The following is a 57671-nucleotide window of genomic DNA, read 5'->3' as shown; positions in this document are numbered from 1 at the left end:
CTGCTTGATTTCAGAAGCACGGGCCAACAGCGTGTCGAGATCGCCGAATTCTTCCAGCAATTGCGCTGCCGTCTTCGGCCCGATGCCCGGAATGCCCGGAACATTATCGGTGCTGTCGCCGGTCAGCGATTGCAAGTCAATCATCTTTTCCGGCGGAACGCCCCATTTCTCGATCACTTCCGGGATCGAAATCTGTTTGTCCTTCATGCTGTCATACATCGACACGCTTGGCGTCACGAGCTGCATGAGGTCCTTGTCGGACGAAACGATGGTGACATCACCGCCTGCCTGCTCGGCGATACGGGCATAGGTCGCGATCAGATCGTCGGCTTCGAACCCTTCCTTCTCTATACAGGGCAGATTGAACGCGCGCGTTGCCTGACGGATGAGACCGAACTGCGGAATGAGATCTTCCGGCGGCGCGGTGCGATTGGCCTTGTATTCAGGATAGATTTCATTGCGGAACGTTTTCGACGAATAGTCGAAAATAACCGCGAAATGGGTCGGCACCACGCCGACATCCGTATTGCGCGCATCCTTCAAGAGCTTCCACAGCATGTTGCAGAAGCCCGAGACGGCACCAACCGGCAGACCATCCGTTTTGCGGGTCAGCGGTGGCAGGGCATGATAGGCACGGAAAATATAGCCCGAGCCGTCAACGAGAAAGAGATGATCGCCTTTTTTCATGCCTGTTCCTTGTCCATGCGCAATTTCGGACGCAAAACCGCTTCGCACTTTTGCTGAAATTACTTCAGAATTAAAGGAAAGCGGCCATAAAGGAAACCGCCCCCGTGTCAGGAGAAACATCCGTCCACGTGAAAGAAAATCCATCACCTCGCGATCACACGTTTGTTACAGATTTGTAATCTTCCGTGCCCTTGAATAGCCACAGTTGAAAGGCCAAATTCAGGTCATCGACAGTTCGTCGGTCGCCGGTTTTCTGACCCGTCCCCCGTTGGATGCCGGATGTTGGCGGCAGCCTCATTCCCCTCTCCGGGCTGCCGCTTTGAGTGTAGTGATATGGCCGTTACGGTAACCCCCTCACCGTAGCGGCCAATTCATTTTCTGAAGGGCGGCCTTCTCTCAAATTAGGTTTCTTCTTGATGATGCTGGTTGTACTGTGCCGCCAGTTTTCTTCGACTCGTCCAAATTTTTTCGACAGGTCCAGTTTTTGATACATCAGGGAGCATCCATGTCCGCGCAATCGCTCGACAAAGTCCTTACCCATCTCGACACCAATCTCGACAAGAGCCTCGATCGCCTGTTCGATCTTCTGCGGATCAAATCGATTTCCACCGATCCGGCCTACAAGGCCGATTGCCGCAAGGCTGCGGAATGGCTGGTCGAGGATCTGAAGACGATCGGCTTCGATGCCAGTGTGCGCGATACGCCCGGCCACCCGATGGTTGTTGCCCATCACGAAGGTGCAACACCCGACGCGCCGCATGTGCTGTTCTACGGTCATTATGACGTGCAGCCGGTCGACCCGCTGAACCTGTGGGAAAACGACCCGTTTGCCCCCGCGATCAAGGACGTGGGTAATGGCCGCAAGATTCTGACCGGTCGCGGCACGTCCGACGACAAGGGCCAGCTCATGACCTTTGTGGAAGCCTGCCGCGCCTATAAGGCGATCAACGGCAATTTGCCGGTCAAGGTCACGCTCCTGTTTGAAGGCGAGGAAGAATCCGGCTCGCCGTCGCTGAAGCCTTTCCTGGATGCCAATAAGGAAGAGCTGAAGGCCGATGTGGCGCTTGTCTGCGACACGGCCATGTGGGACGCGGAAACGCCAGCCATCAGCGTCGGACTGCGCGGGCTGGTTGGCGAGGAAATCGTCATCAAGGCTGCTGACCGCGATCTGCATTCCGGCTTCTTCGGCGGCGCTGCAGCAAACCCGATCCACATCCTGACTAAAATTCTGGCTGACCTGCATGACGAAACCGGACGCGTGACGGTTCCCAACTTCTACGACGGCGTGGAAGAAACGCCGACACAGATTCTGAAGTCATGGGAAAGCCTTGGTCGCACGGCTGAAAACTTCCTCGGCCCGATCGGGCTGTCCATTCCATCCGGCGAAAAAGACCGCAGTGTGCTGGAACTGACATGGGCGCGTCCGACGGCGGAAGTCAACGGCATTATCGGCGGCTATACCGGCGAAGGCTTCAAGACCGTCATCGCGGCGGAAGCTTCCGCCAAGGTTTCCTTCCGCCTCGTGCACAGCCAAGACCCCGCCAAGATTCGCGAAGCCTTCCGTACATTCGTCAAGGAACGTATCCCAGCCGATTGCTCGGTGGAATTCCATCCGCATGGCGGCTCACCTGCCATCCAGCTACCCTATGATTCTCCGCTGGTTTCCAAGGCCAAGGATGCGCTTTCCGACGAATGGCCGAAGCCAGCCGTGCTGATCGCCATGGGTGGATCGATCCCGATTGTCGGCGACTTCGACAAGTTCCTTGGTATGGAATCGCTGCTGGTCGGCTTCGGCCTTGAGGATGACCGCATCCACTCGCCCAATGAAAAGTACGAGCTGAACTCCTTCCACAAGGGCCAGCGCTCATGGGCCAGAATTATGGCGGCCATTGCCGCCAAGTAAGGCCAGAATTATGGCCGCTATCGCTGCCAAATAAGGGACACGAGATGACTATCCGTTTTCATAAAAACGATCTGCCGAACCTCGACAATTATCAGGTCGACGCAGTCGCTATCGACACCGAAACGCTGGGCCTGAACCCACATCGCGACCGGCTCTGTGTCGTGCAGATTTCGCCCGGCGATGGCACCGCAGACGTGATCCAGATTGAAGCCGGCCAGAAGAAGGCGCCCAATCTGGTCAAGCTTTTGAAGGATCGCTCGATCACCAAGATCTTTCATTTCGGCCGCTTTGATCTGGCCGTGCTGGCGCACGCTTTCGGTACCATGCCGCAGCCTGTGTTCTGCACCAAGATCGCATCGAAGCTGACCCGCACCTATACAGACCGCCACGGCCTGAAAGAGCTTTGCAACGAGCTTCTCGACGTCTCGATTTCCAAGCAGCAACAGTCTTCGGACTGGGCAGCGGATATTCTCTCGCAGGCGCAGCTCGAATACGCGGCTTCCGACGTGCTCTATCTACATCGCCTGAAAGCCGTGCTCGAACAGCGGCTTGAACGCGACGGTCGCGCCAAGCAGGCCGAAGCCTGTTTCAAGTTCCTGCCGACGCGCTCGGAGCTTGATCTGATGGGCTGGCCGGAAGACGATATCTTCGCCCATAGCTGAGCGAAGATATCCGAACTCGAAATTAAACGGCGGCGGTAGCCGCCGTTTTCTTTTGCGGCACCTGATCGATATAGGCCCATGTCGGGCGGCGGAACAGAAACTGTCCATAGCCGCTCCACTGGATAAGGCCATAAAGCATGACCGGGCCAATGACGCCGCTCGCTGTCGTCAGAAGTGAGATTGTGCCGATATCGCCGATGCCAAGTTTCAACAGCACCGTGCGGGCAATGGCCATCGGCAGGAAGAATGCCAGATAGACGACGATTGAATGTGCGCCGAGCCAGCTCAACCCTCGGTGCAACCAGTTGCGTGCGGGCAGAAGGCTGAGAAGCGAAGAGATCGAAATAATCGCCAGCGCGCCCACCAACCCCAAGAGAAGTGAAACAACCGGCAGATCGCTGACAGCCCCACGCCCATCCAGAAGATCGCCTGCAGGCGTTATCAACGCGGCCAGGCTTTCCGGCACCGGCATGAAGACGAGCTTGTATTCGATAAAACCCCAGACGAGCAATCCGACAATACCGATCAGCGGGCGCTGACGCAGCCAGTCTGCGGCCCGGAAAATGGCGGGAGCAAAGGCATATCCCGCATAGAAATAGACGAAGCGCGAGCAGAACTCATCCACCATGACCCAGCCTGTATGGATCGGCAAGATTTCCAGAAATGCCAGCGTCGTAAAGGTCACCCCCACCGGCACATGCTTCAAAAGCCGTGTCGCGATGAAGAAAACCGGCAGGATATAGATGAACCAGAGTGTCCCGAACGGCTCGATGAATGCCATCAGATAGGCATTCACGATACCAAGGATTCCGGCTTCACTGGCGATACCCGGTGCCTTGAAAGCGAACTGGATCGTCAGCCACAGAATATAGAAGTAGAGAAAATGCACGACTTTACGGTCAAGATAGTGCCGCCACGGCCTGTCAATGACAAGCCTGAGGAAGAGGCCTGATATCATGAAAAAATCCGGCATTCGGAACGGCTTGGCGAAGGCGACCACATAGTGCATCCAGCCCTGCGCACCGGCTGCTTTTTCCACGCCGAGCGTGGAATGCATCATGACCACGAAGATGATGCAGATGCCCTTGGCAATATCGACCCAGTCGATCCGCCTTTTTATGCCGGTCGCATCATGCATTTCCGTTTCCCCTGCAAGTTCTGTCGCCTTCTATAACGTGAACGGCAGTGGAATTACATCCCGAACAGCGAGTGCAAGCCTGCGCCATATTGCGCCGGACTCATATCACGACTCCTCTCAGAGCACTCACGGGAACGTGTAATGCTTGGACGACATTCCCCTTGATGTGTCCCGTTTGCTACAGACATTTGACAGCAATCGCTTATATTAGAGATAAATATTGGTTCTGAGACTTTCCTTCAGGAGGTTTATCATGAAGCTCAAGGCCCTTCTTCTTGCATCGACTGTCGCCCTTGTGGCCGCCACGGGCGCAAAGGCTGCCGACGCTGTGATCGAACAGGAACCAGCTCCGGTTGTGATCGCACCGACCTTTACCTGGAACGGCGCTTACATCGGTGGCCAGATCGGCTATGGCTGGGGCAAGTCGAACTTTGATGGCGACATTTACAGCTATGGCAATGTCAAGCCGGACGGTTTCCTCGGTGGCGTTTATGCCGGTTATAACTTCGACCTCGGCAACAGCATCGTTCTCGGTATCGACGGTGACGTGACCTATAACGACGTCTCCAAGGGTATCAATGTTTACGACGGGAATGACGAAAACGTTGGCGACTTCGAAACCAAGCTTCGCTGGTCCGGTGCCGTTCGCGCCCGTGTCGGTTATGCGGTTGATCGCTTCATGCCTTACCTTGCCGGTGGTGTGGCCTTTGGCAACATCAAGAACAGCGGCAGCATTGACGGCGTTGGCAGCTTCTCCGAAAGCAAGACGCTTACCGGCTGGACCGCAGGCGCTGGCGTGGACTATGCGGCAACCGATAACCTGATCGTTCGCCTTGAATATCGCTACACCGACTATGGTGACAAGGATATCGACTTCGGCGGCCTGAACATCAATCAGGACTTCAAGACCAATGAAGTTCGCCTCGGTGTCGCATACAAGTTCTAGTTCCGGTTGAACATATCTTGAAAAGGGCCCCGCATTGCGGGGCCTTTTTTCGTTAATCAGGTTTTGAAATTCTTGCGGGTAACCTTAAATATAACTAAAATATAAATCTTATATTCTATTTATATAGAGATATATAAATAATACAAATTATAGTAGTAAATATTAATATATAAAGAAATTATAATACAATACTTGTGTTGCTATTATGTTACATACGTTTCCATGCATAAATACTATATACGATGCTATATCGATTATATTTATAGGAGTTTTCGATGAAGTTCAGAATTTTATTCGGTGCATCCCTGCTCGCAGTTGTTGCCAGCACCGGCGCCTATGCAGCGGACGCAATCGTTTCGCAGGAACCAGCTCCAATCGCAGCTCCTGCCTTCTCATGGGGCGGCGCATATATCGGTGGTGAAGTTGGCTGGGGCTGGGGCCGCGCCAAGCTTGACAACAAGTCCGCGGAACAGTCCAGCGAATTCAAGCCGAACGGCTTTATCGGCGGCGTCTATGCCGGTTACAATTTCGACATGGGCAACAACGTCATTCTCGGCGTCGACGGCAACTTCGATTATAATGACATGAAGAAGTCGCACGACTATATCTCGAACGGCAGGGCTGTTCAGACTTCGGCTGAGACGAAACTACAGTGGTCCGGCGCCGTTCGCGCACGTGCCGGCTATGCCGTTGACCGCTTCATGCCTTACATCGCCGGCGGTGTCGCCTTTGGTGGCGTGAAGAACTCGCTCAATATCGGCGGCAGCAACTATAATAGCGACAAGACCTTGACCGGCTGGACTGTTGGCACCGGCGTTGATTACGCTGCAACCGACAATATTCTGCTCCGTCTCGAATATCGCTACACTGATTTCGGCAACAAGGATTTCGGCCTGGGGGACATCAACACCCGTGGCTCGTTCAAGACCAACGACATCCGCCTCGGTGTCGCCTACAAGTTCTGATCAAGCTTCCGCTGCATTTGAAAGCCCCGCTTTGCGGGGCTTTTTTTATGTCATGCCTATAGCTCTGGTGACGCCAACTCTCAAGCTCGTGTATTTCCAGTTCAATTACAGTAAAATTGTGAGCAATTTAATATATCTTGAAACAAGCCCAATGTTAATCGCAAGCACTCCTTATGTAGTTAAATTTTATATATCTAAACTATATTAGTGTTGCATTTATAATACATACATTTCTGATCTAGCACTGTATAAGGCCGATGTTTCTTAAATAAAATAATTTTTCAGGAGTAAATTATGACTATAAAGGCATTTGCTATTGCGTCCGTATTCGCTGTCGTAGCGGCATCCGGTGCAAATGCGGCCGATCTTGTGCAACAGGATTATGCGCCAGCCGCCGCCCCGATCCTGGCTCCGTCCTTCTCGTGGAGCGGAGCTTACATCGGCGGCCAGGTCGGTTATGGCTTCGGCAAGTCGAAATTCAAGGAGAATCCAGATCCGACGGACCCAGACACGCTAGGTTCGGGTTCCCTTAAGCCAAATGGCTTTCTCGGCGGGGTTTACGCCGGTTATAATTTCGATATCGGAAACAATGTCATTCTTGGCGCTGACGGCGACTTCAATTATGGCAACTTGAAAAAGTCCCACAGTGAATTCGATCCCGATTTGGAGGGGAAAGTTTCTCTTGAATCGAAGCTGCAATGGTCTGGTGCCGTTCGCGGTCGTGTCGGTTACGCAATTGACCGTTTCATGCCCTACATCGCTGGCGGCGTGGCTTTCGGCAATGTGAAAACCTCGTTGCGCAGTGGAGACGACAGCTATAGCAGCAGCAAAACGATGACTGGATGGACGATCGGAACCGGTCTCGACTACGCCGCTACGGACAACGTCATTCTTCGCCTTGAATATCGCTACACTGACTTTGGCAAGAAGAACTTTTATGCTGGAAGCGACGATACCATCGGTACCAGTAACAAGTTCACCACGAACGACATCCGCCTCGGTGTCGCTTACAAGTTCTAAGCACAGTCAGGCTTACAATGATGAGAAAGGCCCCGCTCCTGCGGGGCCTTTTTTGTGTATGGATGATTTACGTCCCTTTAAACTGCCGCATTTACCCTGCACCGGATTAGGCCCTTATTTGCTTTTGCGGCACAAAATCCCGTAAAGCACGCAAGCATTATTCAAAATGACCGGTCAGCATCACGATTGGACCGGCGAACGGGTGGGCGGATCCAGGCTGATATGGCATCGCGTGACGACAAGAACCGGCGTATCGAACCTTCCTTCGGTGGCGAAGAGAAAAAAGATGATGAGGTTTTTCGCGTCGACGAGGAGGACCGCATGGCTCGCAAGCAGCAGCGCCGACGCAGGCAATCCGATGAACCGGAACCGCGCTCCTCGCGGCGCGGCAAGAAGACACCGCGCGGCTTCTTCGGCTTTCTGCGTCGGTCGATCTACTGGTGCCTCGTGCTGGGATTATGGGGCGGCATCGCCTTTGCGGGTATGCTGGTCTATTTCGCCGCCAAGATGCCGCCGACGACTGACTGGGCCATTCCTGATCGCCCGCCAAATGTGCGCATCGTCGACGTCAACGGCAATCTGATTGCCAATCGCGGTACCACCGGCGGCGAGGCCGTAGGCCTGCACGAGATGTCACCCTTCATCCCGAAAGCCGTCATCGCCATTGAGGACCGCCGCTTTTATTCGCATTTCGGCATAGACCCCATCGGCCTTGCCCGCGCAGTTGTCACCAATGTCGTTTCGGGCCGGGCCGTTCAGGGCGGCTCCACACTTACCCAACAGCTTGCCAAGAACCTGTTTCTTTCTCCCGACCGCACGCTTGAGCGCAAGGTGCAGGAAGTCATGCTCGCATTGTGGCTTGAGCACAAATACACCAAGGATCAGATTCTGGAGATGTATCTGAACCGGGTCTATCTCGGCTCCGGCGCTTTCGGCGTCGACGCGGCCTCGCGACGCTATTTCAACAAACCGGCCAAGGACGTGAATCTGATGGAAGCGGCCACGCTTGCTGGTCTTCTGAAGGCACCTTCGCGCCTTTCACCGGCCCGCGATCCGGAAGCCGCCGCCGCGCGCGCCAAGCTGGTACTGGGCGCCATGCGAGAGGAAGGCATGATCGACGACAGCCAAATGGCCATCGCCGAAAGCGAACCGATGACGCGTGCGCCATCCTACTGGCAGGGTTCGGAAAATTATGTTGCCGACAAGGTCGTCGCGGAACTGCCCGAACTGATCGGCGAAACGAAGGTCGACATCACCGTCCAGACCACCATCGATCTCAACCTGCAACGCGCTGGCGAAGAGGCAATCAAGGACCAGATTTCCCAAAGCGGGAAGAAGATGAATGCCAGCCAGGGCGCCCTTGTTTCCATCGACAGCACTGGCGCGGTTCGTGCGATGGTCGGCGGTGTCGATTACGCCACAAGCCAGTTCGACCGTGTTACCGACGCCCACCGCCAGCCCGCTTCCTCCTTCAAACCGTTTGTCTATCTGACGGCACTCGAACAGGGCCGCACGCCGGACTCGGTGCGCAATGACGCCCCGGTTCGCATCGGCAAATGGACGCCGAGCAACGATAACGGCAAGTATATGGGACAGGTAACGCTTGCGACCGCACTTTCCCACTCGTTGAACTCCGTTGCCGCTCAGCTCGTGATGGAAGTTGGCCCACAGACCGTGATCGACACCGCACACCGGCTCGGCGTGCAGTCGAAACTCGAACCGAATGCCTCGCTGGCACTTGGCACATCGGAGGTGACGCTGCTGGAACTGACCGATGCCTATGTGCCGTTTGCCAATGGCGGTTATCGCGCGCCGGTCTATTTCATCACCAATGTGACGGATTCGGATGGCAAGGTTCTTTATCAGAAGGAAGATGGCGTCGGCCCGCGTGTCATCGACGAGCGCAATGTCGGCATGATGAACGCGATGCTGCGGCGCACGGTTGAGGATGGGACGGCAAAGCGTGCCGCCTTCGGCTGGCCCGCAGCAGGCAAGACCGGCACCAGCCAGAATTTCCGTGACGCATGGTTTGTCGGCTATACGGCCAACCTTACGACCGGCGTATGGTTCGGCAATGATGACGGCAAGGGCATGAAGCGCGTGTTCGGCTCGACCCTTCCCGTTGCAGCCTGGAAAAACTTCATGAAGGAAGCGCACAAGGGCGTGCCCATCGCCGAGCTTCCCGGCCACTACGACATTCAGAACGTTGTCCCCGGCGGCAGCGACGGCATCGATCCGAATGCGCCTTACGATCCCAGCCTGATGCCGCAGGATTCCTATGGCAATCAGCCTATCGCCGGCAATGGTGATGACGGCTACTGGCCGCCAGCACCGGACTCTCCGGTTCGCAGCGGTATCCAGCAGTCGGGCCAGACAGGACGCCCGCTTGCCGAACAGCCCGGCGCTGCGACATATCCTGCCAATGCCAACGAAAACTACCGCCCGATGCCGCCTGGCGATGTGGGTGGCGGGCAGCCGCAGCAGTCAGGAAAATCCACGACATTACTCGACATCATCATGGGCAATTCGCAGTAGCACCGGCAAGGGCCGTCACCACAGGCGGCCTTTACGCGATCAGGTGAAGCAGCTTCGATGCAAGCTTGTTCCGGCGCTTTCCGATCTGATTGAATCAGATCGGCGCTCTCGTCATTTGCTTTGACGCCCATCATTTCCGAAAACCGTTTCACACTTTTCGTGATGCGCTTTAATTCCCCTCGAAATCTTGAGCGGCTTGGTCTATTCAAGATTGGAGAGCGAGGTTTCCATGTCCCAAGTCACCAAAACAGACGTTTCAGGTTCCGATACTTCCAAGGCGGATACCGAGCGCAAGACCCTGGTCCTGACCGGTGCCAGCCGCGGCATCGGCCACGCGACAGTGAAACGTTTTTCGCGTGCCGGATGGCGTGTCATCACCTGCTCGCGACAGGATTTTTCCGACAATTGCCCGTGGCCCGCAGGCCCGGAAGACCACATCAAGGTCGATCTCGCCGATCAGGAAGATGTGGGCAAGGCGATCTCGGAAATCCGCCGCCGCCTCGAAGCCGATGGCAGCAAGCTTCATGCACTGGTCAACAATGCCGGTATTTCACCGAAGGCCGAAGGTGGTCGCCGCATGAATTCGATGGAAACGCCAATGGCGGTATGGCGCGATGTATTTCAGGTGAACTTCATGGCACCGATCATGCTGGCACGTGGTCTTTTCAAGGAACTGGAAGCAGCACAAGGCTCGGTCGTTAACGTGACCTCGATCGCCGGTAGCCGCGTGCACCCCTTCGCCGGAACCGCCTATGCAACCTCGAAGGCTGCATTGGCTTCATTGACCCGCGAAATGGCTTCCGACTTCGGGCCTTACGGCATCCGCGTCAATGCCATTGCGCCGGGCGAAATCGATACGGCGATCCTTTCGCCAGGAACGGACAAGCTGGTGGAGCAGCTTCCGATGCGCCGCCTCGGAAAGACATCTGAAGTGGCGGAAACCATTTACTTCCTCTGCTCCGAAGCTTCATCCTACGTGACGGGGTCGGAAATTCACATCAATGGCGGCCAGCACGTCTGATATCCAGACAAGGCACGGAGATTGAAATTCTCCGTGCTTTTGTGCTTATGTCTGTTTCAATCGATTTAACAACCGAGTTGTGCCTTTATGATCCTTTGTTGCGGTGAATCCCTAATTGACATGCTGCCCCGCGAGACCGCAAACGGAGAGACTGCGTTCCAGCCTTTCGCGGGCGGCTCTGTCTTCAACACGGCCATCGCGCTTGGACGCCTGGACGTTCCCACCGGTTTCTTTTCCGGTATTTCGTCTGATTTTTTCGGCGAAGTGCTGCGCGATAATCTGGCACGATCCAATGTCGATTATTCCTTCGCCGCAATCTCGGACCGTCCGACAACACTGGCTTTCGTGCGCCTGGTCGACGGACAGGCACGTTATGCTTTCTACGATGAAAACACCGCAGGCCGCATGCTGGCCGAGAGCGACATGCCCTATGTCGATGACGCCATTGACGCCATGCTGTTCGGCTGCATCAGTCTGATTTCCGAACCGTGCGGCAGTGTCTATGAAGCGCTGATGGCCCGCGAAGCACCACGGCGGGTCATGTTCCTCGACCCGAATATCCGCGCCAGCTTCATCACCGACCGCGAAAAACATCTCGCCCGCATGAAGCGCATGATCGCGCTTGCCGATATCGTGAAGCTCTCGGACGAAGACCTCGCCTGGTTTGGCGAAAAGGGCAGCCACGACGAAATCGCCGCTGAATGGCTGAAGCTTGGGCCGAAACTGGTAGTCATCACCAAGGGTGCACATGGCGCCGACGCCTATACGGCCAAGGCAACCGTGCGCGTACCCGGTGTGAAGGTGGATGTGATCGACACCGTTGGCGCGGGCGACACAGTCAATGCCGGCATTCTTGCCAGCCTTCACAATCAGGGCCTTCTCGATAAGGATGCGCTTGCCGAACTGACCGACGATCAGATCCATTCCGCCGTCGCGCTCGGGGTCCGGGCTGCTGCTGTGACCGTCTCGCGCGCAGGTGCAAACCCACCATGGGCGCATGAGATGAAGGATTGACGCACGGCATAGCCGTGACATGATGCGTCTGGCCAGCTCGGCCTTTCCGGCAAGCCCGCAAAGGAATCCAGAACATCATGAGTATCGAATTTCTGCTGACATCCTTCATCATTGTTGCGTCCCCCGGCACTGGCGTGCTGGTGACACTTGCGGCAGGACTGTCTCGTGGTGCACGGGCCTCGATCATCGCAGCACTCGGCTGCACGCTCGGCATCGTGCCGCATATGCTAGCTGCCGTGACAGGGCTGGCGGCTCTGCTCCATGCCAGCGCACTGGCTTTCGAAATCATCAAATATGCGGGTGTCGCCTATCTGCTCTATATGGCGTGGATGACACTCAAGGAGCACGGCACACTGAAGATCGAGACCGACAACGCGCCGCGTTCGGACCGCGAGGTCATCTGGTCCGCGATCCTCGTCAACCTGCTGAATCCCAAACTGTCGATATTCTTCTTTGCCTTCCTGCCGCAATTCGTGAACACGCAGCAGGGCGGGACGGTAGTCCGCATGGTGGAACTATCGCTGGTCTTCATGGCCATGACATTCGTGGTGTTTGCGTTCTACGGTGTGTTCGCGGCTGCCGTTCGTAACCAGATCATCTCGCGCCCCGCCGTGCTTGCATGGATGCGCCGCAGCTTTGCTGCCGCCTTCGTCGCGCTCGGGGCAAAACTTGCGCTGACCGAACGATAGACCATGGCCCAGAATATTTATGATCGTGATGATTTCTTCACCGCTTACAGCCAGTTGCCGCGCTCGGTACACGGGTTGGAAGGCGCACCTGAATGGCCCTTTGTCCGCTCCCTTCTACCCGATCTGACCGACCGTGATGTTGCCGATCTCGGTTGCGGCTTTGGCTGGTTTTGCCGCTTCGCCCGCGAACAGGGTGCTGCCTCCGTCATCGGCTACGATCTTTCGGAGAACATGCTCGAACGTGCGCGCCGCGACACACAGGACGATTCCGTTCGCTATATCCAGGCGGATATGGAGGCGCTGGAGCTTCCGGAAGCACGCTTCGATCTCGTCTACAGTTCCCTGGCTTTTCACTATATTCGCGATTTCCCGCGCCTTTTGAGAACGATCCATTCAGCATTGCGGGCGCAAAGCCGGTTCGTATTCACGATCGAGCATCCGATCTTCATGGCGCCGTTCGCGCCTGGCTGGATCGAAGAAAGCAACGGCCAGAAACGATGGCCCATCGACCATTATGCCGTGGAAGGCGAGCGGCGAACTGACTGGCTGGCAGAGGGCGTCATCAAGTATCACCGCCGCCTCAGCACGATCATCAACGCGCTGATCGAAGCCGGCTTTGCCATCAATCGGCTGGAAGAATGGCGCCCGTCGCCAGATCAGATCGCAGAATGGCCGGCACTGTCGGAGGAAATGGAGCGACCTATGCTGTTGATAGTCTCCGCTAGTGTGGTGGATTTGAAGTTCCTGTCAGTTGCGAGGCATCCGCGTTGAGGAACTTCAAATCCGTAAACCACACTAGATTCAATATGTTACTAGTGTGGCTTTGAATCCGAAATTCGTTCACGGCGCTGCTCCTAAGTGATGCGAATTTCGAATTCGCCACACTAGCCGACAGACTGCTTGACCGGCCACATTTCACGCTTTTTATTGGGGTGGGCGGGACACGAATCAGACTGGCGAGGAGAAACCATTGGACGTGTTGCGTATTGCAGCCTTTTCGCAAGGCAATCAGGGTGGCAATCCCGCTGGAGTGTTGATCGCCGACCGCCTGCCCTCCCCGCAAGATATGCAGAAAATCGCAAAGGAAGTCGGCTTTTCCGAAACAGCCTTTGCCGCGCCTGACGGCGATAGCTGGCGCGTTCGTTATTTTGCGCCGGAAATGGAAGTCCCGTTCTGCGGCCATGCCACCATTGCGCTTGGCGCAGCGTTGGCCATGCGCATGGGCGACGGCCGTTTCGCGCTCAAGCTCAACAATAACGATATCAGTGTCGAAAGACGCAAGGAAGGCGAGCTGTTTGCGGCCAGCCTGCAATCGCCACCGACGCGACAGCGTGCCGCCAACGATGCGGAAGTGGAACAGGCGCTGGCGCTGTTCAGTTTCGAAAAAGACGATCTGGCGCCCGGCCTCGCACCGGCACTGATCCATGCAGGGGCCGACCATATCGTGCTTCCGCTTCGTTCACGCGAAAAGCTGGCTTCGATGCATTACGACATGGCACGCGGACGCACCTTGATGAACCGGCAGGGCTGGACGACGATCCTGCTCATCTATTCCGAGACACCAAAGCGCTTCCACAGCCGCAACCCGTTTGCATCCGGCGGAGTTTATGAGGACCCGGCGACTGGTGCAGCCACAGCGGCCTTTGCCGCCTATCTGCGTGATAGCGGCTGGCCGCATGGCGGCGAGATCGAGGTCTTTCAGGGTGAAGATATGGGCAGCCCGTCACATCTGCGCGCCCAGATCGGCAATGAGCGCGGCGGCTCCATTCGCGTTTCGGGCACCGCACGGTTGATGGAATAGAGCATGTCTCCCGAAAATGGAAACCGGTTTCGGGATAAAGATATGCGTAAAAACAAATAGAGCATTTCCAGCAAAAGTGCGAAGCGGTTTTGCGTCGGATAATGCGTGAAAACAAATAGATAGAGCGGTTCCGACGATTCCGTTTAAACCGGAACCGCTCTAGACAGCGCTGCAGCTCGTCACACGCGGACGAGCTGCTCCACCCGTTCCTCATTCCCGAAGAACTTGAGATAACGCGCCACTTCCTTGGGATCGCCTGTTGCTTTCTGCGGATTGTCGGAAAGCTTGACCGCCGGATGGCCGTTGGCATCCGTCACCTTACAGACCAGCGAAATCGCATTCAGCCCTTCGATTTCCTTCGGGGCACAGCCCGCAAAATCATTGGTGAGATTTGTACCCCAGCCGAAGCTCATGCGCACACGCCCTTCGAAATGACGGTAAGTCTCCTCGATCGTGTCCACATCGAGCGCGTCGGAAAAGATCAGCAGCTTTTCGCGCGGATCCTTGCCGCGTGACTTCCACCATTCGATGATGCGCTCGCCGCCTTCGATGGGTGGAGCGCTGTCCGGGCGGAAGCCGGTCCAGTCTGCAACCCAGTCGGGTGCACTGCGCAGGAATGCAGCCGTACCGAAAGCATCGGGCAGAACGATCAGAAGATTGCCGCCATAGTAACGGTTCCAGTCCTGCAGCACGCGATAAGGCGCTGAGCGCAATTCGTCGTCGGTCTTGGCGAGCGCAGCCAATACCATCGGCAATTCATGCGCATTGGTGCCGAGCGCCTCGAGGTCCGTATCCATGGCCAGAAGCACATTGCTGGTGCCGGTAAAGGCATCGCCGATGCCTTCCTTCAGTGCTTCGACGCACCAGCGCTGCCACAGGAAGGAATGGCGGCGACGCGTGCCGAAGTCGGAAATCTTCAGGCCGGGAAGCTGGCGCAGGCGCTCGACCTTGCTCCACATCTTCGCTTTGGCGCGGGCATAAAGCACGTCGAGCGAAAACGGGCCGAGGTTTTTCATTGCCGCGCGCGAACGCAGTTCGTTGATGATGGCGAGTGCTGGAATTTCCCACATGGTCGTGTGCGACCACGGTCCATGGAAATGCAACTCGTACTGGCCATCCTTGCGGCGCAGCTCATATTCCGGGAGCTGGAAATCGTGCAGCCAGTTCAGGAACTCGGGCTGGAATATCTGCTTGCGGCCATAAAAACTGTTACCTGCCAGCCAGATCATTTCCTTCTTGGAGAAGCGCAGCGTGCGGGCATGGTCGAGCTGCGCACGCAATTCGCCCTCGTCGATCTCATCGGCAAGACGCACGGAGGTCGTGCGGTTGATGAGCGAGAAGGTTGCATCCACCTTGGGGTAAAGACCCCAGATCATCTGCAGCATCAGAAGCTTGTAGAAATCCGTATCCAGAAGGCTGCGGACGATGGGATCGAGCTTCCATGCGTGATTGTAGACGCGGCGCGCAATATCAGTCTTGGCCATGACGGCCTCCATTGCATGAACATGTACTGCAACCGCCCCCAAAAGGAATTGCAGCAAAAAGAAAGGCGGGTTTTCACCCGCCTTTTTAATCGGTTCACTTCTGTTTGGGAAGCTCTACGACGATTTCATGTTCGCCGTCCGGCTTGATCGGCACGCCTTCATCCGGCTTGCTGACCTTGCGGCCATTGAGCTTCACCACCTTGTCTTTAGCACCGGGGGCACCGGCCACGACCTTGACGCGATAGAGCGCTTCGCCAAAGCGGAGCTCTGCCTCGTAGCCATCCCATTCCGGCGGCAATGCCGGATCGAGATGCAGGCGGTCGCCGTGTTTTGTGACGCCGAGGATACCCTCCGTCGCAACACGGTAGAACCAGCCAGCGGAGCCGGTGTACCAGGTCCAGCCGCCCTGTCCGCGACGCGGCTCGACAGAATAGATGTCGGCTGCGATCACATAAGGCTCGACACGGTAGATATCCGGGTTGCGACCATGGTTGATCGGACTGATCAGCGAGAACAGGCGCCATGCTTCCGCCGTCTTGCCCATGCGGGCGAGCGCCATGATGGCCCAGGTCGCACCATGGGTGTACTGCCCGCCATTCTCGCGAACACCCGGCGGATAGCCCTTGATGTAGCCCGGCTCCTGGATGGTCCTGTCGAAAGGCGGCGTGAAGAGACGCAGCAATTCGCCTTCGTCATCCAGCAGATATTTTTCGAGCGAAACCATGGCCTGTTCGGCGCGCTTCGGATCGGCAACGCCGGACAGCACGCTCCACGACTGCGCGATGGCGTCGATCTGGCATTCATCGCTGTCCTTCGAGCCAAGCGGCGCGCCGTTGTCGTAGAAACCACGGCGATACCACTGGCCATCCCAGCCATCGCGGTCGAGGGCCTTCGTCAGGCTTTCCAGATGCGCTTTCCAGATATCCGCACGCTTCTTGTCCTTGCGCGCTTCGGCAATCGGAATGAATTTGCCGAGCGTATAGGCGAGGAACCAGCCGAGCCACACGCTCTCGCCCTCTCCCTTCACGCCGACGAGATTCATGCCGTCGTTCCAGTCACCGCCAAGAATCAGCGGCAAGCCATGCTTACCGGTTCGCTCGACCGCAAGATCGAGCGCCAAGGCGCAATGCTCATAGAGACTTACCGTCTTCTCGGAGATTTCCGGCTGATAGAAGGCATCATGTTCGCCGTCCTCCAGCTTGCGCCCTTCGAGGAACGGCAGCTTTTCATCGAGGATCGCACGGTCGCCCGTCGTCTCGACATAAAGCGAAGCGCCATAGCCGAGCCAGACGACATCGTCCGAGATAAGTGTGCGGACGCCCGCACCCGTGGCAGGCAACCACCAATGCTGAACATCGCCTTCCGGGAACTGGCGCGATGCGGCATTGAGGATCTGCGCACGGGCAAGCGTCGGATCGATCAGAAGCAGCGACAGCGTGTCCTGCAACTGATCGCGGAAGCCGAACGCACCACTTGCCTGATAGAAGGCAGCGCGCGCCCAGATACGGCAGGCGATCGCCTGATAGGGCAGCCAGCCATTGACCAGAAGATCGAAAGCCGGGTCAGGCGTTTTCACCTGAACGCGGTCGAACAGACCCTCCCACTGGCGCTTGGCGGCAGTGAGCTTGTCGCCGAATGAAGCCTGACGGGTTTCGGCGATCAGCGCCTTTGCCTGTTTCTGATCGGCAGCATTGCCGAGCAGGAAGACAAGCTCGCGTGCTTCACCCGGCCCCACTTCGATATCGAGAGCGAGCGCGGCACAGGGATCGCGGCCTGCTTCAACCGTACCCGAAAGCGCCTTGCCAGCCAGCACGATCTCCGGCTTGTCCACCGAACCGGTGGTGCCGATGAACTCGCTGCGGTCGGCTGTGACGGATTGCGGCTTCTCGGTTGCAGCAAAGAAGGCGATCTGCCCGGACTTGTCCGGATGATACGGATTGCCTGCAAAGAGGGCGCCCAGTTCCTCGTCCTGCGATGGCACGATGAACGGCACATTCTTGGAGCGAGCATTGCCCAGCACCCATTCGACATAACCATAGACGCGCAGCTTGCGCTTGGAACGTCCATTATTGGTGATGGTCAGACGTGACAGACGCACCGGCTTGTCCGCATCCACGATGTGGGTGAGGTCGAGTGCCAGCTCGCCATGCTGTGCCCCGAAGCTCGAATAACCGTGGCCATGACGCGCTTCATAGGTCACCGCCTCGTCGCGCAGCACGCTTGCCGTTGGCGCAAAGGTGCGGCCCGTTTCACGGTCGAGGATATAGATCGCCTCGCCCGGACGGTTGATGACCGGATCGTTCGCCCATGGGGTGAGCTGGTAATCGCGGCTGTTGCCTGCCCAGGTGAAGGCTGAACCTTCCGCCGATACATGGAAACCGAAATTCGGATTGGCGATCACATTGATCCATGGATGCGGCGTGCTGGTACGGTTATTGACGCGTACCACGTAAGCGCCATCCTCGGCAAAGCCGCCATAACCGTTCCAGAAGCGGAGATCGTCACCGGTCGGAGCAGGACGGTTTACCGCAGGCTTGACTGCGGGACGGCGTTCTTCCGTCCCGCGTTCTATAGCGACAGGCGCGAGACCCGTAGCGCCGAGCCCCTGAGCCGAAGCCTGACCACCAATTGCGGTCTTGGCGTCGCGCGCCGCCAGATCGACGGTGATTTCCTCGCTGCGGCGCAGTTGCTCGGCCAGCGAGCCGTTCTGCGCATGCATGACGATGCGGGCCGAAGCCAGCAGCGTGTTGTAGCTTTCGTCGCTCATCTGGTCGCGGCGAACCGCAAAGATATGCGGCTGACCGCCGCCACGGGCGCGGAAACCTTCCACGATCCAGTCGATGGCACGCTGCGTGTCCTGCGCATAGGAGAACGCACGCTCGTTAACCGCCACGACATCGACAGTGAGGCCTTTGCTGCGCCAGTATTCCTGCGCGCGCAGCACACCGCGCAACACGTCGAGATCGGCTTCATTGTCGATGCGCAGCGCGAAGATCGGATAGTCGCCGGAAATCGACATTGGCCACAGATCGGACTGCTTGCCGAGACCGCTGGCGATGGTTTCCGGTGGCTGGCGCAATGTCCGCTCCGGATAAAGCAGATAAGCGGCGACCTTCTGATAATCTGCAGCTTCCGCCGGCTTGATGCCGATATGGTAGAGCTGCACCTGCGAACTGGTCCACGACAGCGAATATTCGCGGGCGAAAGTTTCCGGATGGCGATGCAGCGCCACGGCATGTTTCACCGCATCGCGGCTGCCGCCTGCGAAGGTCCAGAAAACAAGGCTCACCTTTTTATGCGCCGGAACGCGGACACGTGTGCGCACCGATGCGATCGGGTCGAGCACGCAACCCTGGCTGCCGGTGAACTTGGCACCCTGATCGAAGGCAGCCGCATCGCGCAACGAACGACCACGCCCGACAAAGGCGCGACGGTCGGTTTCGACTTCCGTTTCGCGGATCGAGCCGGAAAGATCGGTCACGAAATGCGCAACGTGAATATCGGGATCGGACGGTGCGCGCTTGCGGCGCTTGGCATAGATGGTCGAACCATTATCGGAGATTTCGGTTTCCACGAACATCTTGGCAAAGGCCGGATGAGCGGCATCGCTGTCGCTATCGGTCAGCACCAGTTCCGCATAGGAGGTGACCTCGATCATGCGGTCGCGGGCAGACGTGTTGATGATGTCAAGCCTGCGGCCTTCGCCGTCCGATTCCGACGACACGATCACTTCCATGACGGTTTTGATGTCACCGGCGGTCTTGTAGAACTCCGCCTTGTCTTCGGTGAAGACAGTCTTGGTTTCCTCTTCCGGGTTGCGGACTGGTTCGCCGGTCGCCGACCACCAATAGCCGCTTTCCATGTCGCGCAGGAACAGGAACGTGCCCTGAAGGTCTTCCGACGCATCGGCGTGGAAGCGGGTAATGTCCCAATTGTGCCAGCGGCTGTAGCCCGAACCGTTGGCCGTCACCATCAGCGCATATTGCCCGTTCGACATCATATGCGTGGTGCGCGGCGCCTTGAACGGCTTGTCGACGATCCGCATCGGCGCATCGTCGAAACCGCCGGAATCCACGCGCATCGGATTTTCCGTCTTGGCGTAGATCATCGGGATTTCGCGCGGGGCCTTTTCCTGCAGCAGCAGTTCGGCAGCCTCGATCACCGGATCGGAGTGGAAACGCTCGCGCATCCGGCCTTCGAAGATCACGTTGTTGACCGCGATGATCGCCATGCCATGGTGGTGGGCGTAATAGTTCTTCACCACAGCACAAAGCTCGCCTTCGCGAACACGTGACGGCGTGAAGTCCACCGAATCGTGGAAGCCATAGCGTCCGAGCGCACCGAGCTTGGCGAGGCGCTTCAGGTTTGCGACAGCGGCGGCAGGCTGATACTGCGCAGCAAGCAGGCTCGCATAAGGTGCAATGACCGCATTGCGCGACAGGCCACGCTGCAGGCCCAGATTGGGCACGCCGAAGTTGGAATACTGATAGTTCATATGCGCGTCGCGCGCATTGAACGCAGCTTCCGAAATGCCCCATGGCAGGCCGCGCGAGGTTGCGTAGTCGATCTGGCGCTGCACCACGAGCTTGTTGGTCTGGTCGAGAAGCGAACCCAGCGGCTCGGACATGACCAGCGGCGGCATCAGATATTCGAACATCGAGCCGGACCAGGAGAGCAGAGCGCCCTTCCAGCCCACCGGCACCAGAAGACGGCCAAGCTTGAACCAATGCTCGACAGGAACGTCGCCCTTGGCGATGGCAAACAGGCTTGCCAGACGCGCTTCTGACGCCAGAAGATCGTAGCAGCTTTCGTCCAGCTCGTTTTCCTGCACGCGGAAACCGATGGAGAGCAGGCGACGTTCTTTCCGTTCAAGGAAGCCGAACTGCATGTCGAATGCGAGCTGGCGCGAGCGGGTTGCGAGATCGCGCAGACGCTCACGCAGCGCATCCGTGTCATGCTCGCCGATGGAATCATCGGTATGCGCCTTGCAGGTATCGACCAGAATGCGCGCCCATTCCGCGGCTTCGGCACTTGCCGGTGTTTCGATTTCGCCATCGAGTTCGTCCATCAGGCGGACGATATCGGTCGCGAACAGCGACAGATTGATGGTGCGGAACGACGCCGTTTCCGGCTCGTCCTTGATGGACAGTACGGCGCGGCGGAAATTGGCAATCCGCTCTTCCAGGCGACGGCGCAGCGGACGCAGGATCCGGCGGTCATCGGGGATTTTCGCGATTGTCTCTTCAAGGATGTCGTTGACATCGAGAATGCCGTCAAGATCGCCCTGCATGTAGACGGACGGTGCTTCCGCCCATTCTTCCATCGCCGAAGACAGGGTGACCAAATGACCGGCAAGATTGCCGCTGTCCACTGCCGAGACATAAAGCGGGCGCATCGGCGTCAGCGTGTTGGTCTCGTACCAGTTGTAGAGATGGCCCTGATACTTCTCCATCTTCTCAAGCGTATCGACAGTGGCTTGAACGCGATCCAGCGTTTCACCGAAGCCGATCCAGCCGAAATCGCGCGCGGCGACAACGGACAGGAGATAGACGCCGATATTGGTCGGCGACGTGCGTTGCGCGACAATCGGCGCCGGTTCTTCCTGGAAGTTGTCCGGCGGCAAGTGGTGGTTTTCTTCATTGGCGAATTCGGCAAAATAGCGCCAGGTCCGGCGCGCATAACGGCGCAGGTCGGACTTGTCGGAAGAAAGCACTTCCAGCGTGTCCTGCGGCTTGGCCGAACGGCTGACCAGCCAAGCAATCAGCGGCGAGGCAAACCAGATGACGGCAAACGGCGCTGCGATCATTGCCGCATGACTTTGGGCAGCAAGCGGGAAGAAGATCGCCAGACCCGCAATCGCTATGGCGGGCCACATGAGCTGGAAATAGTAAAGCAGCGTATCGGGCGAGGTTCTCGCCTGCGCTGCCGTGCGCCATTCCAGAAGATTGCGATGCGAAACGAACAGGCGATAGACGGTGCGCGCAATGGCATCCGCCATCAGGAACGCCGAATGGGCGATGAAAGTGGTGCGCAGCGCCACGTCCGCCGTGCCGAGCGCGATGTCGGTCAGCACCGACTGCGCATGGCCTTTCAGCGAATAGTCCATGTTCGATGGAATAAGATTGGTGACAATACCGAATGTCGGCGCGACGAACATGGAGAGAATGAGGAAGCCCTGCCAGACGGCAGCAGGCCCGATTGGCAGCACGCTCCAGCCGACAACGGCTGCGACCAGCCACAGGATCGGATTGAGCGAGCGGCGCAGATTGTCGACCATCTTCCAGCGCGTGATGTGGCTGACGCCACGGCTCGTCGAAAACAGCCAAGGCAGAAGTTGCCAGTCGCCACGCGCCCAGCGATGGTGACGCGACACGTCGACATTGTAGCCCGTCGGATAATCCTCGACCACTTCGACGTCGCTGACCAGAGCCGCGCGGGCATAGCCGCCTTCGAGAAGATCGTGACTGAGCAGCGTGTTTTCCGGCACACGGCCCTTCAACGCCGCCTCGAAAGCGTCGATGTCGTAGAGCCCCTTGCCCGTGAAGGTGCCTTCGCCAAGCAGATCCTGATAGGTGTCGGACACAGCGAAGACGTAAGGATCGATCCCGCGATTGACCGAGAAGACGCGCTGCAGGAACGACGCCTCGTCGCCAGTGGTGAGCGAGGGCGTGACGCGCGGCTGCAAAATGCCATAGCCGCGCACGACCTTGCCGGTCTTGTCATCGATGACGGGACGGTTCAGCGGATGGCTGAGCTTGCCGGCCAGATGTGTGACGGATTCCGGCGTCAGACGCGTATCGGCATCCAGCGTCATCACATATTTGATTTCCTTCGGCAGGCGCTCGTCCGCCGGGAAGAAACTCGTATCCTGATCACCGCGTAAGAGCAGGTTCAGCTCATGCAGCTTGCCGCGCTTGCGCTCCCACCCCATCCAGCAATTCTGCTTCTCGTTGAACAGGCGACGGCGGTGCAGGAGGAAAAAGCGCGGCTGGTCGCCGCCGGTATAGTGCTCGTTGAGCTTGGCGATTTCCTCACGGGCATATTCATAGATTTCCATGTCCGCAGGCGTGATTTCCTGCTTCGCATCGGTCCAGTCGCTGACCAGCGCAAAGTAGATTTCGCCACGCGGATTGGTGAGATAATGGACTTCCAGATTGCGGATCTGCTCGTCGATGGAGTCACGCGAGGTGATGAAGGTCGGCACCGCGACCAGCGTGCGCGCTTCCTCCGGCAAGCCTTCCTTATATTCGAAACCGATCAGCCGTGTCGGCTGAACGAACCACGGCACCAGCGCATTGAACAGCGAATAGGACGCATCCATTGCCGGGAAGATCGCCAGAAGCGTGAACAGCGTGCGCAGATCCGTCGATAGACCGGCGCGGATCATGCAGTAATTGACGAGCAATAGAATCAGGATCGTGAAGATCGCGGTTGGAATGAACAGGCCGAACAGTCCAAGGCCGCGATAGAAGCGCAACGCCTTGACGCCAAACGGCGCCTTGTAGCCGCAGACTTTCTCCAGTTCCTCGCGGCCTTCTCCGGACAGGTAATAGGCGATTGCGCCCTTGCCTTCCGCCTCGGGATGACCTGCCTTTTCCGCACGATGACCATCCTCGGCCAGCTTGAGCGCTGCCCAGGTGATGTCGATTTCGCTCATGTCCGAATAGCGGGCGAGCTTTTCAATGGTCACGCGATAGGCATTGCGGGAGCGGAAATCCAGAAGTTCGAAATCGCTGTGGTCGCGCAGGATCGCATCGACCTCGTTGACGGTTTCGAACCAGGTTTCCCAGTCAACGTCGTCAATGGATTTCAGGCTGCGGATGACATTGCCCATCGTGACACCGCCGGTGGACTGGCGGGCATGTTCCTCGACGATGGCATCTTCCGGATTGCTGCCTTCCTGCTCCAGAATCCGTTCCAGCCAGCTTGCAGCCGCTGTGGTGTCTGTCGATGAGGAACGCAGGCGATAGAGAAGATGGGTCGCGAACGTGCTGTCGCGGGCGGCATCGGCATATTGAGCGAGAACCGAATCCAGTTCGGCTCCGTCGGCAGCGACCACGATGCGGTCGGCAGCCGTATTGGCGAGATTGCGCATGATGCGCGCGCGGTCGACGCGCAGCGCCAGACGGCGTGCATTCTCGATCAGGAAATAGCGCACCGCAGACGGCAGCGCCCACAATTCACCGATCTTCAGCGGCTCCACAGTCTGGAAACCCTTGACGATGGCCGTCAGCGTCTTCAGCGAGAAATTGCTGTCCGTATGGGCGACATAAAGCCAGGCCAGCGCGAAAATGCGCGGCATACCTTCATATTTTTCGACCGGGGCCTTGTAGAGCGGTAGCTGGCGGATGAAGCGCCGCGGCAGGTCGCGCCGGGCCTGCTGCACGTTCTTGTCGATCTGGTAGTGATTGTCGAGCAGCCATTGTGCGGCTGGCGTGATGGTTTCCCCCGCACGCGACGCGGCATCTGATGCGCGATAGGCATGCAGGATCAGCTTGCCGTTCTCGGACAGGCGCTGATCGAACGGAAAGGCAAGGTAGCCTGGCAGCGGAATGTCTTCGCCCCGCGCTACGGCTGCGGCAAGCGCGCCAAGCTCTTCCTCGGTCTTGTATAAAGCCCGGATGGGGGATGGTTGTTCAGGCGGAATCCGGCCCGATGCATCGGGCTCGCTGGATTTGGGTTCCATCGAAGATTGCGGCATCGGCGATTTATTCTCGGTAGAGGTTGAATTGGAGAGCGAAGAAGACAATTCCGGCATCTGCCTTAACAGCCTTTCCGAAGGAAATGAGTTATCTGCGGCGGGTGGATACTGACATTATTTCGAATTTTCATTTCAAGGAAACGGCAGTATCCATGATCGGTTCCCTGAATGTCGACCGCATTTGGCCAAAATGCGACGGCGCAATGTGCTGATCTTCAAACCGTTTGAATCGCAACGCACAATTCTTTCCGCCCATTAATGTTGCGTTATGGAACACCCCGTTTCCTGCAACCCTAACATATTGAAAATAAAAATAATACTACCGCAGGTAACGCGCCGGAAAATTTCGCCGCACCCGGCTCAGGGCCTTCAATACAGAAAAGCCCGGCGGGCTTGCGGGAATCACCGCGCATCTGCCGGGCTTTGTGTTTCGGTTCACCGGAAAGTGACGATCAGGAACCAGATTGCGAACCGGTTGCTCCTGCTGGAAAAAGCTTCCAGTAACGTGGGCGGAAAGCGATGCGGCTTTTCTCCGCCGCCGGATGTTCGGCTGGAATTTCGATCTCGACCCGCTCGCGTGCGCCGCCAACTTCCAGTTCGACGCGCCGCTTGCCGCCCGAACGGCGGCTTGCCACCACGGTGCCTGCGATGCAGCCGCCGCAGCCATCCAGCAATTCGACATCATGCGGACGGAAGAAGAGCTGCGCGTCACCATCCGCCTGATCTTCGACCCTCAGGCCGATATTGCGATCCACCAGCCAGATTTCGCCCTTTTCAACCCGCACCGGAAGCGTGCTGGACTCGCCTATGAAGCCATAGACACCGGGGGAATTCGGATTGTCATAGACTTCGTCCGGTGTGCCGACCTGCTCGATACGACCCTGGCTCATCACCACCACGCGATCGGCAAGCTCCAGCGCCTCGTCCTGATCGTGAGTCACGAAAACGGTCGTGTGGCCGGTCTTGTCGTGAATCTCGCGCAGCCAGCGGCGCAGTTCCTTGCGCACCAGCGCATCGAGGGCGCCGAAGGGTTCATCGAGAAGCAGGACTTTCGGTTCGATCGCCATGGCGCGGGCAAGCGCCACGCGCTGGCGCTGACCGCCGGAAAGCTGTGCCGGATAACGCTTCTCCAGTCCCTGCAACTGGACGAGATCGAGCAGTTCCAGCGCGCGGTTGCGAATATCGTCACTCGACGGACGTGTCGCGCTTGGACGCACCTTCAGACCGAAGCCGATATTGTCCGCCACCGTCATATGACGGAACAGCGCATAATGCTGGAAGACGAAGCCGACATTGCGCTCCTGGACGCTCTTCTGCGACGCATCCTCATCGCCGAAGAAAATCGTGCCCTCGGTCGGCGTTTCCAGCCCGGCAATCAGGCGCAAAAGCGTGGTCTTGCCAGAGCCGGAAGGCCCCAGTAAAGCGATCAGCTCGCCGGAACGAATATCCAGCGAGACATTATGCAACGCCGGAAAGCGAGCGAACTCCTTACGCACACCGGCAACACGAACTTCCATTCCCAATCCTTTCCCCTACCGCCTCGCGGCCATGCTTAGAGCATTTCCTGTCCGAATTAAATCGTCGGAAATGCTCTATCTGTTTGTTTTTACGCATGTCTTTGCCCCAAAACCGGTTCCCGCTTTTGGGAGACATGCTTTATTTCCACCGCCATGCGGGCGGCTATCGATTTAATTTTAATGTCCGTTTCCGCTGCCGGCCAGTTCATCGCCATAGCGCAATTCCAGCGCCGTCTTGATGGCGAGCGTCAAAAGCGCCAGAAAAGCCAGCAGCGATGCCACCGCAAATGCACCGACGAAGTTATATTCGTTGTAGAGAATTTCCACATGCAGCGGCATCGTATTGGTGAGACCGCGAATATGTCCAGAGACAACGGAAACAGCGCCGAATTCACCCATTGCACGGGCATTACAGAGCAGCACGCCGTAAAGCAGCCCCCATTTGATATTGGGCAGCGTCACATAGCGAAAGGTCTGCCAGCCATTGGCGCCGAGCGAAATCGCCGCCTCCTCATCGCCGGTTCCCTGCTCCTGCATCAGCGGGATCAGTTCGCGTGCAACAAACGGAAACGTGACGAACACCGTTGCCAGAACGATGCCCGGAACGGCGAACAATATCTCGATCCCATGCCGTGACAGCCACGGTCCGAGCAGGCTGTGACTTGAGAAAAGCAGCACGAAAACAAGACCGGAAATAACCGGCGACACGGAAAAGGGCAGATCGATCAGCGTCGTCAGCAGCGCCTTGCCCTTGAATTCGAACTTGGCGATTGCCCATGCTGCCGCGATGCCGAAGACCAGATTGAGCGGCACGGCGATGGCCGCAACCATCAGCGTAAGACGGATCGCAGCCCAGGCGTCCGGTTCGACCAGTGCCGCCAGATAGTCACCAGCCCCCTTTCGGAAGGCTTCCACGAAAACCGCGATCACCGGCAGAATGAGGAACAGGGCCAGAAAGGCAAGCGCGATAGCGATCAGCGTGATGCGCGTCGTCGGGCTTTCGGTGACGGCGCTTCGGCTGTTGCGGGAAACGGCAGAGGCAGGTTCATTCGCCATGACCATATTTCCTCCGTGTCCACGTCTGAATGAGATTGATGAAAAGCAGCATCGCGAAGGAAAGCGCCAGCATCACCGTGGCAAGCGCTGTCGCCCCGGCATAGTCATATTCCTCCAGCTTGATGACGATCAGAAGCGGCGCAATTTCCGAGACATAGGGCGTATTGCCCGCGATGAAGATAACCGAGCCATATTCACCCACGCCGCGCGCGAAGGCGAGCGCGAAGCCGGTCAGGATGGCGGGCTGCAGGCTTGGCAGCAGCACCCGCCAGATCGTCTGGAACCGGGATGCGCCAAGCGTTGCCGCCGCCTCTTCGACCTCCCGGCTGATTTCCTCCATGATCGGCTGGACCGTGCGCACCACGAATGGCAGGCCGATGAAGATCAGCGCGATAACGATGCCCGCCCGCGAAAAGGCGATGCGAATGCCGAACGGGGCCACCAGGCTGCCGATCCAGCCATTCGGCGCATAGATCGCGGCAAGCGCAATACCGGCTACTGCCGTCGGCAGCGCGAAAGGAATATCGACGATCGCATCGACGAACCGGCGTCCCGGAAACCGATAGCGTACCAAAACCCAGGCAAGGATGACGCCGAACACGACATTGACCAGCGCTGCGATGAAAGCGGTGCCAAAGCTCGTTTCAAGTGCTCTCAATGTGCGCTCGTCTGTGACGAGACGCCAGAAACCGGAAAAACCGACTTCGGTGGAACGCAGCACCAATGCCGCAAGCGGGATGAGAATGAGAAGGGTCAGATAGGCAACACTGAAGCCGAACGTCAGCCCGAAACCGGGAATGACGCTCGGCTTTCTGAAGTGCGACCCTGCTCTGGCCCGTGCAGGGAGCGAAGACATGCGTTGGTTTGTTCCCTCTTCAGTATTTGATATTACTGATCGCTCTCGAATTCCGGATTATTTTCCCGGTTTGTAGAGCTGGTCGAACGTTCCTCCATCTCCAAAATGATAGGGTTGTGCTTTCGCCCATCCGCCGAAAATCGGATCATCGATCGTCACCAGCGTCAAGTCGGGGAACTTGCGCTGCTTGTCGGCTGGGATGATGTCAGGCTTCGACGGGCGGTAGAAATGCTTGGCGGCAATGGCCTGCCCTTCCGGCGAGTACAGATATTCGAGATAGGCCTGTGCCAGCTTGGTGGTGCCGTTTTCCTCGGCGTTCTTGTCCACCACCGCAACCGGCGGTTCAGCCAGAATGGACTGCGGTGGAACGACGATGTCGAATGCATCCTCGCCGAATTCCGCGACCGAAAGATAGGCTTCGTTTTCCCAGGCAAGCAGCACATCGCCGAGCTGGCGCTGCACGAAAGTGGTTGTCGAGCCGCGCGCACCTGTGTCGAGCACAGGCACATGGCGGAACAGTTCGGCGATGTAATCCTTGATCTTCTGCTCGTCACCGCCGTACTCCTTATAGGCCCACGCCCATGCGGCAAGATAGTTCCAGCGTGCGCCGCCGGAGGTCTTCGGGTTCGGCGTGATGACCTCGACGCCGTCCTTCACCAGATCGCCCCAGTCCTTGATGCCCTTGGGATTTCCCTTGCGCACGAGAAAGACGATGGTCGAAGTATAGGGCGAGGAATTGTTGGGCAGGCGCTTGCGCCAGTCCTTGTCGATCTTGCCCGAAAGCTCGGCAATCGCATCGATATCGCTTTCGAGCGCCAGCGTGACCACATCCGCCTTGATGCCGTCGATCACCGAACGCGCCTGCTTGCCCGACCCGCCATGGGATGCGCGGATGGTGACGGTTTCGCCGGTTTCCGCCTTCCAGTGGGCGGCAAAAGCGGCGTTGTAATCCTTGTAGAGTTCACGCGTCGGATCGTAGGACACGTTGAGAAGTGTCTGATCCGCAAGGCTTGCCTGAACGGTTCCAGCCAGCGAAGCCGCGGCTACAAATGCTGCCAAAGTGAGCGAAAATCTCGATATTTTCATGACCGCCTCCATGTTCCATTGGTCAAGACAGTATCAGAGGTCTTTGACGACAGGATGCCACAAGCCGGTCGTTATTTGAAACGACTTCGAAAAATCTACTCACTTTATGGGAGATTTCGGGGATATTTTTTCCGTCGGCATGCCGAAACATGCCGACGATAGCAACATTAGAGCGCATTTCGATCTGATTGAATCAGATCGGCGCTCTAAATTCTTCTATTCGAAGCATAATCTTGATCGCCTTCGTTTCATTCCGGTCGGATTATGCTCTAACTCACTGGGCCGGCACGGGCTCGACGGAAGGTGTTGTTCCGACAGGGGCGCTATCCGTAGCTGGCCCCGGTTCGAGCGGAGGCTGTTTCGGCTCGTTCCAGCCCATGAAATTATAGACTACGTAACGCAGGACCCCGATTTCCTCGTGAAGCGCCAGATCGGTCGCCAGGAAATACAGGCTGGGCGAAGACATATTGGTATGAGATCCGGTCAGATAACCGGTTGCGACCGGGTCAGGCTTTACGCCGAAATGCGCCAGGTAGAGAAGATCACGGGTCATCATCGGCGCAGCCTGCAGCAGAACGACCTTCACCGGTTTGATCTCGCGCAGGATCGCAGCCGTGTTCTTGGAATTCTGCCAGGTGTTGCGGCTCTTGTCGTCAAGCAGGATGGAAGCCGGATCGACGCCCGCCTTTTCGAGCTGCATAGCGATCGACTCGGCCTCGGAAACGCCCGTTCCGGCCACATCGGCACCGCTGGTGATGAACTTGCAGCCAAAACCTTTCTCGACACACTGATGGTTCATGGCGACAGCCGCCAGGATCGGCCCATAGGAGAAGGCAAGCGGTTCGACCATTTTCTGGCCGCGCTCATTGATGGCCTGCGTTCCCATCCCAAAGACGATGAACGCGGTATTGTCTTCAAGCTGCGTTTGCAATTGCGATGAATAGGAAGATTGCAGCCGGTCCATCAAATAATCGGGGAGAATTGCCGAAGCAATCGCACCATAAAAAATGACGGCGAGGCCGATAAGAGCGACCCCTGTCTTACGCCATTTGAAATGTAACAGGAGTAAACCGATAACAACTAGGGCTACGATAAGATTAAGCGTCATATATAATCACCGGACTTTAATATAAATTTTTGTTAAATTGAGCTTCATATGATCTAATCGCTGTTTCTACGCAGAAACAACCCCAATAATTTTAGAAATATTTATTCCGCCCCCTAAAAAGTGAGGCCCGGACGGGGGTTGCGGGGGGCAAGTATTCATCCGGGCCTCGGCCAGTCTCGCGACAATCTCGCGACTGGCAGGCTAACAACGGGCGAAACCTGTTTCGGTTGCAGGAAATCGGCTGGTCGACAATCTTTTTTCGGGCACCTTCAGTGATTAACCAAGACAATCCATCCGGTCTTGAACCCTTGTCGCGAAGGGATATCTTCAAGATGCTGAATTGGCTGACCAAAGGATTTTCAATCATGGCATACAGCACAGGCAAATTTTACGTCTTACCAATGATGACAGCGGGTTTGACGCTGGCTTCCGCATTGTCGGCGTCAGCGCAGAGCTCCCAGACGAACACCATTGAAAGGGTCGATTACATTTGCGAACGCGGCGTCGTCGTGCCTGTCACCTATATTCGCAACGGCAGCGGCCCCGGCTTTGCAGTTCTCGACGCCGAAGGCAAAATGATCGCGCTGCAATGGCACGACAATCTCAAGAAATATGTCGCCATCGATGAGCAGGACAGCTACCGCTGGAACGATAAGGACGGTCAAGCCGTGCTGAGCCACCTCGAAGCCGATCACACTGCCAAGGAAGTGACGCTGCTTTCGGCCTGCCGTTCGGACGATCAGGAAGAATAGAAATCCTGTTATGGGACGAGGTAATGCTTGTCCCACTGGTTCTGCGGCACTTCATCGCCGATATCGTAACGAAACGAAACGATATTGATGTGTTCCTCATCCGTCTTGCAGACGAAGGACAACTTGTACCAGTGCTCGCGGCTGCGGAAAGCGGCGCCATCCGCCTTGATGGAGTTTTTCTTGGTCACCGGATCGGAGAAGGCATAAGCCAAAACCTTGTCGACCGAAAACTTGTTCTGTTCCCGCGTGATGCGTTCCATGGCTTCCACATCGCAACGCTGCTCCAGACGGGTTGCCGGATCGAGTTTCTCAAGCTGGGCTTTTTCAGAGGCATTCATCGCGAAAGACGGGGAAACCGCCAAGCTAAGCAACATGAAACCGACAACAGCGGACGCAGGCAACATAACGGACATGAATTTCATCGGACTTTCGGGAACTCCTCGGTACTCACATTATCGGCGGCGATAATAAGCATGATTTGCGGCAATGTACGGATCATCACCGGAAAGTTATCGAAGACCAACCGTAAAAACCGCCATCCCCAAAATTCGTCCCTACTCATAGACTAATCGTCGCCGTTCGGGCTCACCCCTTCCACATAAGTCCGGTTGCGCCCTTCTTTCTTGGCGGCATAGAGGATTTTATCGGCCTTATCGACCGTCTGCCAGAAATCGCCCTGCTCCGGCAGACGAACGCAGCCGATGCTGCATGTGACGCTGGCTTCCTTCGAAAGGCGCTGGAACCGATGTCTCTCGATATTCTGCCGCACCCCTTCCAGAAGCTGCATAACATTGTCGGCATGCATATCGTCAAGACAGATCACAAATTCCTCGCCGCCGGTGCGGGCGATCAGCGGTCGTTCCCCGATGAGCTTGCGCAGTATTCCGGCGAATTCCTTCAAGACGGTGTCGCCCGCCGCGTGGCCATAGGCATCGTTCAATGCCTTGAAGTAATCGATATCACAAACAGCGACCCAGCCCGGTACGCCCTTTCTCGCCTGCGAAAACGCTATGTAACGCTTTTCCAGCCCACGCCGGTTGAGAAGCCCCGTCAAGGGATCGCTGTCACGTTCATGCGATAGCTCGCCGATACGATCATAACCGGCTGCGGCCAGCAAAGCGAAGCCGGTGAGCACTGCGGCGACCGCGGTGGAAAACACCGTCCATTGCCAGAACACCGTCATTGCGAAGTTTTCGCCGTCGACCTCCCCGAGCAGGGAGCGAGCGGTGAGAAGCGTGCGTGGCACGAATTGCAATGCCACCAGAACGAGCATGACCAGCAGCAGTTTGTCGACCAACGCACCCCTGAACAGGCGTCGTGCCTGCCATGCGAAGGAAAGGATCAGCGTGGCCATGCCGAGATTGAGCACATAGACCCGCGACAGAAGATTTGGCTCGATATAGCAATAATACCAGACGCCGCCGACGATGAGCGCGAAGCTCAATATGTAGAAGGCGGATGTAAGGCGCAGAGCGCTGCGCTGCAGAATGCCATAGCCCCCACCCAGTGTGCCGCCGACATAAAATGCCGCTGAAAGCACAGTATTCAGCCTGTCATCCGCAGGAAAATTGCCGAGCTGGACCAGCATTGCGAGGCCGATCAGCAGGAAACACGCGCCGCAGGACACAAGAAAGCGTCGCCCGCGATCGGAAAACCACGCCGTGAAAAAGGCGAGCGAGAACAGCAGCAGAACGGCGGGAAGTACGAACTTCATATAAATCGGACGCGCAAATTACAATTTCTGGGAGAAGTCTTATTGCGTCCTCTCAAGGAAATTACAATTGAGTAAATTAAAACGTTTTGTGAACCTGCCATGCGTGCCGGGCAGGACTGCAAGACGGGACACTGCAATACGCCGCGCTTTCGCTCTTGATTTCATCGGGCCGTCCGTGTTTGTAACCTGCAAACATTGGCGTGATATGCGCTATCATATGCACCACGCAGTCCCGTCGCGAAAGGAAGAGATATGAAGCCCGTTTTCCTGCAACTGCAGTGCGCCCCCGGCAAGACCTATGAGGTTGCCGATACGCTCTTTCAGCGCGAAATCGTCTCCGAGCTCTATTCCACCAGCGGCGAATTCGACCTTCTGGCCAAGATCTACATCGCCGAGGATCAGGATATCGGCAAGTTCATCAACGAGAATGTTCTCAACATTCCCAATATCATCCGCTCGCTGACGACATTGACCTTCACCGCCTTCTGACATCACCCCCAAAACCGGTAAAGGTTTGATTCACCATTAACGAATTATCATGCCGGCGATGGGAACCTCTGCTTGCGCTCGCGCATTTCTTGCGTGAAGGGCTTACCTCAAAAAGGGAGGCAGCGAGACAAGTGATGAACGATCTTGAACAGCGGCGGGTATTGGTGGTGGAAGACGAGATTTTCGTCGCCCTCGATGTCGCCGCGACTGTCGAGGATGCGAACGGAACCGTTCTCGGTCCGGTCGGCACCGTCCGGCAAGCGATAGATATCATCAATCGCAATGAAGTCGACGCCGCCATTCTCGATGTGAACCTTGCCGATGGTGATGTGGAAGCTGTGCTGGACCGGCTGAAGAGCCGAAATGTCTTCGTGGTCATCCACACCGGCGGCGGATTGCCTGCCCGTCTGGCGGCCCGCTATCCGGAAGTGCCCGTTTTCCAGAAGCCGATCCCGCCATCCGTGCTGACACGCACACTGGCTTCCGCCCTCATTTCGCAAGTGGTTTGACGAGGCAGGATGCAGTCGACATTTCCCGATTTCGCAACGGTTCTGAAGGAAGTCGAGGCTGATGCAGGCCCGGCGGACGACATCCGCCGACCGCAATTCGGGTTTGCATCCGCGATCTTGTCCGCGAGCCTCGGCGATGCACCACCGGTGTCCTGCCAGCCGGACGACCTGGAAAACCTGTTCGACATTGAAAGCTTGCCAGAGACCGTAATCGAGCCTGAACAGGAAAGACAGGAGCTGGCCACGCGCATGGAGAAACAGTCACCGGATGCGATCCGCCACGAGCTGGACTTGCAGCCGGGCTTGAAACGTGCCGAACTTCAGCGCAGGCGCCGCAACTTTGCCGCCAGCAATCATCCAGACCGCCTGCCGGAAGAGTTTCGCCCCGCTGCAGAACAGCGGATGAAGACGGCCAACGCCCTGCTCGACACCGCCATGGCCGGTGCCTCGTCTTAGAGCATTTCCTGTTTTGATTGAATCATTGGAAATGCTCTGTCTTTTTGTTTTTCGCGCATCTTGTTCCGAAAACCGTTTCACACTTTTCGGGATGCGCTCCAACGCCGAGCAACTTCCTTACGTTTTCAGTGCGAAATCTTTTGCATTATAACAATAATGTGCTAGTTTGCCTTGTCTGCGCCTGCGAAAATCGTCGCGCGCCGGAACCCTTTCCGTTGTCCGCATGACTGCAAACGGTCCCGCCCCTCCCGAAAATACCGGGCGATATGGGGCAAATTGCGCTTTGCTCTGCGGAAACGGTTCTGTCATAACGGTTACAATTAGAATAGTTCCTAAAAGGTTTGAAAATGCCTCCTTATCGTTCGCGAACAACCACCCACGGCCGCAATATGGCGGGTGCGCGCGGCCTATGGCGCGCCACCGGCATGAAGGATGAGGATTTCGGCAAGCCGATTATTGCTGTGGTGAACTCGTTCACGCAGTTCGTGCCCGGTCACGTTCACCTCAAGGATCTCGGCCAGCTCGTCGCGCGCGAAATCGAAAGCGCTGGCGGCGTCGCCAAGGAATTCAATACCATCGCGGTCGATGACGGTATCGCCATGGGGCATGACGGCATGCTGTATTCGCTGCCATCACGTGAACTCATCGCCGACTCGGTCGAATATATGGTCAATGCCCATTGCGCCGATGCGATGGTCTGCATCTCCAATTGCGACAAGATCACCCCTGGCATGCTGATGGCCGCTCTGCGCCTCAATATTCCGGTCGTGTTCGTTTCCGGCGGTCCGATGGAAGCGGGCAAGGTTGTCTGGGACGATCAGGTCAAGAAGCTCGACCTCGTCGATGCGATGGTTGCAGCCGCTGACGACAGCTACACCGACGATCAGGTCAAGGCCATCGAGCGCTCGGCTTGCCCGACCTGTGGTTCGTGCTCGGGCATGTTTACCGCGAATTCGATGAACTGCCTCACCGAAGCGCTTGGCCTGTCGCTGCCGGGCAACGGTTCGACGCTCGCAACCCATGCCGACCGCAAGCGCCTCTTCGTCGAAGCCGGTCATCTGGTCGTCGATCTCGCCCGCCGTTATTACGAGCAGGATGACGAAAGCGTGCTGCCGCGCTCGATTGCAAGCTTCCCGGCCTTCGAAAACGCCATGACGCTCGATATCGCCATGGGCGGCTCGACCAATACGGTTCTGCATCTGCTTGCAGCCGCGCAGGAAGCCGAGATCGACTTCACCATGGCCGACATCGACCGCCTCTCGCGTCGCGTGCCGGTTCTCTGCAAGGTCGCGCCTGCCGTCGCCAATGTCCATATGGAAGATGTGCACCGCGCAGGCGGCATCATGGGTATTCTGGGCCAGCTCGAAAAGGCAGGCCTGATCAATACCGATCTGCCGACCGTACACAGCGAAACAGTTGCCAAGGCGCTCGATCATTGGGACGTGACCCGAACCAGCAGCGAAATGGTGCACAAGTTCTATTCGGCGGCCCCCGGCGGCGTACCGACACAGGTTGCCTTCAGCCAGGAACGCCGCTTTGACAGCGTCGATGCCGACCGTGAAAAGGGCGTCATCCGTTCCAAGGAACATGCATTCAGTCAGGATGGCGGTCTAGCCGTGCTGTACGGCAATCTGGCCGAAGATGGCTGCATCGTGAAGACGGCAGGCGTGGACGATTCCATCCTGAAATTCTCCGGCCCTGCCCGCATCTTTGAAAGCCAGGATTCTGCCGTGCTCGGCATTTTGAACGGCAAGATCAAGGCTGGCGACATTGTGCTGATCCGCTATGAAGGTCCGCGCGGCGGCCCCGGCATGCAGGAAATGCTCTACCCGACCAGCTATCTGAAGTCGAAGGGCCTCGGCAAAGCCTGCGCGCTCATCACCGACGGACGTTTTTCGGGCGGCTCTTCGGGCCTCTCGATCGGCCACGTTTCGCCGGAAGCAGCCGAAGGCGGCACGATCGGTCTGGTGCGCGAAGGCGATATCATCGATATCGACATTCCGAACCGCAAGATCCATCTGGCTGTTGACGATGCAACGCTGGCAGAACGCCGCGCCGAGCAGGATGCAACCGGCTGGAAGCCTGCGGAGACACGCAAGCGCAAGATTTCCACCGCGCTGAAGGCCTATGCTTCGATGGCAACCAGTGCTGCCAAGGGCGCGGTGCGGAAACTGCCGGATTGATCTAATATGAAAAAAGCAAAAGCCCCGCACATGCGGGGCTTTTTCATTTTTGCATCGTCGTAAACCTGTTGCGTCTGCCCTCATCCTGAGGAGGGGGGCCCTGAGCCTGCGAGGGGAACCCTCTCGAAGGACGAGCGCGGCGACCTGTGCATTTCCCTCAGCCCTTCGAGACGCTGTTTCCAACAGCTCCTCAGGATGAGGGAAAGAGCGGCGTATCAACGTCCGTGTTCCCCCCTTAAGTCATGACACTTTAGGGGCGGCTTTATTACTGAAGGACCCTCTCCACCGCAGGCATCAGATCGTTCTTCACCGACTCCGGCGTAAACGGGCCGACATGCTTGTAGACGATCTTGCCTGTCTCATCGACGAGGAAGGTTTCCGGCACGCCGTAGACGCCCCATTCGATGGCTGAGCGCCCGGCGCGGTCGGCACCGACTGCTGCAAAGGGATTGCCGAGATCGCCGAGGAAACGGCGCGCATTTTCCGGCTGGTCCTTGTAATTGAGGCCAACCACGCGGAGGCGCTCGTCCTTGGCGATTTCCATCAAAAGCGGGTGTTCCTGACGACAGGGAACGCACCACGATCCCCAGACATTCACCAGTGTCAGCTTGCCCTTAAAATCATCGCTGTTGAGGCCGGGAACAGGCGCGCCATCACGCACCAGCCCCTCGACGGGCGGTAGGTTCGTCTGCGGCGCCTGTTTGCCGATCAGCGCGGAAGGTATCGTCGTATTGTCCTTGCCCGACAGAAGCTGGACCGCAAACACCGCCGCCAGTCCGACGAAAATCGCCAGCGGCAGCAGGGCAACCCATGTGGAGCGCTTTTTCGGCGCGACGGGCTTCTCGGTCGTTTCGGTCATTGTGTTTTACCGGGGGTTTTTGCAGAACGGCGGCGCACACCCTGCGCTTCAAGCCGCTTCAATTCGTTTTTCTGGATACGCTGATCGATCAATATCCAGCCAATGGTGACGACAAGTGCGGCGACCGTGATGCCATAGGAGGCGAGAACAAAGCCGAGATGGTTCATATCGCGCCCTCCTGTGTCTTACGATTGCGGTCGGCATTGCGTGCGGCAAGCTTTTTCATCGACGCCACACGGCGGCGCCAGATTTCATTGCGCATGGCCATCATGTGCAGGGTGAAGAACAGAAGCGAAAAGCCGATAGCCATCACGAAAAGCGGACGCAGCATCGATGCATCGATGGTGGGGCCGTCCATGCGGAAAACGGACGCGGGCTGGTGCAGCGTGTTCCACCAGTCGACAGAGAATTTGATGATCGGGATATTGATGAAGCCGACCAGCGTAAGCACAGCCACAGGCCTGGCGCTTTTTGCCGGATCGTCCATCGCACGCGACAGCGCGATAATGCCGAGATACATCAGGAACAGCACGAAAACCGAGGTCAACCGCGCATCCCACACCCACCACGTACCCCACATCGGCTTGCCCCACAACGAACCGGTGGCAAGCGCTAGCGCGGTGAAGACCGCACCCAGGGGGGCGGCTGCGCGGATCGAGACGTCGGCCAGCGGATGCCGCCAGACCAGCGTGCCCAGCGCCGAAACTGCCATGATCGAATAGCACATCATGGAAAGCCATGCGAAAGGCACATGAATATACATGATGCGGACCGTCATGCCCTGCTGGTAGTCCTCCGGCGACAGGAAGAAGACCATATAGAGGCCAGCCGCCAAAAACAGCACCGAAAGCCCGGCCAGCCATGGCAATAGCTTGCCCGCAAAGGCAAGGAATCGCGTGGGATTGGCCAGATCGAGCCAGCTCGTGGTTTTTATGGCGTCTTTGGTCATGTCTTTTTCCATGGCCTATACTTACCTTCCGCCCCCGTGCCATTCAATTGACCGTAATCAACTGCGTCAATCCGCCGAGCTTTTTTAGTCTGCCGAACTTTTCAGCGCTGCGCTCGCGGCCAGAGGCCCGAGAACGGCAAAGAACAGGGTGAGTGCTGCAAGAATAAGGAATGGCGCCAGAAAAGGCGCATTGTCTACTGTCGCTCCATGCGAAGCTGATACACCGAAAATGAGCACCGGAATGGTGAGCGGCAGCACGATCACCGACACCAGCAATCCGCCACGCGGCAGCGCCACTGCAAGCGCCGCACCCACCGCGCCGATGAAAGCGATGGCGGGCGTTCCCACCAGAAGCGTCAGCGATGTCGCGCCGATTGCCGACGCATCCATGTTCATGAACAGGCCCAGCATCGGCGATGCGATCACCAGCGGCAGCACGCTTGCCACCCAATGGGCCACGCATTTCACAAAAACCGTGAAAGCCAGCATATGGCTGTCCGCGCCGATTAGCAGAAGATCAAGCGAACCATCCTCCCGGTCGGCCTGAAACAGCCGGTCGAGGCCGAGGAGCGTTGCCAGCAGGGCACCGATCCACAGCATGGCGGGGCCAATGCGCGCCAGAAGGTTGAGATCCGGTCCGACGCCGAATGGCATGACGGCAATGACCGCGAGGAAGAACAATATGCCGATCAGCGCGCCGCCACCGGCGCGGAAACTGAGGCGCAGGTCTCTCAGGAAAAGCGCCAGCATCAGGCAGCCTCGACTGAGTAAGCAGCCATGTCGAGCGCGCTGACGCCTTCAAGGCCAAGAGGAATATGCGTTGCAGCGACAATCATGCCGCCTTCCCGCATATGCCCGCGCATGATTTCTGCAAAACGCGCTTCGGACGCCTTGTCGAGACCAGCGGTCGGCTCGTCGACAATCCAGAGCGGACGATGACTGACCAGAACCTTGGCGATGGAAACGCGGCGCTTCTGCCCCGTCGACAGATAACCGAACGGCAGATGCTCCACACCGGGCAGATCGACGGCCTCCAGCGCCTCATCGATCTCCGCTTGCGCGGCACCGTTGAACTTCTGCCAGAAGGACAGGTTCTCACGCACGCTGAGCGCCGGTTTCATCGCATTCTGGTGTCCGAGATAATGGCAGGCGGCGCGCACCGGCAAAACCGTGCCGTCCTCGCTGAGTTCCACCTTGCCCGCTTCGGGTTGAAGCAGGCCGCAGATGATTCGCAGCAGCGTGGACTTGCCGGAGCCGTTGGGTCCGGTCACCACCAGCGCCTCGCCTTCACTGAGCGCAAAAGACAGGTCAGCGAAAATCGTTTCGCCGCCTCTTTCCCCCGCCAGATTTTCGGCTTCAAGCCGCATTTTAAACCCTCTAAGCCCCGATGGATAATTGCCAGACCGATATAACCGGAGCGCCGGAAAGATCTAAGGAAGGCATCGCAACATTTCGCCGCAAGGGGTCGATTTCACGATATTCTGTCTGGAATCGTTTTAGAAAACTCTCTATATGAGGGCTACCATGCCAGCGGTCGGCGTGGAAACCATTTTTGGCCGATCTCAACCTGTTGCCAATGAAGACAAAGACTTCAGGGACGCAGGCATCGGGACGGACAGCGGAAATGACTGCACCCGCACCTTGGCGCGTCCTTGAAACGCAGCAGAGGCGTTCGTCCTGGTTTTCCGGCCAGTAGCATAAGGACGAACGCAGTGTCACACATTGACAGCTTCAAATGTCGCAAAACCCTTACCGTCGGCGGTAAGGATTACGTCTATTACAGCCTGACCGAAGCCGAAAAGAACGGCCTGGAAGGCGTTTCCAAGCTTCCATTCTCCATGAAGGTTCTGCTCGAGAACCTGCTCCGCTTCGAGGACGACCGCTCCGTCAAGAAGTCGGACATCGAAGCCGTCGCCAAGTGGCTGAACGACCGCGGTTCTGCGGGCGCTGAAATTGCCTACCGCCCGGCCCGCGTGCTGATGCAGGACTTCACCGGCGTTCCCGCCGTCGTTGACCTTGCCGCCATGCGCGACGGCCTCAAGTCGCTCGGCGGCGATCCGGAAAAGATCAACCCGCTCGTTCCCGTCGATCTCGTCATCGACCATTCGGTCATCGTCGACGAATTCGGCAATCCAAGTGCATTCAAGGCCAATGTGGACCTCGAATATCAGCGCAACGGCGAACGCTACCGCTTCCTGAAGTGGGGCCAGCAGGCATTCAAGAACTTCCGCGTTGTTCCTCCGGGCACCGGCATCTGCCATCAGGTGAACCTCGAATATCTGGCCCAGGCTGTCTGGACCAAGGAAGAAGACGGCGAAACCGTTGCCTATCCCGACACCTGCGTCGGCACCGACAGCCACACCACCATGGTCAACGGCCTTGGCGTTCTGGGTTGGGGCGTCGGCGGCATTGAAGCCGAAGCGGCCATGCTCGGCCAGCCGGTTTCCATGCTTCTGCCAGAAGTCATCGGCTTCCGCCTGACCGGCAAGATCAAGGAAGGCGTGACCGCGACCGACCTCGTTCTCACCGTCACGCAGATGCTGCGCAAGAAGGGCGTTGTCGGCAAGTTCGTCGAATTCTTCGGTGAAGGCCTCGAAAATATGACGCTCGCCGACCGCGCAACCATTGCCAATATGGGTCCGGAATATGGCGCGACCTGCGGCTTCTTCCCGGTTGACCGCGAAACGTTGAACTACATGAACACCACCGGCCGCGACGAGCATCGCATCGAACTGGTCGAAGCTTATTGCCGTGCGCAGGGCATGTGGCGTGACAAGGGTGCAGCCGATCCGGTCTTCACCGACATTCTCGAACTCGACATGGGCGACGTCGTTCCATCGATGGCTGGTCCAAAGCGTCCGGAAGGCCGCATTGCGCTGGAAAACATCGGTTCCGGCTTCGCAACCTCGCTCGAAACGGAATACAAGAAGACCACCGGCCAGACTGCACGTTACGCCGTTGAAGGCGAAGACTACGACCTCGGCCATGGCGATGTGGCGATTGCCGCCATCACGTCGTGCACCAACACCTCGAACCCGAGCGTGCTGATTGCGGCCGGTCTTCTGGCCCGCAACGCAGTTGCCAAGGGCCTCAAGACCAAGCCTTGGGTCAAGACGTCACTTGCTCCCGGCTCTCAGGTGGTTGCCGCCTATCTCGAATCCGCTGGCCTCCAGAAGGATCTCGATGCGCTCGGCTTCAACCTCGTCGGCTTCGGCTGCACGACCTGCATCGGCAATTCCGGTCCGCTGCCTGCACCGATCTCCAAGACGATCAACGAAAAGGGCCTGATCGCGGCTGCCGTTCTGTCCGGCAACCGTAACTTCGAAGGCCGCGTTTCGCCGGACGTGCAGGCAAACTACCTTGCTTCGCCGCCGCTCGTCGTCGCTCACGCTCTTGCCGGTACGGTTACCAAGGACCTGACCAAGGAGCCGCTTGGTGAAGATCAGGACGGCAACCCGGTATTCCTGCGCGACATCTGGCCTTCCTCTCAGGAGATCCAGGAATTCATCGCCAAGAACGTCACCCGCAAGATCTTCTCGGAGAAGTATGCGGACGTGTTCAAGGGCGACGAAAACTGGCAGGCCGTTCAGGTTCCTGCGGGCCAGACCTATGCATGGGACGATGATTCGACCTATGTGCAGAACCCGCCTTACTTCGTCGGTATGGGCAAGTCGGCCGGCACGATCGGCGACGTCAAGGGTGCCCGCATTCTGGGTCTCTTTGGCGACAAGATCACGACCGACCACATTTCGCCCGCCGGTTCCATCAAGGCGCAGTCGCCTGCCGGTAAGTACCTTATCGACCATGGCGTCGGCGTCGCCGACTTCAACCAGTACGGTACGCGTCGCGGCAATCATGAAGTGATGATGCGCGGCACCTTCGCAAACATCCGTATCCGCAACCACATGCTGGGCGAAAACGGACGTGAAGGCGGCTACACCATCCACTACCCGTCGAAGGAAGAAACCTCGATCTATGATGCTGCCATGCAGTACAAGGCCGAGGGCGTTCCGCTCGTCGTCTTCGCAGGCGTCGAATACGGAAACGGTTCCTCGCGTGACTGGGCTGCCAAGGGCACCAACCTGCTCGGCGTCAAGGCCGTGATCGCGCAGTCTTTCGAGCGTATCCACCGTTCCAACCTCGTCGGCATGGGCATTGTGCCTTTCGTCTTCGAGGAAGGCACAAGCTGGCAGACGCTCGGCCTCAAGGGCGACGAAATCGTCACCATCGAAGGTCTTGCCGATGTGCGTCCGCGCCAAAAGGTCGAAGCTTCCATCACCTATGCCGACGGCACGGTGAAGAAGGTTCCGCTCATCTGCCGCATCGATACGCTGGACGAACTCGACTACATGAAGAACGGCGGCATCCTGCAGACCGTTCTGCGCGACCTCGCCGCTTAATCGGCACAGGTTTAAAAATCAGAAGCCGCCGGATTTCTCCGGCGGCTTTTTATTTACAGAAAGCGTTCGGTCGCATTCCATACGTCATTTCAAGGGCCTACTTCTCGTATAAAGTAAATGAAACACACTTGCCTTCAAGCCTCACCGCAACGTGAATTCCTATTGATTGCAGGACTTCTTACATAATAGATGTCAGCGACAATTATTGCAGGATGAAACGAAGTGATACTCCACGCCCCTTTCTATGGGACAGGTCCATGGCTTACCGGCGAACATTTACCCGGCTGGCGTAGCATCTGTGCCGTTCTGGGGCTGGCTTTCACCGGCTGTATCTCCATGCAGGGGCTCGCCAAGGCGCAAGACAACGGCAAGAAAACTGCGGTTCTGGAGCTTTACACCAGCCAGGGCTGTAAGTCCTGCCCCCAGGCTGACCAGAATTTCGCGAAATATGCCGACGATCCCAATGTTCTGGCGCTGTCGTTCCACGTCAATTACTGGGATTATATGGGTTGGCGCGATACGCTTGCCACCCAGGAGAACACCGACCGGCAGAACGCCTATCGCAACTCCTTCAACGCCCGCATGATCTATACGCCGCAAGCGATCATCAACGGAACGGCGGAAGTGAACGGCCGCGACAGCGGCGCCGTTCAGGCGCAGATCGCGGCCAATAAGCTGGATGTGCCGGTTTCGATCACGCAGCTCGATGATGGACGTCTGTCCATCGAAATCGGCGCAGGCAAGAAGCCAAAGGCACCTGTGCATGTCGTGCTGTTCTATTTCCGCGATTCGGTGACCATTCCCATCACGGAAGGTGAAAATGCCGGTGAGGCTGTCACCTATCGCAACACTGTCCGCGATACCAATACAATCGGCATGTGGGACGGCAAGCCATTGAAGATCGAAATCCCCGCTTCGGAACTGAAGCGTAAGGATGTTTCAGGCTGTGCGGTGGTGCTGCAGGAAACGCGTGACGACAATTCGCTCGGGCCCATCCATGGTGCAGCTATGTTCAAGCAGAAGAAGCCGATCGGCCTCTAAGCTTTCTGCGATCCTCGTCGCTCTTCTGCAATTTACAGCGAAAAATGCGTTTCGATCGGATCGAACAGATTTTCATTTGGGCTGATGTCGTGCTGGGCTTCTGGGCGAGTGTTGCAACTTGGTTCAGCGGAGGCTGGAAAAGGTTGGTTCGGCTCGGGCAGTCCTTTGGGCGGGGGGCTTGGGGTCGGACATACCCGAACCGAACCGTCTCAGGCAACGTGTAGATGCTGAAGCCATAATCAGGCTGGAATGCGAAGCTGACAAGGCGAAAATGTGGCCGACAATCACCATTGCAAACAGACATTCTCTTTTCGTGAATAGCTAATACACCACCGCTAATCCCTATTTATTGGGGCTTTTCCCGCAAAATAATTGACCGTCAAAACCAGCCTGCAGAATGCTCCCCTTGAAATTGCTTCATAAAAGCATCACCCTGTTGTCATGCGCCGGTTGGGTTCGCTTCCTCGCCATCGACGAATATCCCTACCGGTTGCGCGCAATTTGTTCTTGAGCGCACACGAACTGGTTTTGGCTTGCGCTCTGCAAAAGGCTGAAAGGAAGGAAATGGATACGTCAAGCGCAGCGAATGAGGATTTGTCATCCCCTTCCCCCTCGTCTGCTTCGCCAAAGGTCGTTCCTCTCGACCATGCGCGACCCGCTCCCATCAGTTTCAACCGGCATGAACTCGGCAAAATCCTGAATATCTACGGCCGCATGGTCTCTTCCGGCGTGTGGCGCGATTACGCCATCGACCATCTGAGCGACCGCGCCGTGTTTTCCATCTTTCGCCGTACAAGTGAGGTACCGCTTTTCCGCATCGAAAAGAATCCAAAGCTGGCGCAGAAGCAGGGTGCTTATTCGGTCATCGCTGCAAGCGGGCTTATCATGAAGCGCGGCCACGAGCTGGAGCGCGTGCTGCGCGTGTTCGACAAGAGCCTCAAACTCGTGGAAAGCTGATCCTCCCTGCATCGATCAACAGGATCATGAAAGCGTCGGCACTCCCGGTCCGATCGAACGTCCGCTATTGAGCGGCAATTGCATCGGAACGGTGTTCAACCAGCGTTCGCGATGAATGTGCCAAGACGTACAGTGTGGCCAGAAGTATCTCGAAAGCTGGTGTGAGTATGATTGCCTCCAGGAGGCTCCAAATCAAAATTGTCGCAACACCTATGAGAATTCCCATCCATATCTCGGAGTGGCGAGCGCGGCTTCCAAGCTCTCTCATAATAATCCAAATGTACACTACATAAGCTGCAATGCCGATAATTCCGAAGTTGACCGCGATCCATAGAACCGAATTATGTGGATTCCAAGTGATGTTGTGGTCCAGCGCCACGAGCGATACGGAACGGGGGGCTCCAATAATTGTATGCAATCCAAGTGCATCGACCCCACTCTGCCAGTATTGGATTCGAGATGCCATTGATGCCGTACCGGGTATAGGGGGCAGTAAATCTCCCCAAACGAACAACGCAATTATCCCAATGCAAATAGCGGCTCCTGCGGTGGCAATTCCTATCACGGGGTTCACCCCTGCCCGTAAAAAATATACCGCCGTCACTGTAAGCAAAAAAACCATTCCAAATCGTGAAAGCGTTATGATGGTAAGAATCGCGAAAAAGCCGGCGATGAATGGAGAACCGGAAAAAAGAGAAACTGAAAATAGAAAGACAAGAAAAACGGCAATATAGTTCGATTGCCCGAGAAAATTTTTGGATTTGTTCTTAATGTCGTAGAATGCTTTATCGACCGCTCCGGAAGAAAATTCTTCTCTGCCCGCAAGGGCTACAGGTTTCTCCTCGATGATTACAGATGTTAAGTTGTCATCTTCGGCAGTACCAATTGCCGCATCTTGAGAAACGCTCGTCAGCGCGGTTGAATCCGCAGCCGTCTGCGAAGATTCAGACTTTGACGCTGCCCGTGGAGGTTGAGCCTGCACAACAACCTGCGGGGACGGAGATTTTTTAAGGGACTCCGCATAGCTTGTCTCTACTTGCGCTGCATTTTGTCCTGGCACAAGAAACAGATTGCTTGGTGCAAAACTGATCATCCCGAGCATGATAATTGAGGTAATCATACCGCCTGAATACATTGCACGCAGCAAAGAGGTTTCCGTTATCTTGGTATTGCGGAGCGCTATTATGGCTGTGCCTGCATATACCAGCGGCATCCATATTGCCATGTCGGATCTGGGACGGAATGCCGGGTTGTTGCGATAGACAGCACACTGCAGCACCATCATTGCCCCGAAGCATAAAAGCGGTATTGCAGCCGTTGGAAAAGGCTTGAAACCGAGCTGTGATCTATCGAATAGAATGAACGGCAGTATGAGCATACTCAACGGCAATGTGATCTTGACCAGCCAAACATCACCCAAAAATATCGCGGCAACAAAAAACATAGATAACCACGGAGAATTGTTTTTTGATATTCTCATTTTCTAATATATACACCCCCACGATACCCGTACCATGAATATAGGATGAGGTTAATAATGTAAATACGATCATCTATTCTATAAGTACTTTCAAATTTATTATATTCAGACAGACTTGTGCAATGACTCCGTAGTGATCCCTGCGCGAGAAAGATTATCTTGGCGGTTGACTCATAAGATCGTAGCCAAATTCGAATTGATGTGAGGAAATTGTCATCACGTTTCTCGTATCGGGCTGCCACGGCGCGAAAGTGTTTGAGTTTATTGAAAAGCCTCTCAGCGGCATTCCGTTGCTTATAGAGCCGGGAAATGACGGCAGGGACATTCGGGCGATTCGGCATAGAGCGACCATCCGCAATGACAAGCGCATGGGTTTGGTTGTCAGGCAGCCGCGCGAACGCCCCATGCAACCGGATCGCTCGTCTTTTTTGACCGTTGGCCGCATGTTGATGGCCACGAGCTGGAGCGCGTGTGGCGCGTGTTCGACAAGAGCCTCAAACTCGTGGAAAGCTGATCCTTCGCTGCAGCGATTAGAGCGCGTTGCGATCTGATTGAATCAGATCGGCGCTCTAAATGTTTGTTTTGAACCGTGCATCCCGAAAACCGTTTCACACTTTTCGGGATGCACTCTAACAGGATCATGAAAGCGGTGGCGTTCCCGGCTCTATTGAGCGGCCACCGTTGAGTGGCAATTGCATCAGTACTGTGTCGAGCCAGCGTCCGTGCTTGAAGCCGGAGCCTTCGATGCGTCCACAATGGGTGAAGCCAAGGCTCTCATGCAGCTTGACCGAACCGATATTGTGTTCGCCGTCGCCGATCATCGCCAGCAATTGCCGGAACCCCAATGCGGAAATGCGCTCGATAAGTTCGCGCAAGAGGAGCTTGCCGATGCCCTTTCCCTTCGCATCCGGAGCGATATAGATCGAATCCTCCGCAAGCCAGCGATAGGCAGGCCTGACGCGGAAATAACTCGCATAGGCATAGCCCAGAACCCTGCCGTCCTCCTCCGCGACGAGGATCGGAAAGCCCTGTTCCACGAATGCTTCAAAACGCTTCACCATTTCGTCCATTGTCGGCGGCTCGATCTCATAGGAGCCGGCGCCGGTCAGAACGGCTTCCGTATAGATTGCGGTGATCGTTTCGATATCGGCAGGCTGAAAATCACGAATGACGGGCATGGGAGGAACCGGAGTAAAGTGTTTTGATGAGGCTTCTACCATGCATCAGCAATCATATGGACAAAAGCAAAAAGGGCAGCGTTTCCGCTGCCCTTTTATTCAGTCGCTCTTCTGCCAATTAGTCGCGATTACCCATGAACTGCAGCAGGAACATGAACATGTTGATGAAGTCGAGGTAGAGACGCAGCGCGCCCATGACGACCTTGCGACCATGCGTATCCGAAGAATCGCCTTCGTAGTACATTTCCTTGATCGACTGCGTGTCGTAGGCGGTGAGGCCTGCGAAGATCAGAACGCCGATCACCGAGATCGCGAACTGCAGCGCGGTGGAACCGAGGAAGATGTTGACGACCGATGCGATGATGAGGCCGAACAGACCCATCATCAGGAACGAGCCCATGGCGGACAGGTCGCGCTTGGTCGTGTAACCGTAGAGCGACAGCGCACCGAAGGAGGCAGCCGTCACGAAGAAGGTGCGGACGATGCTCTGGCCGGTGAAGACCAGGAAGATCGACGACAGCGACAGGCCGACGAGAGCTGCATAGCCCCAGAAGACGGCGTTAGCGGTCGAGACCGAAAGACGCTCGATGCGGAAGCTCAGGAAGAACACTGCCGCGAGCGGCGCAAGCATCACAACCCAGCGAAGCGGGGACGTGTAGAGCGCCACACCGAGACCGGTGAGCATCTTGCCGTTAGCAAGCTGCGCGACGGCTGCGGACGGGTCCGTGGTCGTTGCGAGTGCTGCAACGGCAAATGCGGCAAGGCCGGTAACGGCCAAGCCGATAGCCATCATGTTATAAACGCCGAGCATATAGCTGCGCAGGCCCTGATCGATGCCTGCATCAGCACGAGCGCCGCCTACCGGCCTCTGCTGCGCCTGAATATTGCGAAAGTCAGCCATGACTTAAATCCTCTTGCCATGTCCCGTCCGGTGTCGGGGCGCTCAAAAGGCCGAGCCGCCGCCAGGCGCCGCTGGCGGGACCCCAGCATGCCTGCCTGACATTATGGGGATTTCGGCCTTCGCGTACAAGTACCACCTGTAAAAAAACGTGATGCGCGGAATTGTATTCTAAAACACATTACCCATGCGATCCAAAGGGTTAAGCCTCACATTAAAAATGCTTCATATCGTTCTCAACACTTGGGCAGGCTTCTGGCCGAGAACGCGCCATGTCCCTGCCAGGCCAAAACCGACGGTCAGCACGAGCGCTATGGCAACAGTCATCAGCGCGACATCGGGCAGGAAGCTTGCTTTCAGCTTCATGATTTCCACCACGACATACCAGCCCGCCACACTGCCCGCGACGAGTGCAAAGAGCGCAGTCGCAAGCCCAAGCAGCATATATTCAAGCACATAGGCCGTAATCAGCGTGCCGCGCGTCGCACCCAGCGTCTTCAGCACCACCGCATCGTGAACACGGGCGCGGTTACCGGCTGCGAGCGCCCCGCCCAGCACCAGAACCGATGCCGCCAGAGCGATTGAGGCCGCAGCACGAATGGCGGTGGCAAGCTGGCTGATCAGATCGTTGGCGACATTCAGCGCATCGGTCACACTGACGGTGGTGACGGCGGGCCATGTCTTGGTGACCTGCCGCAGCACATCAGGCGCAAGGTTCTTCTGGCTGTCGGGAATGGTGAGTGTCGCCAGCCACGTCGCAGGCGCACCGGCAAAGGTATTGGGCGAAAACACCATAACGAAGTTCATCGCAAGCGTTTCCCACTGAACCTGACGGAAACTTGCGATCTTCGCGGTGATGTTGCGGCCGAGCACGTTGACCGTCACCGTATCGCCGAGCTTGAGGCCCAGTTCCTTGCCCTCGCGCTCCGCGAAGGATACCAGCGGTTCGCCGCTATAATCGGTAGGCCACCATTCGCCCTCGCTCAGCGTCGAGTTATCCGGCACCTTGTCGGCAAAGGTTATGCCGCGGTCGCCGCGCAGCACCCAGGCTGCTTCCGGCGGGATGGTCATGTCGCGCACATTGGTGCCATTGAAGGCAACGATGCGCCCGCGCAGCATCGGACCCGAAGTAAGCTTGCCGTCGGGCACGATGCCGCTCACAAGCTTGCTAAAATCGCCGATGTCGCGGTTTTGTATATCGACGAAGAAGAAATCGGGGGCCTGCGCCGGAATATTTTCCGTGACCTGGCGGCGCAGATTGCCGTCGATCAGCGCGATTGCCACCATCAGCGTCAGGCCGAGGCCCAGCGAAAGCACCACCGAAGGCGTGAGCGCGCCGGGCCGATGGATGTTGCCGACCGCAAGCCGAAGCGCTGTCGAACGCACGCGCGGAACCCGGCGGGCAAGCCAGCGTATGCCATCGGCGACAAGCCGCAGCACACCAAAGGCCGCGATGGCCGAAACGATGAAGATCGCCGCAATGCGCCGGTCATAGGCCACGTAAAGCGCCAGCCCGGCGAGTGCAGCAATCAGCAAAACCGCAAGGCCGAGATAAAGCAGCGGCGGCAGACCGCGCTGCTCGAAACCCTGTTCGCGGAAAAGCGCCGTCGCGGGAATATCGCGGGCACGACCGAGCGGAATGATCGCAAAGGCAAGCGTGGTGATGAGGCCGAAGACGGCGGCAAGCGCCAGCGCGCCGGGAAAGAAACCGCCGCCACCGACAACCGGCAGATAATTGGCGAGCGCCATTGCGGCTGCAAAGGGAATGATTGCCGCCAGTATCAGCCCGAGAACAATGCCGATCAGGCCGATCACCATGATCTGCGTGAGGTACACCAGCACCGCGAAGCGCGCGGGCGCGCCGAGCGACTTGAAGGTGGCGATCACGCCGCGCTTGCCATCGAGATAGGCGCGCACCGCATTGGCGACGCCGACACCGCCGACGATCAGTGCTGTCAGGCCGACCAGCGTCAGGAATTGCGAGAAGCGTTCGATATTGGCGCTCAGCGCTGGCGCGGCATTGGCGCGGGAGCGAATGTTCCAGCCTGCATCGGGGAAATCAGCGGCAGCCTGCCGCCTGACGTCGGCAATTGCTGCATCCGGCGCACCATTCGGCAAGGCAACCTTGTAGATATGATCGACAAGACTACCGGGCTGGATGAGGCCGGAAGCACGAAGGCCATCGAGTGAAACCAGAAAGCGCGGCGCAAAATTGAAACCCGACGAAAGCAGGTCCGGTTCGCTCTCGATCAGGCCGCGCAATTCAAACGTCTGCGAGCCGAGCAGCACCTTTGCGCCCAGCGACAAGTCCATACGATTGAGAAAATCCTGGCTGACGGCGGCGCCATAGATGCCGTCCTTGTCGCCGGTCATATCGGCCAGAGATTGCTGCGGCTCAACCTTCAACTGACCATAGAGCGGATAGGCGGCATCGACCGCCTTCACCTCGACCAGCGACTGGTCGGAGCCATCGGGCATACGCGCCATGGAGCGCATCGTGGCGCTCTCGGCCATTCTGCCCTGCTTTTCGATGAAGGCGCGCTCTTCCACTGTGGCTTCGCGCTGATTGAGCGCAAAGCTGACATCGCCGCCGAGAATGCTCTGACCTTCCGAAGCGATGCCGGTGCTGACCGACCGCGCCACTGAATTGACGCCACCGATGGCGGCAACGCCAAGCGCGATACAGGCGAGGAAAATATAGAAGCCGGACAGGCCGCCGCGCATTTCACGCAGCGCAAAGCGGAGAGCAAGCGAGAACGACTTTGTTGCACTCATGCGCCAGCCGCCAGCGATTCGAGAACGGAGCCGCCCTGTGCAGGCTCCTCGATCCGGCCCGAGCGCACCGGGATTTCGATGTCGCAGCGCGCCGCAAGCGCCGGGTCATGCGTGACAAGCACCATGGTGAGGCCGTTTTCACGCTGCTTGGCGAACAGAAGATCGGCAATCTGGCGACCCGTCGTGGTGTCGAGATTACCGGTCGGCTCATCCGCAATCAGGATTTTCGGTGACGGCGCAAGCGCGCGGGCAATCGCAACGCGCTGCTGTTCGCCGCCGGAAAGCTCGGATGGATAATGCGTGAGGCGCTCGCCGAGCCCGACGGCGCGCAATTCACGTTCGGCCACCTCGAAAGCATCTCTGCGCCCGGCAAGTTCCAGCGGCACAGCGACATTTTCGAGCGCGGTCATGTTGGGAATGAGATGAAACGACTGGAACACGATGCCGATATTGGCGCCACGGAAAGCGGCGGCCTGATCTTCGCTCATCTGGCTGATCGTCCGACCGGCAATCTTCACAGTTCCGTTATCGACGTGCTCCAGACCGGCCAGAACCATCAGCAGCGTGGACTTGCCGGAACCAGACGGACCAACGATGCCAGCCGACTGTCCTTGCGCAATATGAAGGGAAACGCCCTTCAGCACATGCACCGATGAGGCGGCGTGACCAAGGGTTAGATGAACGTTCTCAAGTTCGATAATCGGGCCAACAACCTGTTCCGTCACGCGGTTTTTATCCTATATGAATATTCAGAACCAAACAGCGCGCCACAAATTTGAACTTATGTTGCGCCAATTATTGAAGAGAAGTCCGGCGGGCCAGTTGCCCACAGCCCCTCAAATATGGGTTTTCGACGATGCGTTTCAAACTCTCAATTCCGGTATGGCTCCCGATTTTTGCGGCGATTGCGTCTTTTATGGCGGCAAGCCCCATCATTGCGGTAAGCGCGCAGGAAGACCCGACCGGTCTTGAAGACGCCCTGCCGACCGAGCAATTGTCGCAAGTGAGAATCGTCGGCTTCGGCGACAGCCTCATGGCGGGTTATCTGCTGCCGTCCAATGCCGCCTTTCCGCAGCAGCTTGAAAGGGCGCTCAACGACAAGGGTGTCGAGGTTTCGATCGAGAATGCGGGCGTGTCGGGCGACACGACCACGGGCGGGCTTTCACGCATCGACTGGTCGATCCCCGATGGAACCGATCTTGTTATTCTTGAACTCGGTGCGAATGACGCGCTGCGCGGCATCGAACCCGACATTACCGAAAAGAACCTTGACGAAATGCTGGCGCGCCTGAAGCAGCGCGGCATCTCGGTCATTCTTGCCGGCATGATGGCTCCGCCCAACATGGGCAAGGACTATGCCGCCAAGTTCAACCCGATTTATCCAAAGCTGGCACAGAAATATGACGTGCCGCTCTACCCGTTTTTCCTCGACGGCGTAGCAACCAGGAAGGATTTTCTGCTCGAGGATGGGATGCACCCCAATGAAAAGGGCGTCGAAACGATGGTGTCCAACTTTATGCCCACGATCGAAAAGAGCCTGACAGAAATACAAAACAAGGGGACATCGGGAGGCTGACGCCGGTCGGGAGCATAAACAGCTTGCTCCCGGACTCAAACTTTGATTCGCTGAGTTTGCATCGGCAAATATCGAATCATCTTCGATGGAACGATGCACTGACTCTCTAAGCTAGAGTGTCCTTTATGCATCCTTTGGATGCCCGGCGCTCTGGCATGGAACGCTTCGAGGAGGATGCCTTATGCCGCGTCTTTTCACTGCCCTCGAAATCCCGCGCGACGCCGCGCTTTCGCTCTCGTTGTTGCGAGGCGGTCTCCCCGGCGCACGCTGGATTGATGTCGAAAACTACCACATAACGCTGCGTTTTATCGGAGATGTGGAAGGCCACGTGGCCGACGAGATCGCCAATGCGCTGGATCGCGTGCGGCGGCCTGAATTCATGCTCAACCTGTCGGGCGTCAATGCTTTCGGCTCCAAAAAGCCGCACAGCATCTATGCGGGTGTATCCCCCTCGCCTGACCTCAACGCTTTGCAGGCGGAAATCGAACGTATCTGCCAGCGGCTTCACATTCCCGCCGACCCGCGCAAGTTCACGCCCCATGTGACACTGGCGCGGTTGAGAAATCCCCGCATCGAGGATGTGGTGCACTATCTCTCCTCACGCGGCAACTTCGCGACGCTGCCCTTCAAGGTGGGACGGTTCGTGCTGATGTCGTCACGCGATTCCGTCGGTGGCGGACCCTACATCGTGGAGGAAGCCTGGCCTTTGGTTGCCCGTTCCGGCCAAAATTGGTCGGCAAATGCGATGGAAGCCGCCAGAACCATCCGGTAAACCTTTTCGAAATCTCCGGTCCCGCCATAATAGGGATCGGGGATTTCAACCGCCCGCCCTTCGGCAATCTCGGTGAAAAGCCCGATATGCGCGCTTGCATTTGCAGGCTGTCGCTCAGCGATCATCCGCATATTGTAGCGGTCCATCCCTAGGATCAGATCGAAACGGCTGAAATCGGCTGCGATCAACTGTCGACAGCGCTGCGTGGAAATATCGAGACCGTGGCGCGCTGCAACACTGATGGAGCGTTCATCCGGTTCCTCGCCGGTATGGTAACCGTTGGTTCCGGCAGAATCGACCATCACATGGCGGATGCCGCGCTTTTCCAGCACATGCCCCATAACGCCTTCGGCAAGCGGAGAACGGCAGATATTGCCTGCACAGACGAAAAGAATGCTGGTCGGAACTGATGTGGTCACGGAACTCTCGCGCTCATGATAAGTTAGTTCAGGAACCGCAACATAGGCGAAAGACGATGGCACGCAACCGGCTGACGGAAAACGAACTGAATGAAGCGCTCAACGAACTGGATGGATGGCAGAAGGTCGACGGACGCGAGGCGATTGCCAAAAGCTTCAAGTTCAAGGATTTCAATGCCGCCTTCGGTTTCATGACACGCGCAGCGCTCCATGCGGAAAAGCTCGACCATCACCCTGAATGGTTCAATGTCTACAACCGCGTCGATGTCACGCTTGCAACCCATAGCGAGAACGGCATTACGGAACTCGACATCAAGCTTGCGCGCAAGATGAATGCTATAGTCTGATCTCACAGCTTTGAAATATAGACGTAAATCTTGCGGCGTTCGTAGTTGAAACTACCATCAGGGTTGCGGCTCGAATAGGGAAGAATACGGGTCAGATTAACGCGATCCTGCCAGTTTTGCCCGAGTTTGCCGCCATGGACGCCGCGGATATGAACATCGCCAAGCGAAATGGCGGCATGGAAGATGTGCCCAGCCTGAACGTCGTAAAATCCGATTGCCTGACCGAACGGCAGCGCCGAATAGCCGTTCCATTGTTCACCCGCCCTGAAATTCAAGATGGGTATCCAGTTCTGGCTGGACGTGCCGCGCAGCGTATTGAGCGAAATTCCGGCACCGAAGAGAAACCGCAGATAGACGGCGGCATCGTAGCATCCCGCCTCGAACAGATCGACGGTGATGTAATTATCTTCGCTTCCAGAGGCCAACAACTGGTTGCCGCGAAACAGCCGTGTTGAACGGTCGCTGCGGATGAAGTTTTCCCCATAGCCGGTCAGATGCATCAAAACCTCCATTCATTCGGCACGGCCCATTCAGCAATGGACCATGGTGGGACCATCGCGCCCGAAGCGCTTCGGGAGCGATCCGGTCGAATCTGTATTTTGGGGATTTGACGAGAGCGTTGTAGCTGATGGTTCTTGCAGGTGACCGGGTGATGGAATCATCGTGGTCTTGCAAGGGCAGCAAAAACTCCCCATTTTTAACCGGTCACAACCGCATTCGATGATTGGAATCGGGACGACAGGAGTTGAACGAGAATGGATGATGTCAGAATCGGTGAAATCCTCGAACCCGGAAACGAGAGCGAATTCAAGAAGCGCAGCGAACGGGTGAAGAACGGATTCTGGAAGGCCGCGCGCCGCGCCGGTCGCATGGTACCGTTCATGGATGAGGTGGTTGCAGCCTATTACTGCGCGCTCGACCAGAAGACACCGACCCGCGTGCGCATGACGCTGATGGCCGCACTTGCCTATTTCGTCCTGCCATTCGACGCCATTCCCGATATTCTGGCTGGTATCGGCTTCACAGACGACGTTGCCGTGCTGATGGCGGCGCTGACCGCCGTTCGTGCCCACATCACGCCTGCGCACCGGCTCGCCGCCCGGCAGGCACTCGAGGATGAGGGAGTAAGGGAGTAAGGGAGTAAGGGAGTAAGGGAGTAAGGGAGTAAGGGAGTAAGGGAGTAAGGGAGGCTGTTCACAGCTATGTGATCGTGACAACCCTGCATCACTTACGCCCGTTTTCACCCTTATTTTCCTATTCCCGTACTCCCCTATTCCCTTATTCCCTTTTTAACATACTGCCTTAATCTCCTACTGCCCTACTGCCTTATCCTCACGAACAAACTCTCGCCGCTTTCTTTTAATTCAACTGGAACCAAGGGATGGCGGGGCGACTTAGCTGCTCATTCAAGTTTTCTTTCGAAACTTCACCGTTTGGTAACCCAGATTAAGGCAATTTAATCGGCAACTGAGCGGGACGGCGTGATGAACGGCGGCATCCCGATATTCAAGTTTGAAGCAAACGAAAGAGAACCGGTAAAAACCAATGCTTGGAAAATCGATCGTCGCGGCTTCTGTGTTCATGATTGGGATGGCGGGCTCGGCACTCGCCCAGACCCCGAGCCAGATCAGCCAGTTCAACGCCTGGGGCGCCTACAGCTATCAGTCGGGCAACGGCAAGGTCTGTTATGTCCTCTCCGTACCGACCCAGAAGGCTCCGGCCAATGTCGATCACGGTGACAACTTCTTCCTCGTGAGCCAGAAGCCCGGCCAGAACATCTCGTTCGAACCCCAATTCATGGCCGGTTACGACCTCAACACCAATGCCAAGGTCGTCGTCTCCATCGGCAACCGCAACTTCAACATGTTCGTCAACGGCAAGTCCGGCTGGATGGAGAATGCGGCGGAAGAGCCGCAGCTCATCGCAGCCATGCGCGGCGGTTCGGAAATGAAGGTGCAGGCACAGTCGAAGCGCGGCACCAAAACCAATTACACCTATTCGCTAAAGGGTATTTCGGATGCGCTGAAAGCCATCCAGAAGTGCAAATAATCCACGCGATTGGAAGTCTTTCAAAGCCGGGTGCACAACCCGGCTTTTGATTTTATAGCTTCGCTCCCCGCCGTCCTGCATACAGACCGGATTTCATGTGGCCGGATTCATGTGGGATGACGAATGCGATATTGTGTGCTAAGAGCGCGCGCAACAGGGGTCGCAAAGCCAAGTGCCGGACCCTATTTATCCATGCATTCGGGCCAGATTATCTGGCGAAGCTTATCGACGCGCTTCAGCCGTCGTCTCCAACAGTTGAAAACAGATGTCTATTTCGTTCGACCTTACCATTGATGATACGCGCGACCAGCTTGCCCGCCATGCGCGCGCCAGCCTGGAGGCAAAGCCGTCGCTTATCGGCATGTCGCGCGAGGAAATGGCCGAAGCGCTGATAAAGGTCGGCGTGCCGGAGCGGCAGACGAAAATGCGCATCAGCCAGCTTTGGCACTGGCTCTATGTGCGCGGCGTTTCCGATTTCGCCGACATGCGCAATATTTCCAAGGATTTGCGCAGCCTTCTGGCGCAGCATTTCACCATTGCGCGCCCGGAAGTGGTCGAGGAACAGATTTCGCAGGACGGCACCCGCAAGTGGCTGTTCCGTTTTCCACCGCGCGGCGCAGGCCGCCCGGTCGAAATCGAATGCGTCTATATTCCCGAAGAAGGTCGCGGAACGCTGTGCATTTCCAGCCAGGTTGGCTGCACGCTGACCTGCTCTTTTTGCCATACCGGCACGCAGAAGCTGGTGCGCAATCTGACCTCGGAAGAAATTCTGGCGCAGCTTTTGACCGCCCGCGACCGGCTCGGCGATTTCCCGGACAAGGATACGCCCGACGGTGCCATGGTTCCCGCCGAAGGCCGCAAGATCACCAATGTCGTGATGATGGGCATGGGCGAGCCGCTCTATAATTTCGAGGAAGTGAAGAAGGCCCTGCTGATCGCCTCCGATGGCGACGGCCTGTCTCTCTCCAAGCGCCGCATCACGCTTTCGACCTCCGGTGTCGTGCCGGAAATCTATCGCACCGGCGACGAGATCGGCGTCATGCTTGCCATTTCGCTGCATGCCGTGCGCGACGAGTTGCGCGACATTCTGGTGCCGATCAACAAGAAGTATCCACTGGAACAGCTCATCAAGGCTTGTCGCGAATATCCGGGCCTGTCCAATGCCAAGCGCATCACCTTCGAATATGTGATGCTGAAGGACATCAATGACAGCCTTGAGGATGCCAAGCTTCTGGTGAAGCTTTTGCAGGGCATTCCGGCCAAGATCAACCTGATCCCGTTCAACCCCTGGCCTGGCACGAATTACCAGTGCTCGGAGTGGGAACAGATCGAGAAATTTGCCGATTATGTGAACGCGGCTGGCTATGCATCACCGATCCGCACGCCGCGCGGCCGCGACATCCTTGCTGCCTGCGGCCAGCTTAAGTCGGAATCGGAGCGCATGCGCAAGAGCGAACGCCTTGCGCTCGAAGCCATGATGATTGCCGGGCATGGTGAGTAAACCGATGGGTGAGCGCGCTTGAACGATACTTTCGACTACATAACGCGCTTCGTCATCATCGTGTTCGGCTATTGCTGTAGCGTATTGGTGGCTGGCTGGTTTCTGGCCGCCATCCTTTTCCGCACCCTTGGGGTCGATTCCTTCATGAACGATTTCGTCATGATGGCGAGCGATATAG

Annotated in this window: 49 protein-coding genes (2 of these 49 only partly in view); 26 read left to right on the top strand and 23 right to left on the bottom strand. The window is 57.2% G+C overall.

Going from position 1 to position 57671, the window contains the following annotated elements; all coding sequences use genetic code 11:
* A protein-coding gene (polA, locus tag FIB18_RS11155) for a DNA polymerase I (protein WP_140020757.1) crosses the window boundary here: on the bottom strand, positions 1-687 show its start. Its footprint begins 2256 nt before the window's first position; only the first 687 of its 2943 coding nucleotides appear in the window; the start codon lies at positions 685-687; the stop codon falls past the left edge of the window.
* 505 nt (positions 688-1192) lie between these two features.
* On the opposite strand from polA, the gene FIB18_RS11145 reads away from it, so the two are divergent.
* Positions 1193-2590: a dipeptidase gene (locus FIB18_RS11145; protein WP_140020756.1), complete on the top strand. Its 1398-nt coding sequence runs from the start codon at positions 1193-1195 to the stop codon at positions 2588-2590.
* Positions 2591-2634: 44 nt separating this feature from the next.
* Positions 2635-3252: a ribonuclease D gene (locus FIB18_RS11140; protein WP_140020755.1), complete on the top strand. Its 618-nt coding sequence runs from the start codon at positions 2635-2637 to the stop codon at positions 3250-3252.
* Positions 3253-3274: 22 nt separating this feature from the next.
* Here the strand turns inward: FIB18_RS11140 and FIB18_RS11135 are convergent, their stop codons facing one another.
* The gene (locus tag FIB18_RS11135; protein WP_140020754.1) at positions 3275-4390 is read right to left on the bottom strand and encodes an acyltransferase family protein; all 1116 of its coding nucleotides are present in this window, start codon (positions 4388-4390) and stop codon (positions 3275-3277) included.
* A gap of 253 nt (positions 4391-4643) precedes the next feature.
* Between FIB18_RS11135 and FIB18_RS11130 the strand changes: the two genes are divergently transcribed.
* From FIB18_RS11130 to FIB18_RS11090, 9 genes are all read left to right on the top strand, one after another.
* Positions 4644-5336: an outer membrane protein gene (locus tag FIB18_RS11130; protein ID WP_140020753.1), complete on the top strand. Its 693-nt coding sequence runs from the start codon at positions 4644-4646 to the stop codon at positions 5334-5336.
* A gap of 275 nt (positions 5337-5611) precedes the next feature.
* A complete protein-coding gene (locus FIB18_RS11125) occupies positions 5612-6301 on the top strand; it encodes an outer membrane protein (protein WP_140020752.1) in 690 nt (229 codons plus the stop codon).
* Between the two features lie 294 nt (positions 6302-6595).
* Positions 6596-7321: an outer membrane protein gene (locus tag FIB18_RS11120; RefSeq protein ID WP_140020751.1), complete on the top strand. Its 726-nt coding sequence runs from the start codon at positions 6596-6598 to the stop codon at positions 7319-7321.
* Between the two features lie 222 nt (positions 7322-7543).
* Positions 7544-9856: a transglycosylase domain-containing protein gene (locus tag FIB18_RS11115; RefSeq protein ID WP_140020750.1), complete on the top strand. Its 2313-nt coding sequence runs from the start codon at positions 7544-7546 to the stop codon at positions 9854-9856.
* 229 nt (positions 9857-10085) lie between these two features.
* A complete protein-coding gene (locus tag FIB18_RS11110) occupies positions 10086-10877 on the top strand; it encodes an SDR family NAD(P)-dependent oxidoreductase (RefSeq protein ID WP_140020749.1) in 792 nt (263 codons plus the stop codon).
* An 87-nt stretch (positions 10878-10964) separates the two neighbouring features.
* On the top strand, positions 10965-11891 hold the full coding sequence (locus FIB18_RS11105) for a carbohydrate kinase family protein (RefSeq protein WP_140020748.1): 927 nt from the start codon (positions 10965-10967) through the stop codon (positions 11889-11891).
* Positions 11892-11968: 77 nt separating this feature from the next.
* A complete protein-coding gene (locus FIB18_RS11100; protein WP_140020747.1) occupies positions 11969-12580 on the top strand; it encodes a LysE family translocator in 612 nt (203 codons plus the stop codon).
* Positions 12581-12583: 3 nt separating this feature from the next.
* On the top strand, positions 12584-13351 hold the full coding sequence (locus FIB18_RS11095; protein ID WP_140020746.1) for a class I SAM-dependent methyltransferase: 768 nt from the start codon (positions 12584-12586) through the stop codon (positions 13349-13351).
* A gap of 199 nt (positions 13352-13550) precedes the next feature.
* Positions 13551-14381 (top strand): PhzF family phenazine biosynthesis protein, encoded by an 831-nt coding sequence (locus FIB18_RS11090; protein WP_140020745.1) that lies wholly within the window; start codon positions 13551-13553, stop codon positions 14379-14381.
* Between the two features lie 179 nt (positions 14382-14560).
* Here the strand turns inward: FIB18_RS11090 and pncB are convergent, their stop codons facing one another.
* The 7 genes from pncB to FIB18_RS11055 all read right to left on the bottom strand — a co-directional run bounded on the left by pncB (position 14561) and on the right by FIB18_RS11055 (position 30189).
* Entirely contained in the window at positions 14561-15865 is a 1305-nt protein-coding gene (gene pncB, locus FIB18_RS11085) for a nicotinate phosphoribosyltransferase (protein ID WP_140020744.1), read from the bottom strand.
* A gap of 94 nt (positions 15866-15959) precedes the next feature.
* On the bottom strand, positions 15960-24623 hold the full coding sequence (locus FIB18_RS11080) for a GH36-type glycosyl hydrolase domain-containing protein (protein ID WP_140020743.1): 8664 nt from the start codon (positions 24621-24623) through the stop codon (positions 15960-15962).
* A 395-nt stretch (positions 24624-25018) separates the two neighbouring features.
* The gene (locus FIB18_RS11075) at positions 25019-26083 is read right to left on the bottom strand and encodes a sulfate/molybdate ABC transporter ATP-binding protein (protein ID WP_140020742.1); all 1065 of its coding nucleotides are present in this window, start codon (positions 26081-26083) and stop codon (positions 25019-25021) included.
* A 177-nt stretch (positions 26084-26260) separates the two neighbouring features.
* The gene (cysW, locus tag FIB18_RS11070) at positions 26261-27139 is read right to left on the bottom strand and encodes a sulfate ABC transporter permease subunit CysW (RefSeq protein WP_168436380.1); all 879 of its coding nucleotides are present in this window, start codon (positions 27137-27139) and stop codon (positions 26261-26263) included.
* Positions 27129-27995 (bottom strand): sulfate ABC transporter permease subunit CysT, encoded by an 867-nt coding sequence (cysT, locus tag FIB18_RS11065; RefSeq protein ID WP_140020740.1) that lies wholly within the window; start codon positions 27993-27995, stop codon positions 27129-27131. The genes cysW and cysT overlap by 11 nt, the downstream gene beginning before the upstream one ends.
* 57 nt (positions 27996-28052) lie before the next feature.
* Positions 28053-29081, bottom strand: coding sequence for a sulfate ABC transporter substrate-binding protein (locus FIB18_RS11060; RefSeq protein ID WP_140020739.1), 1029 nt, complete (start codon positions 29079-29081; stop codon positions 28053-28055).
* A gap of 274 nt (positions 29082-29355) precedes the next feature.
* On the bottom strand, positions 29356-30189 hold the full coding sequence (locus tag FIB18_RS11055) for a YdcF family protein (protein WP_140020738.1): 834 nt from the start codon (positions 30187-30189) through the stop codon (positions 29356-29358).
* A gap of 365 nt (positions 30190-30554) precedes the next feature.
* Between FIB18_RS11055 and FIB18_RS11050 the strand changes: the two genes are divergently transcribed.
* A complete protein-coding gene (locus FIB18_RS11050) occupies positions 30555-30941 on the top strand; it encodes a lysozyme inhibitor (protein WP_235894872.1) in 387 nt (128 codons plus the stop codon).
* Between the two features lie 8 nt (positions 30942-30949).
* Here FIB18_RS11050 and FIB18_RS11045 read toward each other — a convergent pair whose 3' ends face one another.
* Both FIB18_RS11045 and FIB18_RS11040 read right to left on the bottom strand, forming a co-directional pair.
* Positions 30950-31345 (bottom strand): DUF930 domain-containing protein, encoded by a 396-nt coding sequence (locus FIB18_RS11045; RefSeq protein ID WP_407921855.1) that lies wholly within the window; start codon positions 31343-31345, stop codon positions 30950-30952.
* 161 nt (positions 31346-31506) lie between these two features.
* Positions 31507-32655 carry a GGDEF domain-containing protein gene (locus FIB18_RS11040; protein ID WP_140020736.1) on the bottom strand — a complete coding sequence of 383 codons (1149 nt, stop codon included), beginning with the start codon at positions 32653-32655 and terminating at the stop codon, positions 31507-31509.
* A 252-nt stretch (positions 32656-32907) separates the two neighbouring features.
* On the opposite strand from FIB18_RS11040, the gene FIB18_RS11035 reads away from it, so the two are divergent.
* The 4 genes from FIB18_RS11035 (at position 32908) to ilvD (ending at position 36292) form a co-directional block, all read left to right on the top strand.
* On the top strand, positions 32908-33144 hold the full coding sequence (locus FIB18_RS11035; RefSeq protein WP_010657951.1) for an Lrp/AsnC ligand binding domain-containing protein: 237 nt from the start codon (positions 32908-32910) through the stop codon (positions 33142-33144).
* A 134-nt stretch (positions 33145-33278) separates the two neighbouring features.
* Positions 33279-33653 (top strand): response regulator, encoded by a 375-nt coding sequence (locus FIB18_RS11030; RefSeq protein ID WP_140020735.1) that lies wholly within the window; start codon positions 33279-33281, stop codon positions 33651-33653.
* Positions 33654-33662: 9 nt separating this feature from the next.
* Positions 33663-34109: a hypothetical protein gene (locus FIB18_RS11025; protein ID WP_140020734.1), complete on the top strand. Its 447-nt coding sequence runs from the start codon at positions 33663-33665 to the stop codon at positions 34107-34109.
* A gap of 347 nt (positions 34110-34456) precedes the next feature.
* Positions 34457-36292 (top strand): dihydroxy-acid dehydratase, encoded by a 1836-nt coding sequence (gene ilvD, locus FIB18_RS11020; RefSeq protein ID WP_140020733.1) that lies wholly within the window; start codon positions 34457-34459, stop codon positions 36290-36292.
* Between the two features lie 265 nt (positions 36293-36557).
* Here ilvD and FIB18_RS11015 read toward each other — a convergent pair whose 3' ends face one another.
* The 5 genes from FIB18_RS11015 to ccmA all read right to left on the bottom strand — a co-directional run bounded on the left by FIB18_RS11015 (position 36558) and on the right by ccmA (position 39467).
* A complete protein-coding gene (locus tag FIB18_RS11015; protein ID WP_140020732.1) occupies positions 36558-37151 on the bottom strand; it encodes a DsbE family thiol:disulfide interchange protein in 594 nt (197 codons plus the stop codon).
* The gene (ccmD, locus tag FIB18_RS11010; protein WP_140020731.1) at positions 37148-37318 is read right to left on the bottom strand and encodes a heme exporter protein CcmD; all 171 of its coding nucleotides are present in this window, start codon (positions 37316-37318) and stop codon (positions 37148-37150) included. Before ccmD ends, FIB18_RS11015 begins: the two co-directional genes overlap by 4 nt.
* Positions 37315-38100, bottom strand: a complete 786-nt coding sequence (locus FIB18_RS11005; protein WP_174977415.1) for a heme ABC transporter permease — start codon at positions 38098-38100, stop codon at positions 37315-37317. The genes ccmD and FIB18_RS11005 overlap by 4 nt, the downstream gene beginning before the upstream one ends.
* Before the next feature lie 84 nt (positions 38101-38184).
* Positions 38185-38850 (bottom strand): heme exporter protein CcmB, encoded by a 666-nt coding sequence (gene ccmB / locus FIB18_RS11000; protein WP_140020729.1) that lies wholly within the window; start codon positions 38848-38850, stop codon positions 38185-38187.
* On the bottom strand, positions 38850-39467 hold the full coding sequence (gene ccmA / locus FIB18_RS10995; RefSeq protein ID WP_140020728.1) for a heme ABC exporter ATP-binding protein CcmA: 618 nt from the start codon (positions 39465-39467) through the stop codon (positions 38850-38852). The genes ccmB and ccmA overlap by 1 nt, the downstream gene beginning before the upstream one ends.
* A 345-nt stretch (positions 39468-39812) precedes the next feature.
* Between ccmA and acnA the strand changes: the two genes are divergently transcribed.
* The 3 genes from acnA to FIB18_RS10975 all read left to right on the top strand — a co-directional run bounded on the left by acnA (position 39813) and on the right by FIB18_RS10975 (position 44498).
* A complete protein-coding gene (gene acnA / locus FIB18_RS10985) occupies positions 39813-42500 on the top strand; it encodes an aconitate hydratase AcnA (protein ID WP_140020727.1) in 2688 nt (895 codons plus the stop codon).
* Between the two features lie 306 nt (positions 42501-42806).
* Positions 42807-43541: a DUF1223 domain-containing protein gene (locus FIB18_RS10980; RefSeq protein ID WP_140020777.1), complete on the top strand. Its 735-nt coding sequence runs from the start codon at positions 42807-42809 to the stop codon at positions 43539-43541.
* Between the two features lie 564 nt (positions 43542-44105).
* Positions 44106-44498: a DUF2794 domain-containing protein gene (locus tag FIB18_RS10975; RefSeq protein WP_140020726.1), complete on the top strand. Its 393-nt coding sequence runs from the start codon at positions 44106-44108 to the stop codon at positions 44496-44498.
* A gap of 64 nt (positions 44499-44562) precedes the next feature.
* Here FIB18_RS10975 and FIB18_RS24815 read toward each other — a convergent pair whose 3' ends face one another.
* From FIB18_RS24815 to FIB18_RS10940, 5 genes are all read right to left on the bottom strand, one after another.
* A complete protein-coding gene (locus FIB18_RS24815) occupies positions 44563-45942 on the bottom strand; it encodes an O-antigen ligase family protein (protein ID WP_158295703.1) in 1380 nt (459 codons plus the stop codon).
* Between the two features lie 674 nt (positions 45943-46616).
* Positions 46617-47156 (bottom strand): GNAT family N-acetyltransferase, encoded by a 540-nt coding sequence (locus FIB18_RS10955; RefSeq protein ID WP_140020723.1) that lies wholly within the window; start codon positions 47154-47156, stop codon positions 46617-46619.
* Positions 47157-47274: 118 nt separating this feature from the next.
* Complete coding sequence (locus FIB18_RS10950; protein WP_061344779.1) at positions 47275-48057, bottom strand: Bax inhibitor-1/YccA family protein; 783 nt, start codon at positions 48055-48057, stop codon at positions 47275-47277.
* A gap of 222 nt (positions 48058-48279) precedes the next feature.
* Positions 48280-50829, bottom strand: coding sequence for an ABC transporter permease (locus FIB18_RS10945; protein ID WP_140020722.1), 2550 nt, complete (start codon positions 50827-50829; stop codon positions 48280-48282).
* Entirely contained in the window at positions 50826-51554 is a 729-nt protein-coding gene (locus FIB18_RS10940) for an ABC transporter ATP-binding protein (RefSeq protein WP_140020721.1), read from the bottom strand. The genes FIB18_RS10945 and FIB18_RS10940 overlap by 4 nt, the downstream gene beginning before the upstream one ends.
* A gap of 131 nt (positions 51555-51685) precedes the next feature.
* Between FIB18_RS10940 and FIB18_RS10935 the strand changes: the two genes are divergently transcribed.
* A complete protein-coding gene (locus FIB18_RS10935) occupies positions 51686-52405 on the top strand; it encodes an arylesterase (RefSeq protein ID WP_140020720.1) in 720 nt (239 codons plus the stop codon).
* A gap of 181 nt (positions 52406-52586) precedes the next feature.
* Entirely contained in the window at positions 52587-53177 is a 591-nt protein-coding gene (gene thpR, locus FIB18_RS10930; protein WP_140020719.1) for an RNA 2',3'-cyclic phosphodiesterase, read from the top strand.
* Here the strand turns inward: thpR and FIB18_RS10925 are convergent.
* The gene (locus FIB18_RS10925; protein ID WP_235894871.1) at positions 53087-53596 is read right to left on the bottom strand and encodes a low molecular weight protein-tyrosine-phosphatase; all 510 of its coding nucleotides are present in this window, start codon (positions 53594-53596) and stop codon (positions 53087-53089) included. The two genes, thpR and FIB18_RS10925, sit on opposite strands and share 91 nt — an antisense overlap.
* Positions 53597-53652: 56 nt before the next feature.
* Here FIB18_RS10925 and FIB18_RS10920 point away from each other — a divergent pair, with 56 nt between their 5' ends.
* Positions 53653-53943 (top strand): 4a-hydroxytetrahydrobiopterin dehydratase, encoded by a 291-nt coding sequence (locus FIB18_RS10920; protein WP_140020718.1) that lies wholly within the window; start codon positions 53653-53655, stop codon positions 53941-53943.
* A 2-nt stretch (positions 53944-53945) separates the two neighbouring features.
* Here FIB18_RS10920 and FIB18_RS10915 read toward each other — a convergent pair whose 3' ends face one another.
* Positions 53946-54443: a hypothetical protein gene (locus FIB18_RS10915; RefSeq protein ID WP_235894870.1), complete on the bottom strand. Its 498-nt coding sequence runs from the start codon at positions 54441-54443 to the stop codon at positions 53946-53948.
* Between the two features lie 255 nt (positions 54444-54698).
* On the opposite strand from FIB18_RS10915, the gene FIB18_RS10910 reads away from it, so the two are divergent.
* The 4 genes from FIB18_RS10910 to FIB18_RS10895 form a co-directional block, all read left to right on the top strand.
* Positions 54699-55079 carry a YkvA family protein gene (locus FIB18_RS10910; protein ID WP_140020716.1) on the top strand — a complete coding sequence of 127 codons (381 nt, stop codon included), beginning with the start codon at positions 54699-54701 and terminating at the stop codon, positions 55077-55079.
* Between the two features lie 409 nt (positions 55080-55488).
* Positions 55489-55992, top strand: coding sequence for an invasion associated locus B family protein (locus FIB18_RS10905; RefSeq protein ID WP_010657895.1), 504 nt, complete (start codon positions 55489-55491; stop codon positions 55990-55992).
* A gap of 265 nt (positions 55993-56257) precedes the next feature.
* Entirely contained in the window at positions 56258-57493 is a 1236-nt protein-coding gene (gene rlmN / locus FIB18_RS10900) for a 23S rRNA (adenine(2503)-C(2))-methyltransferase RlmN (RefSeq protein ID WP_140020715.1), read from the top strand.
* Between the two features lie 18 nt (positions 57494-57511).
* On the top strand, positions 57512-57671 hold the beginning of the coding sequence (locus FIB18_RS10895) for a hypothetical protein (RefSeq protein ID WP_140020714.1). Its footprint extends 344 nt past the window's final position; 160 of the gene's 504 nt are visible here — the first part of the coding sequence; its start codon is at positions 57512-57514; the stop codon falls past the right edge of the window.

Source organism: Brucella pecoris (assembly GCF_006376675.1).
In the GTDB taxonomy this organism is placed as follows: domain Bacteria; phylum Pseudomonadota; class Alphaproteobacteria; order Rhizobiales; family Rhizobiaceae; genus Brucella; species Brucella pecoris.
Note: the sequence above shows the minus strand (reverse complement) of the source record. Positions and strands in the feature narration are given on the sequence as shown.

Coding starts and splice junctions, on each gene's coding strand:
- thpR (WP_140020719.1), top strand. CDS start 52,587: ATGCCGCGTCTTTTCACTGCCCTCGAAATCCCGCGCGACGCCGCGCTT.
- cysW (WP_168436380.1), bottom strand. CDS start 27,139: ATGGCGAATGAACCTGCCTCTGCCGTTTCCCGCAACAGCCGAAGCGCC.
- ccmA (WP_140020728.1), bottom strand. CDS start 39,467: ATGCGGCTTGAAGCCGAAAATCTGGCGGGGGAAAGAGGCGGCGAAACG.
- FIB18_RS11140 (WP_140020755.1), top strand. CDS start 2,635: ATGACTATCCGTTTTCATAAAAACGATCTGCCGAACCTCGACAATTAT.
- FIB18_RS11120 (WP_140020751.1), top strand. CDS start 6,596: ATGACTATAAAGGCATTTGCTATTGCGTCCGTATTCGCTGTCGTAGCG.
- ccmB (WP_140020729.1), bottom strand. CDS start 38,850: ATGCTGGCGCTTTTCCTGAGAGACCTGCGCCTCAGTTTCCGCGCCGGT.
- FIB18_RS24815 (WP_158295703.1), bottom strand. CDS start 45,942: ATGTTTTTTGTTGCCGCGATATTTTTGGGTGATGTTTGGCTGGTCAAG.
- rlmN (WP_140020715.1), top strand. CDS start 56,258: ATGTCTATTTCGTTCGACCTTACCATTGATGATACGCGCGACCAGCTT.
- FIB18_RS11050 (WP_235894872.1), top strand. CDS start 30,555: ATGGCATACAGCACAGGCAAATTTTACGTCTTACCAATGATGACAGCG.
- FIB18_RS11025 (WP_140020734.1), top strand. CDS start 33,663: ATGCAGTCGACATTTCCCGATTTCGCAACGGTTCTGAAGGAAGTCGAG.
- FIB18_RS11075 (WP_140020742.1), bottom strand. CDS start 26,083: ATGGAAGTTCGTGTTGCCGGTGTGCGTAAGGAGTTCGCTCGCTTTCCG.
- FIB18_RS10920 (WP_140020718.1), top strand. CDS start 53,653: ATGGCACGCAACCGGCTGACGGAAAACGAACTGAATGAAGCGCTCAAC.
- FIB18_RS10945 (WP_140020722.1), bottom strand. CDS start 50,829: ATGAGTGCAACAAAGTCGTTCTCGCTTGCTCTCCGCTTTGCGCTGCGT.
- FIB18_RS11095 (WP_140020746.1), top strand. CDS start 12,584: ATGGCCCAGAATATTTATGATCGTGATGATTTCTTCACCGCTTACAGC.
- FIB18_RS11040 (WP_140020736.1), bottom strand. CDS start 32,655: ATGAAGTTCGTACTTCCCGCCGTTCTGCTGCTGTTCTCGCTCGCCTTT.
- FIB18_RS11125 (WP_140020752.1), top strand. CDS start 5,612: ATGAAGTTCAGAATTTTATTCGGTGCATCCCTGCTCGCAGTTGTTGCC.
- ccmD (WP_140020731.1), bottom strand. CDS start 37,318: ATGAACCATCTCGGCTTTGTTCTCGCCTCCTATGGCATCACGGTCGCC.
- FIB18_RS10910 (WP_140020716.1), top strand. CDS start 54,699: ATGGATGATGTCAGAATCGGTGAAATCCTCGAACCCGGAAACGAGAGC.
- FIB18_RS10975 (WP_140020726.1), top strand. CDS start 44,106: ATGGATACGTCAAGCGCAGCGAATGAGGATTTGTCATCCCCTTCCCCC.
- FIB18_RS11130 (WP_140020753.1), top strand. CDS start 4,644: ATGAAGCTCAAGGCCCTTCTTCTTGCATCGACTGTCGCCCTTGTGGCC.
- FIB18_RS11030 (WP_140020735.1), top strand. CDS start 33,279: ATGAACGATCTTGAACAGCGGCGGGTATTGGTGGTGGAAGACGAGATT.
- FIB18_RS11045 (WP_407921855.1), bottom strand. CDS start 31,345: ATGTTGCCTGCGTCCGCTGTTGTCGGTTTCATGTTGCTTAGCTTGGCG.
- FIB18_RS11055 (WP_140020738.1), bottom strand. CDS start 30,189: ATGACGCTTAATCTTATCGTAGCCCTAGTTGTTATCGGTTTACTCCTG.
- FIB18_RS11105 (WP_140020748.1), top strand. CDS start 10,965: ATGATCCTTTGTTGCGGTGAATCCCTAATTGACATGCTGCCCCGCGAG.
- pncB (WP_140020744.1), bottom strand. CDS start 15,865: ATGGCCAAGACTGATATTGCGCGCCGCGTCTACAATCACGCATGGAAG.
- FIB18_RS11005 (WP_174977415.1), bottom strand. CDS start 38,100: ATGACCAAAGACGCCATAAAAACCACGAGCTGGCTCGATCTGGCCAAT.
- FIB18_RS11015 (WP_140020732.1), bottom strand. CDS start 37,151: ATGACCGAAACGACCGAGAAGCCCGTCGCGCCGAAAAAGCGCTCCACA.
- cysT (WP_140020740.1), bottom strand. CDS start 27,995: ATGTCTTCGCTCCCTGCACGGGCCAGAGCAGGGTCGCACTTCAGAAAG.
- FIB18_RS10935 (WP_140020720.1), top strand. CDS start 51,686: ATGCGTTTCAAACTCTCAATTCCGGTATGGCTCCCGATTTTTGCGGCG.
- ilvD (WP_140020733.1), top strand. CDS start 34,457: ATGCCTCCTTATCGTTCGCGAACAACCACCCACGGCCGCAATATGGCG.
- FIB18_RS11100 (WP_140020747.1), top strand. CDS start 11,969: ATGAGTATCGAATTTCTGCTGACATCCTTCATCATTGTTGCGTCCCCC.
- FIB18_RS11110 (WP_140020749.1), top strand. CDS start 10,086: ATGTCCCAAGTCACCAAAACAGACGTTTCAGGTTCCGATACTTCCAAG.
- FIB18_RS11145 (WP_140020756.1), top strand. CDS start 1,193: ATGTCCGCGCAATCGCTCGACAAAGTCCTTACCCATCTCGACACCAAT.
- FIB18_RS10905 (WP_010657895.1), top strand. CDS start 55,489: ATGCTTGGAAAATCGATCGTCGCGGCTTCTGTGTTCATGATTGGGATG.
- FIB18_RS11035 (WP_010657951.1), top strand. CDS start 32,908: ATGAAGCCCGTTTTCCTGCAACTGCAGTGCGCCCCCGGCAAGACCTAT.
- FIB18_RS11115 (WP_140020750.1), top strand. CDS start 7,544: ATGGCATCGCGTGACGACAAGAACCGGCGTATCGAACCTTCCTTCGGT.
- FIB18_RS10955 (WP_140020723.1), bottom strand. CDS start 47,156: ATGCCCGTCATTCGTGATTTTCAGCCTGCCGATATCGAAACGATCACC.
- FIB18_RS11080 (WP_140020743.1), bottom strand. CDS start 24,623: ATGCCGGAATTGTCTTCTTCGCTCTCCAATTCAACCTCTACCGAGAAT.
- FIB18_RS11060 (WP_140020739.1), bottom strand. CDS start 29,081: ATGAAAATATCGAGATTTTCGCTCACTTTGGCAGCATTTGTAGCCGCG.
- FIB18_RS10950 (WP_061344779.1), bottom strand. CDS start 48,057: ATGGCTGACTTTCGCAATATTCAGGCGCAGCAGAGGCCGGTAGGCGGC.
- FIB18_RS10915 (WP_235894870.1), bottom strand. CDS start 54,443: ATGCATCTGACCGGCTATGGGGAAAACTTCATCCGCAGCGACCGTTCA.
- FIB18_RS11135 (WP_140020754.1), bottom strand. CDS start 4,390: ATGCATGATGCGACCGGCATAAAAAGGCGGATCGACTGGGTCGATATT.